Here is a 57671-nt window from a genome sequence, read left to right as displayed (position 1 = left end):
ATTTAAAATCATTAGCGTTCCAAAATAAGAAACGTCTCTGGTTAAATCTGCGGCAGTAGTTTCTGTCATTCCTTTGTGTTTTCGTGCTTCAAAAAGGGTGTTTGCAAAATCTTTGTTGTAAATAGAATCTTCTGGATTTAGAATGTTTAGTTTGTTTAAATCTATTTGAATGCCTAATTGGTCGCATTTTAATTGAATGGTATTTTTGTCGCCCAACAAGGTTAAATCTACAATATCTAATAGTTGCAAACGAGCTGCTGCTGTGAGAATTCTTTTATCATCTCCTTCTGGCAACACAATATGTTTTTTATGAGTTCTTGCTTTTTGCAATAAATTATATTGAAACATGCTTGGCGTCATTCTAACAGATTTGTGAGAAGTTAAAATGTTTGTGAGCCCTTCTGCATTTACAAATTTATCAAAGGTGTCTAATGATAATAATATTTTTTTATTATGAGTTGCGTAAATTTTTGATTTTACATCACCAATTTTGTTAGAAACATTAAAAGTACCACCATCAACAGAAATAATAGGCACTGTAGATTGCACTCCTTCAATTAATTTTATAATAGATTCTTCTGGAATTAAAGTTCCTGTTAAAATAATTCCTGCGATTTTTGGATAGTTTTTAGAAGCATTTGCTTGCAAGGCACCTAAAATAATATCGGCTCTGTCTCCAGGGGTAATTACCAATGCATTTTCTTTAATTCTTGTTAAATAATTTCGAAGTTGCATGGCTCCTGTGCTGTAACTCCCAATGGCATTGTCTAAAAATTGTTCTCCGAATAAAACACGTCCATCTAAAGCTTTTACAACTTCTTTTACAGTTGGAAAAGCTAAAAAATCTACTTTCGGAATAATGTCTATTTGAAGTTTGTCTGGAAAATTTTTAATGAGTTCTTGTCTAATATAATCTACTTCGTCTATTTCTATTTTATTGGCAATAATTCCAATAACATCCACTTCTTTCTGAATAAAAGCATTGTAAGAAAGTTGCATGGTATTGATAAAATCTTTCTTCTTTTTTCCGTTTCCAGAACCTACAATTAAAGCAGGAATGTTTAAGTTTTTTGCGATCATTAGGTTTACATCTAATTCTGTAAAACCACCATTTCCTGCAAAATCGGTTCCTTCTACTAAAACATAATCGTAATTTGCTTCTAGCTTTTTATATTTTTTTATTACATGATGAATCACTTTATCTTCTTGCCCTTCACTTAAAAGTTCTACAACTTCGCTTTGTGTATAAGCGTAGCAATCTTTATAATTAATTTCTAGGTTAAAAAAATTGATGGCAGTATTGGTGTGTTCGTCGTAACCATTCGCATTTATTTCGTTAATAATGGGTCTAAAATAGCCCACTTTTGAAGATTTTGTTAGCATCATTCTTAAGATTCCTAACGATATTAAAGACTTACCACTGTCTTGTTCTACTGTGGCAATATATATGGCTTTGCTCATGTTTTATTGATTTGTTTTGCAAAAATAAGAGATAAAAAAATGACGAATACTGATATTCGTCATTAATTCCTGATAAATTTTGTTGTTTGTTTTATAATACCTCGCAACTATCAAACAATTCTCACACAATTTCCATCCATTTTGTCATGCTGAAAGCATCGTCTCCAGTTTGCGTGAGACGTTTACAGCGTGACAAATTGTGTGGGTGTTGGTTTTTGTAGGGTTTTTAGACAGTTTCCACACAATTTCCATTCACTTTGTCATGCTGAAAGCATCTTCTCCAGTTTGCGTTAGACGCTTACAGCGTGACAAATTGTGTGGGTATTGGTTTCTGTAGGGTTTTTAGACAGTTTCCACACAATTTCCATTCACTTTGTCATGCTGAAAGCATCTTCTCCAGTTTGCGTGAGACGCTTACAGCGTGACAAACTGTGTGAGTGTTGGTTTCTGTAAGGTTTTTACACAGTTTCCACACAATTTCCATCCATTTTGTCATGCTGAAAGCATCGTTTCCAGTTTACGCGAGACGCTTACAGCGTGACAAACTGTGTGGGTGTTGGTTTCTGTAAGTTTTTTACACAATTCTCACACAATTTCCATTCACTTTGTCATGCTGAAAGCATCGTTTCCAGTTTACGTGAGACGTTTACAGCGTGACAAACTTTGTGGGGGTTGGTTTATGTAAGGTTTTTACACAGTTTCCACACAATTTCCATTCACTTTGTCATGCTGAAAGCATCGTCTCCAGTTTGCGTGAGACGCTTACAGCGTGACAAACTTTGTGGGGGTTGGTTTCTGTAAGGTTTTTACACAGTTTCCACACAATTTCCATTCACTTTGTCATGCTGAAAGCATCGTTTCCAGTTTGCGTGAGACGCTTGCAGCGTGACAAACTGTGTGGGTGTTGGTTTCTGTAGGGTTTTTAGACAGTTTCCATACAATTTCCATTCACTTTGTCATGCTGAAAGTATCGTCTCCAGTTTGCGTGAGACGCTTGCAGCGTGACAAACTGTGTGGGTGTTGGTTTCTGTAGGGTTTTTTAGATAGTTTTCACAGAATTTCCATTCACTTTGTCATGCTGAAAGCATCGTCTCCAGTTTGTGTGAGACGCTTACAGCGAGACAAATTGTGTGAGAAGTTTGTTAGTCTAACAAGAACCCTACTCAAAGTAATGATTTAAAAACTCCATTTTAGGATTTTTTTCTTTGATAAGATTTATTTTCTTTTTTCTCAACAGGTTCTTTATCTCTTTTTCTCTTGCAATAGCTTGTTGAATCCATCCAAAATGTTCAAAATATAATAAATAATGAACGTTATATTTTGAAGTAAAACTTTTTGGATTTAATTTTTCTTTATGTTGTTGTAGGCGTAGTTTTAGATTATTCGTTACACCTGTGTAAAGTACTGTTTTGTACTTATTTGTAATGATGTAAACATAAAAATTGTAGATACCTTCTGTATGCTCTATCATAGTAACTTTTGATTGTGTATTAATTTATAACTATGTTTTTCTCTTATACTGAAAAAGCATCGTCTCCAGTTTGTTTGAGACGCTTGCAACGAGACAAATTGTGTGGGTGTGTGTTTTTTAGGGTTTTCAAACAATTTTCACACAATTCCCATTCATTTTGTCATGCTGAAAGCATCGTCTCCAGTTTGCGTGAGACGCTTACAGCGAGACAAATTGTGTGAAATTAATGTGAATTATTTAAACCTGTAAAACGCCCATATTAAATTTCTTTTCGATAGGAGCGTGGTTGGCAGCTTCAATTCCCATAGAAATCCACGTTCTAGTATCTAGTGGATTTATGACTGCGTCTGTCCAAATTCGTGCAGCTGCATAATAAGGTGAAACTTGTTTGTCGTAACGCGATTTTATTTTATCAAATAACTCAGCTTCTTTTTCTGGAGTAATTTCTTCACCTTTCTTTTTAAGTGAAGCTGTTTCTATTTGTAGCAAAACTTTTGCAGCTGAATTCCCGCTCATAACTGCTAGTTCAGCAGAAGGCCACGCAACAATTAGTCTTGGGTCATATGCCTTACCACACATGGCGTAATTTCCTGCTCCATAAGAATTTCCAATAACAATGGTAAATTTTGGTACTACAGAATTACTTACCGCATTTACCATTTTGGCACCATCTTTTATAATACCTCCGTGTTCTGATTTTGAACCTACCATAAACCCAGTAACATCTTGTAAGAAAACCAAAGGTATTTTTTTCTGATTGCAATTGGCAATAAAACGTGTAGCTTTATCTGCAGAATCGTTATAAATAACTCCCCCAAATTGCATTTCTCCTTTTTTTGTTTTTACCAATTTTCGTTGATTGGCTACAATACCCACAGCCCAACCATCAATTCTGGCATAACCTGTTAAAATGGTTTGTCCATAGCCTTCTTTGTATTGTTCAAATTCAGATTTATCTACCAAACGCTTTATGATTTCTAACATATCGTACTGTGCGTTTCTTTCTCTTGGTAAAATTCCAAAAATATCGTCTTGTTTTTCTTTTGGCGGAAAAGATTCGGTTTTGCTAAAACCAGCTTTGTCGTAATCACCAATTTTATCGACAATAAATTTTATTTTATCTAAAGCATCTTTATCGTCTTTGGCTTTATAATCTGTAACGCCAGAAATTTCGCAATGTGTAGTGGCGCCTCCTAAAGTTTCGTTATCAATAGATTCGCCAATGGCAGCTTTTACCAAATAACTACCCGCCAAGAAAATGCTTGCAGTTTTATCTACAATTAAAGCTTCATCGCTCATAATTGGTAAATAAGCACCACCAGCAACGCAGCTTCCCATTACTGCAGAAATTTGTGTAATTCCCATACTACTCATTACTGCATTGTTTCTAAAAATGCGTCCAAAATGTTCTTTATCTGGAAAAATTTCGTCTTGCATTGGTAAATACACGCCAGCAGAATCTACTAAATAGATAATTGGCAACTTATTTTCGATAGCTATTTCTTGTGCTCTTAAATTCTTTTTTCCTGTAATGGGAAACCATGCGCCTGCTTTTACAGTAGCGTCATTGGCAACCACAATGCATTGTTTACCTTTGATGTAGCCAATTTTTACGACAACACCTCCAGAAGGGCAACCACCATGTGCTGCATACATATCTTCGCCAGCGAAAGCACCAATTTCTATGGATTTCGCTTCTGAATCTAATAAATAATCAATTCTTTCACGAGCTGTCATTTTGCCTTTTTCGTGAAGCTTGTCAATTCTTTTTTGACCACCACCTAATTTTACTTTTACGAGCTTTTTTCGTAAATCGGATGCTAAGAGTTTATTGTAATCTTCGTTTTTATTGAAGTTGAGGTTCATAGGAATGCGTTTCTTAATTTTCAGCTAAATTAAGAAATATTCTTGTGAAACCCATAACGAGATTTTTGATGTTGTTATAATTTTTTTTTTAAATTTACACAAAAACTTGAAAGGGTTTAATACCTCTCTTTTTATTTTCTAAGTAATGAAAAATTTCCTTTTTTATGAATTGGGGGTTTAGAAGTATCTGTGGGAATTAAAACGATATTGTACCAATAGGTTCCAGAAGGAAGTGTTTTGCCATTAAATGTTCCGTCCCAACCACGATTATCAATAGGAAATTGTCCTATTAAATTTCCATATCTGTTAAAAATAGTTATGTTGCTGTTTAGATATAATGTGTTGTTAACGCCCTTAATTTGCCAATAATCATTTTTATCATCATTATTTGGGGTAAAGAATTTTGGAAACTGAAGTACAGAAATTAATAATTCAGATGTTCCACAGCTATTTTTATTTTCTGCGATTATTTTATAAACACCACCGTTAATATTATCGAAAATGTTGCTGTCTTGAAAGTTTCTGACAAAAACTCCATTTTCTCTTGTTAAAGCATAGCGATATTCTTCTACAGAATTTGGATTTTTAGGAATGTCTATTTGAACACTTAAATTGTCTGAATTTCCAGAAGCACCGTCTTTTATAGTAATAAAACTTTCGTCTAAAGGCGTAATATTAGACTCTACTACTGTAATTGTTCTTTCTCTACTGCAAATTTTTTCATTTGCACTTGATGGAATTGTAGATGCTTTAACGGTATATTTTCCTCCCTTATTAATTTCTTGAGTAATGGAATTTCCTAAAATAGTATTGTTTTCGTCTCTCCATTCGTAGCTATAATTTTCAGCAGGATTTTCTGCTTCTACTGTAAAAGGAATGTTGTTTAAACAAATAATTATAGGTTCTTCTGGTGCTTCACCAGTTACTGAAAACTTAGGAATTTGGTTTACTTTTAAAAAGAGTTTTCCAATACCTTCACAATCGTTATTATTTTTATTTTTTATTTTGATGTAAATGGTTTGATTGAAAGCATAAGAAGGGTGGTTATTATTTCTATGTTTAGAAATATCTAGAATCGGATTTGTGGCAGCGTCTCTATCTTCTGGTGTTTCGTAGAAAAAAACAAGAATATCATTTGGAATTGTAGAAGCATTTTTTATTTCTTGTTCTGCACTGCTAAAATCAAAATTAGAGATGCCATCTCCGTCAGAATTATTTCCAGTGTCATCTAATAAATCGTCACATTCTTCAAAAGTTGTATTGTAAGCAACATTTCCTGCAAAAGAAGCTGTAATTTCAATTTTAGAAATGGTATAACAACCAAGTTCGGATGTTGTTCTTACCCATGCTTCAGCAGTTCTGTTAACAGGATATTTTTCTTTGTCTGCGACTTCTGGAGATCCTAATTCAGCACTATTTTCATCAGCATAATAGGTGAAAATTACATTTGGGTCTGTTGAAATGTTTATTTCGGCTTCTGTTAAATTTACAGTTGTGTTTTCGCTAGCATCGTCTGCACATTGTTTTAATTGCACAATGTTATTTAAGATGATTGGTTTTGGATTTACCGTTAAAGTAATAGCCCCTGAAATTTTCCCACAACTGTTTCCTGTTTTGTTTAAAACCACTCTAAATTGATATTGATTAAAATCGGTAGGAGTATTTGAAATTTCTATTTTTTCGCTATTTACGTTCCTAAAAGTTGCGCCACTTAAAATTGAATTTTCTGTAATATTAGAAAAGTTAGCACCATTATCTGTTGAAATTTGCCATTGAAAGGCATCTGCATTGGATGTAATTTCTATTTCATTGGTTTCGCCTTCACAAAAAGTAGCATTATTAAATTTGGCGACCTCAATTTTTGCTTCAATTCTGTAGTTATTGTTAGGATTTGTATATCCATCAGCATTATTGATAACTTTTCCATTGGCATTAATATTAAAAGGAGTCGCATTTAAAATTCCAGAACCATTTCCTGTAAAACCAGCTTCTGTAACATCAAAACAATCGTCGTTATCTGAATCTAATTCTACAAAATTTGCCAAATTATCGGTATCTGTATTTGCAATTATATACTTTAAAGAGAGTGTTTTTATTGTTAAATTATTTTCTAAAGCATCTGCTAATCCGTTGTTATTGCTGTCTGTAAAATTATCAACAAATCCATCGAAATCGGTATCTAAATTGTGGTTAGCTTCTGTGGAATCGAAAATTCCATCATTGTCGGAATCGATATCTAAGTAATTTTTAATTCCGTCATTATCGCTGTCTAAATTGGTTGTTATGGTGTCGAAAATATCGTCTAAACCATCAGAATTTGTATCAGTATTTGTTAGTGTTACTGTTTTTCCTGCAGCATCGTATAGATCAGGAATTCCATCATTATCGGAATCTAAATCGAACATGTCTTCTATACTATCGTTATCTGAATCTAAAGAAAAACAAGTCAATTTAATATTTCCGTTAAAAACGGATGGAGTTGTAAGAGAATTTGAGCGATGTTCAAAAGTAATCTGATTTACTTGATTTGCGACAAAACTAAAAGTAGCAGTACTTCCAGAAAGTGTTGCTGCGTATTTGAACTTAATTTCAGAAGCAGAAAATTGTGTATTTCCAGATTCAAAATCACCATCTAAATTACTGTCAATTAAAAGCTGATTATCGGGGTCTAAAAGTGTGATATTTTTATTGTTTGGGCCCACTCTAAGAATAAAAAATTCGTCGGTATTAGAAGTATGTGTTTCAGTGGTATTTTGTTTAAAAATAAAATTAATATTCTTATTGAAATTAATTTCATAAATACCTTCTGAGCTTGTGCCTGTGTTTACTGTTGAAGTGAAATTTCCATTAACATTTCCAACAAAAGTATTTCCAGATCCAGAAATATTTCCAGTTGTAGTGGTGTTTGTAGAGTTGTTATTAAAAATAATAACTGGAGCAGAAATTGTGGAAATATCTAAAGTTGCATTTCCTTTAGATTCATCACAATTTAAAATTCCGTCATTGTCTATATCTACATCTAAATTGTCGATAATTCCATCTTTATCATAATCATCAGGACAAATACTTACGGGAATTTCGATAGATTTCCAAGAGCTAACAATGGTGCCATTACAAATTATTTTTGCTCTTAATTGATATTTTCCTGGTAAAGTTGGCATTATTTCTGTTGTTGTATTTGTAGTAGTTACAAAACCAGTTCCATCATCAAAAAACCACTCGAATTCATCAAAAATAGCATCGTTGGCAGCTTTTAATTTTAAATCGTTTCCAATACAATTTCCAACAGTAGAAATAGAAGTATCGAAATTAACTTCAGGAGCAGATGGAAAACCAGAGTAGAAACTCCCAGAACTTGCATTCGTATTGGAATTAAAATAGGCACAATACAATTCGTCTGTACTTTCTATAATAACATTATCATTTAGACCCGTTAATTTATAAGTTACATACTCAGAATTGCCACTTACGTTAAAAGGTCCGTTAACATTAACAGTAGTTGGTTGGTTGTCTATTGGTAAGTTATTTATATTAACAGTTGCAGTTTTGTTAGTTATAATAGAAATGCCTCCTGTAAATACTAATCCACCAATTTTATCTATTTTTGGTATATTTATTACAGCTTTTCTGTTCTCACAACTTAATGGTGGTACAAAAAACATTCCTTGGTTGGCTTCTGCAGGGTTTCCTGAATTGTTTAAACCTCCAATTCCTTGGTATGCAAAAACTTTTTCAGAAGTTTGTATGTACATGTTATTATTAGAACTGTAATTGTTTCCGTCAATTGGATAATATTCTCCTGCATCTATTGTTGCAATTGGGCTTGAATTTCCGTTAACAAAAATGTCTGTATCGTTTGTGTGAGCAACAATAAGTATTTTTTCCCAATCATTATTTCCGTTTCCACGAACAAAAATGTATTCTGTACCTACTTTAGAAACATCTACAATTTGGTCTAATCCATAATCTCTTCCATCTCCAGAACCAAAACTACCATTTGCAGATCCTACATTTACAACTATGTCTTTATTAGAAATAATTAATGTTCCTATTAAACCATCTTTGTTTATTTCGTTATCAGATGCATTGGTAGCAATAATATAACTTTCGCCTTCATTTAAAGTTGTAGAGATTGAAGATGTTCCAGTATTTGACGAATTTTTAATTAAAATCCCTGCAGTTAAGTTAGAAAAAAGAACATTTGTATTGTTCTGTGTTGCCATTACAGAAATAAAGTTTAGGTAATTAGTTTGTGGGTTTTCGTTTGTGTACATTCCTGCCCTAAAAGTGGTTCCTAAGGCAGCTGCACCTTTGCTAACCAAGGCTCCAGCTTGTGGGCCACTAGTAGCTCCAATTGGACCACCTGCATTCATTCTTACAGAAACATAAATAACATCATCTGCTTCAATAATATACCCTTTATTTTTATGAACAACATTTGTTTGACTAGAATCTACAAATAATTGTCCATCTCCATTATCTAATGAAATTATTTGTGGATCTACTCGTGAAACTGTTCCTGTAATATCAGTTACACTTCCAATCTTTTTAATCCTAAAAGAAATATTTTCATTTTTAGGAGTTGAAATATAAAAATACTGGTCATTAGGATTCGCATTCCCTCTTTCGGCATATGTTAAAGGCGGAATAAAATGTTTCTTGCTCAATTGCGCATAAAAAGCCCCAACATTTATAAAAATGAAGAGAGCTAAAAAAATGTATTTTTTACGAGTTTGCATCGTGGCAATATAGTAACAATTGATAGATTTTTTTTAAAATAATAAACAAACACGAATATTTTTATCAAATTCATAAAAAAAGAAAAAATCTTGTAACAAACCATCAAAAAAAGCTACAGATAGTATAAAGTATTTTGTTATAATTAAAAAAAATTAACGAAATTGCTTCACTTAAAAAAAGGTTCAACTTAAAAACGAAATACAAATGGCAGATGACTTTGACTTATTAGAAACAAATTCTACAAAAAAAACCGAAAAGGTAGATGTAAATTGGGGAAAAGCGATTGATACAATGAAATCTAAATTGTCTCAAGAAGAAGACCCAGAAAAGCGCCAAAAAATATTAAATGCAACTTTAGATGATGTTGTAGATATGGCAAAACAAGACAGAACTACTTTGTTAGATGCCATTAAAGATTTAACCGATTATCAAGACGAAGTTGGTATTAAATTCGAAGGTTTTTCGGCATTAAATGCAGAAGAACAAAAAGTAATAGACGATGCTCAAAAAGCATTAGAAAGAGCAAGAATCGAATTAGAAGACGCAAAAAGCAAACCAGATACTTGGTGGAATAATTTGTGGGGAAGAAAATCTAAAATTAAAAGAGAAGAAGCAGAATTTGCACAAGCAGAAAAAGTAAGAGCAGGCGCAGATAATAAAGCAAAAGCAATGTTTCAAGAGCGAATAGAGAGTGCAGATATTCAAACTTTATTGGGCGAACTTTCTTTTAAATCTCAAGCAGCAGTTACTCGTTTAAAGAATAGAGAGGTAGAGATTAAAGAAGTAGAAGAAAAACTAAAAACAGCGATTGTAGAAGCTTCCAAAAACCATACAAAAGCGTTAGAAAAAAAGAAAGAAGTAGAAGATAAATTAGAAGAGCAATATGCACTTTTAAAACAAGCACGCCAAGAATTAGATGAAATAGCAGACAAACAATCTACAGCCTATTCAGAGGCCATTGGAAAAGTAACATCAATTGAACAAAAAGTAGAAGAATTAGAAGGATTGAAAAATGCATATACAACTTTGGCAGCCAGTAAAGACAGTTTTGTGCACAAACACAATTTAACCATTAAAGTATTAACTTCTTTGCGTTCTAATTTACAAACACACAGGGCAAAATTAAAGAGCGATACAGAAGAAAGATTAAAATATTACGATGGTTATATAGTAGCCTTAAAAGCAAGAACTGATCAAGAATTTGCGGCAATTTTAGAGCATTTAGGTGTAAAAACAGATGAACATATCGGAGAAACTTTGGCTTCTATGCATTCTGCAAGCGCAAGAGCACGCCAAGATATGATGGAAAATATACCCGTTCATGAAAAAGTAATGAAAGGTGTTTACAGTACCTATGCAGAGGCATTACACGAAATACGTGAGAAAGATGTAGATATTCAAAAAAACTTTGCAGATAGATATGGAATCGATATGAAAGAAATTTTTGAAGATTATTACAAAGCAGATGCAAATGCACCTTCTGGAAATGATGACGAGCCAACTGTAGCTCCAAAAAAAGAATCTTCAAACGACGATTTATTGTCTTAAAAAAGTATTCAGTTTACAGTCATTAGTTAAAATTAATTATAAATTGATGACTGATGACTGATGACTGAACACTGCCTACTGAAGACTGAAGACTACCTACTGAATCACTAGCTCAAAAACACATTTCAAAATAAAACAATGTTTTTAAATAAACTTCGTAAATATAAATTATATTTGTAAAAAATAAATATAAAATGGCAACATTTACATCATCATTACCAGACCATCTTCTAGAAAGATTGTCTAATTTGGCAAAAGAATTACAGTTACCAAAAAACAGGTTATTAGAAAAAGCGTTAGAATTGTACTTAGAGCAATTAGAAAAAGCAAGCTATATAAAGTCTTATAAACAAGCTGCTTTAGACAAAGATATTTTGTCGATTGCAGAAGAAGGAATGCAGGAGTATTTTAACGATATTAATAAGATATAACCCAAAATGAAGCAAGGCGAAATTTGGGAGTTGTATTTAAATCCGACAAAAGGAAGTGAGCAAAGTGGAAGAAGACCCGCAGTAATTATTAGTGGAAATATGTTAAATGCATATTTACAAGTGGTTATTGTTTGCCCTTTAACAACGAGTATTAAAAATTATAAAGGCAATCTTATTATAAACCCAAATGAAATAAACGGACTTGAAAAAACATCAGAAGTGTTAACTTTTCATGTTCGGTCTGTTTCAAAAACCCGGTTAGATAAAAAAATTGGTAAAATTTCTTTAAAAGATGTTGAGGTAATTAAAAAAACTTTAAACGATATTCTTAAATTTTAAAAATGATTACAACACCTTTAGATTCTGCACTTTTAGATTCAAAAGAACAATACGTTTTTTACCATAAAATGGTAGATTTTGTCTTAAAAGAACTCATTGTAAGCATTCAGCAAGAAAAATTATGCAGTCAGCAAGAATTGCTAATTTTTAAGCAATATTCCGATTTACTTTTATATTCCATTGAAGCCATGCGTATTAAGTATATGTATGATGAGGAAGATAACATGAAAGTCGATTTAACAGATTCTGGTTTTCCTAATTATTTAGAATTCCGTTTTTTGTACAACGATTTGGCATTAAAAAACGAATACATTCACAAATTAACAGATATCGATTCTTTAAAAGAAGAATTTTTAGACACCTTATTAAAGAAAAAGCAACCTGTAAGAAGAGATCGACTGTTTCAAGCAGCATCTATTGTGTATTATAAATCTGTGGATCAACAATTAATCTTCAACAGATTTGTACAAGGTAAAATTTTAGATGCTCCAAAAGATGCTTCCTACGAATATATAACAAGTTGGAGTTTTTATGATGTAAGTCATAACAGGCCCTTCATTTGTTATATGTATTTTAATTACGAAGGAAAAAATGCATTAAAAGATAAAGAAAAAATTTATCAGGTCTTAAAAGAAAGTGCAGATAGGCAAATGCCTTTAGATACCATGGCGTATAATATTGATCGAAAACTACCTGATATTCAGCCAAAACACATCAAAAGAATCGATTTAGGACCCTTTCATAATGTATTTGCAAAAGATGAAAATAAAATAACACACGCTATTTTAAGCGGAATTTCAAAAAAAGAAATTCCTTTAGAATCATATGCTTTATCACTAAAAATAGATGAAGTTTTCTCTGGAGAAACTTTTACAGAAGGTGGTTTTTTTTCGAAGCAGACTTTACAAAAATGGAGTGAGGTTATCAAACAAAAATATGTTTTTGCACCTCACAGAATCATTCAATTATTGCACAATAGAACTCCAGAAGTACTGCATAAATTAGCGAAAAGCCCGATTGAAGTGAGCTCTTTAAAGTAAGCAGTCTTCAGTTAGCAGTTTTCAGTCAGTTTGTTTGTAAAATAAAAAAGTCGAATAAATAAAAATAAGAAAAAACGAAATAGCAGTTTAAGAAAGTAGAGTTAGATTACCAACTGAAGACTGCCGACTGAAGACTAAAAAACAGAATACTAAAAACATGAGTTTTAAAAGTTTATTAGCATATCAAAAAGGCTTTGCATTGGCAATGGAGATTTTTCAGCTTACAAAAACTTTTCCAAAGTCTGAATTATTTAGTTTGACATCACAAATTGTTCGTTCGAGTCGTTCTGTATGTTCAAATATTTCTGAAGGTTATAGAAAAAGGCAATATGAAAAATATTTTAAAAGTAAAATTTCTGACGCTGATAGTGAGAATTCTGAAACTCAATTATGGTTAGACTTTGCAGTTGCTTGTGAATATATTTCCGAAGAAAAGAAATTAGATTTACAAAGCAAAAGTGAAGAAGTTGGAAAACTTTTAAACTATATGATGAATAATCCCGATAAATTTAGGTAATGATAAGTAGTTGGCAGTTTTTAGTTAGCGAGGTTGTAAAAAAAAAGATTAAAAAATATAAGTTAAAGAAGAAAAATTAACAAGCAAAGTAAGAACAGTAGAGTAACTGCCTACTGTAAACTGCAGACTGAATACTAAAAAAATAACAAGCAGAGTAAGAAAAGCATAGTAAACTGCTAACTGAAGACTGCTTACTGAATACTAAACAATGGAACACAATTCAACTTTCCCAATAAAACAAAACGAATTAGACATGCTTCGCGATGAAGCTTCTGGCTATTTAAAATCCATTCAATGGGAACAAAGTAATAGAGCAAAAAACAAAGATAAAGACGCTAAAGACGATTCCATTTTACTGTATTTGTCAAGAGCAAATAGCGGCAGTAATGTAGAAATTACATCCGTTTCTAAAACTATTTTAAGCTTAAAAAAACGTTTGTTACCAGATTCTATTGCAATTCCTGTGTATTTAAATCAGACTTTATATGCTGTTCAAGAAGGAATTACATTAGGAATTTGGATAAAAGATAGTTATTACGATGCATCAGGTTTATCAAGTTTAAACGAACGGAAATCAGCTTTAGGTTCTAGTGGAAAAAGAGAATTTGAAAGTAAAATGCAAACCGCAACTGCATTTCAATTATTTGCAACTGCGTATAAAATTTTACACGATTTAAAACCTCATTGTTCAGACGATTTATCGGTAATGAAGCAAAAGTTTGCAGGCATTCCAGAAGTATCTTTTACTTCACCTTTAAAGGGAATTGCCTGTGCATTATTTTATTTCGACAAATATTTAGGGCATCCAGATATTGTAAAGACAGACAAAGATGTAATCGATTTTACAGTGGTGTATTTTGAAGCGTTTATTGATGAAATTCAGCTTCGAAAAAGCACCTTAGAATATACAGAAACCATTTTAGACAGAACCTATAAATTAGAAAATAGCGATTTCGCAGTTTCTGGTTGGGAGAATGTTTTTTCTGGGACTGCAAAAAGTGTGGAGTTTAATAAAATTCAGTTCGAGCAAATTGTTGGAAATAAAGATGCCAAACATTTTGCCCGTAGATTAACAGAAAGAATGTTGAGCTACGATTTTGATGCAAAGAAAAATCCGTTTCAAGAATTAGGAGGTTTTATGCCCGTTTTTATGGGTTATGGAATTCCAGGAACAGGAAAAAGTATGCTAATTGCGGCGATTGCAACTCGTTTAAAAGAACATTCAGACAATTTAGATATTCCGTTTTTGTTTCATCCAATGCCAGATACTTTAATCAGTACTTTTCAAGGAGGTTCTGCAGAAAAAATGGTAGAATGGATGAAGCCAATGCAAGACCCCACAAAATTAATTTTTGCGCCCATTGACGATGCAGAAAATAATTTACAAGAAAGAACAGCGCAAGGCGTTTCAGCAGGAGTAAAAGAAGTTATAGGCGTTTTCTTACGTTATACAGAAGGTGCTTATGCCGTAAATTATGGAAATTCCTCAATAGGTTTATTTACGAATTTACCAGAAATGTTAGACAAAGCTGTAATTTCTCGTGTACAAGGACGATTTAAAATTGATGGTGCAAGAACAAAACACGACTTTTTAGACCAAGATTATATTTGGTGGAAGAAATTTGATAAAACCATGCCCAATTTTGTAAATATGCAAAACCCAGAAAATTATCAATATTTAAAAGACCAAGGTTTGGCAAAAAGCATGGGAGATATTTTAAATTCTGTAGAAAAACCTTCCGAAGAAAGAGTTTTGCAAGCCTATGATAAAGCCGAAAAACAGCATAAAACCAATCAGCATTTATTTTTTGCGAGTTTGTATAAAGAAATTCAGCAAATATTTCCGTTTTTTTCTTCAAGAGATGTACGTAACATTCAGTCTGCAATTTCCTTACGATTAACAGATTTCGATTTAGAACCAGATTGGTTCGAAAATCCAGAAATCTATTTTAAGAAAGACTACGAAACAAAGTTTCATATGTTGCAAGAATTAATGAAAGCCAATATGAAAGGGTTGGATTTTTCTGAAATTAGAAGACAAGAAGTGGTAAGGTATTTAGACAATGTTGCAACCATTGCAGATACCGATTTTAAGAGAAAAGTAGATGCAAGAGTCAATCAATTAAATATCGATTTAGAAGCGAGAAAAACATTTAATGAAGACAGATAACAAAATTAAAAACGTAACCTCAAAAGTACTTTCCAATATTTGGGCAAAGTTAGAACAAGTTAGTTTCGATTTTACCTTTAAAAATGGAAAAACAACACGTTTAACACACGAAGTGTATGGAAAAGCAGATGGAGTTGCAGTTTTATTATACAATCCAACCACGAAAAATGTAGTTTTATCCAAGCAATTTAGAATCCCCATGTATGTTGCAGGTGTTAAAAACGGATTTTCCATAGAAGTTGTTGGAGGTTCAATCGATAAAAACGAATCGCCAGAAACAAGTGTGATTAGAGAAACCAAAGAAGAAATTGGGTATAATATTTCTGAAATCGAAAAAGTAAGTACTGTTTTTTTATCTCCAGGCTTAATGCGAGAACAAGTTCATTTATACATTGCCAAATATACCAATGAAGATAAAGTTGAAAATGGAGGAGGTTTGGCAGAAGAAAGTGAAGAAATTACAGTTTTAGAAACCTCTTTTCAAACAGCTTTAAAAATGATAGAAAACCAAGAAATTATAGATGCAAGAACCATTATGTTATTGTATCATTTGAAAGTGAAAGGATTAATATAGTAAACAAGACCTTATAGGTTTTTAAAACCTGTGAGGTCTAAAAAAAAATTACAACCAGTTGAAATCAGTTATATTAAAATATTATTTACCAATATTTGCATTAGCATTTATATTTGTAGCGCCAATTATTTTAATTAATTATGAAGAAGATAATTTTTCTGATATGATAATTGGATTATCAATTTTAGTTATTTTTCTAACATTGATATTAGGAACTTTAAATTATAAATTTGGTGATAAATTAGCTTTTAATAAAAGGAAAAAAGCGATAAAAAAGGATTTATTTCAGGACTTTATTTACAACGGATTTGATGATAATGAAGTTTCAGTTTCGGGGTATGTAGAAAATTATTATGTAATTATTTCAGATGAAAGAGACTATTCTTACCCTAATAAATGGATAGAAATTACAATTTTATTTAACCCAAAGCAACAAAACCAATTTATACCAAATTATATTTTTAAAAAGTTATATAAACAAGGTAAAAATAATTACTCTTGGAACTCTAACAGTGTAACGATTAAAAAAGTTTATGGACTAAAAGTTCCAAAATATAGAACTATTACAAATATAATTGAAGAAGCTATTAAAATATTAAGAGATAATAATATAGCATCAATTAAAGTAGAGGAATGGGATTTATCACTTAAAGCAAGTGTTACTCATTACAAACAGATATCAAGTTTAAAAAATTAGTAAAATTAGTCTTTAAATGCAAAAACTAAAAAAAGCCAATTTATACAGAAACGAGCTCATTCCCATTAGTGGAAAATTAGTAGAACGTTACAATAAATGTTTACTGAAATTAGGTTTTTCAGCAACAAAACTCACTAATTTTTCTATTGATGGAGTAGGATGGAGCCCAGAAATTGCCGAAGAAAAAAACGAAGATTTTTATTTAAACAATGGTGAAGCAAACACACACGCAATCGTTATAACTCCGTTGCAAAAAGGCTTGCCTGTTTACAATCCGTTTTATTCTTTTGATAAAGAAATAATGAAAATTGTTTTTAGAAAACACGGAGATAAAATAAATAATATTACAAGAGATTCCGCAATTTGTATCGATTTTGACCAAAATATAGACACATTTTACGAACCTTTAGATGTTTTAAAATACAAAGAAATTAATGTTAAATTTCATTTAATCAATAATTTAGATGCTGCAAAAGCAACGCAATTAAAATTAATTGAAACCTTTAAGAAAGATACGAATTTTATTGATGAAAATATCCATCAACAATTATTAACATCCGCAAAAAAATATGGCGATTTAAGACAAAGAACCTTAGATTTAGAACCCATTACTTTTCCTTCAGATTCTTTTTATACCAAAGCTTTTGGCGGAATTTTTGTACTAAGAGATTTTGTAAAACCCATTTTAATTTTCGAAAAAAAAGCAACGTACAAAGAAGCCATAAACGATACAGTATATGATGTTTTAATGTATCATATCTCTCATAAAGAATTAATAGATAAATTATTAAGCTACGATATTATAGAGTTCGATTTGCAAGAAGAAGTTTCAGGAAAAAGATACGATAGAATTAAAAAATACATTTTTTCAGAATTTTTAAAAGAAACCAATCATCCAGTAAAAGACATTTTAGAAGATCCTATTTTATTTAAAAGCTATTTAAATAAAATAGATATTGATGCACGTAAAAAAGTAATGGGTTTAGAACTCTTTTTAGAAAAGAAAAAGCTTTCGAAAACATTAAAAGCAAAAGATGTTTTAGACGACGAGTTGTTTGTTGCTTTAAACAAACCACATTCATCTTTAAAAGCGGCAAATCAAGATTTAATTTGGTATTTGTTGGTAAACATTGCTCCAAAAGATGTTTTATTTTTATATTGGTATGATAAAGAACAGTTTTATGAACGATTTAAAAAATTGGATGAATCTGTTCAAGATTGGGTAATTGAAACGATTAAGAATGGGTATTAATATCCTGCAAGGTTTCAAAAACCTTGTAGGTATATAAAAAGTTAACTTGTAGATATATAAAATAATCAATAAAAATTCATAATTTTATTCATATCTAAAAAAGAAAAACACCAACAAGAAAAGATAAAGATATCTACAAGGATTAAAAGAAACCTTGCAGGAGGAAACAAAAAAGATAATATGACAAGGGGTTTAAACCCCTTGCAAAAATATAAACTCAAAAGCCATGACATTAGAACTTATTATATTTATCGCTTCAATACTATTCGGAATTATTATTTACTGGAGAGAATCGCAAACCAATAAAGTATATCGTTTTTTTAATAAATTAATGAATTCGAAAGAATTACAAATGAAACCTACAGATAAAAAAGGGTTTGTTTACCAGCAAAATTTCCTTTTAAGATTGGTGTTTATTGTATCATTTTTTTTAATAGGAATTGTAATTACACGTTTTTTAATTCCTATAGATTTGGCAACAATTTCTTTATTTGCTTCGATGATTTTTGGTACATTACTGGGTACCTATTTGGCAGGATTTATTTTTAAATCATCGGCAATTATAGACCAACAATCAGATTCTTTAGAAGAAAAGTTTAACGATGTTTTAGAAAAAGGAAAAGATTTTATTGAAGATATAAAAGGCGAAGAGCCAATTGCCATTAAAAAAGCACAAGAAGAAATAGAAAAGCCAAAAGTAGAAGAGAAGAGCGCAAGAGAACGATTAAAGGATAAAGGGCTGCTTTAAACAGTCAGTTTTCAGTAACAGTTTTCAGTTATAAACTCTTCTTTTGAATTCTAAATTAGAAGATAAAGTATAAAATTATAAAACACAGTTGCTCACACTGCAAGTTTCTCCCCTTTGGGAAGATTAAGATGGGCTAATTATGATAAAAAATTATTGGAATAAAGGAACAAAACAAAAAAAGAGAGTAATTATATTTTCTATCATTATAATTGCGTTGTTATTCTTTTTAAGAGACGATTATCAACCAGCATTATTGTTCTTTAGAAAGTTTATATTTATTATTTTATTGTGTTTTGCCATATTATTTTTCGGATTAAGAAAATTTAGAAAATCGGCAAGTACAAGAAGCAGAATAGGAATTTTATTTTTATTAGCACTCTTTTTCGGAGCCATTTATTATGTAGGTTTTCAGTCGAAAATGTACAGTTATATGCAAACCTACAATGTATTTAACGATTTAAAAAGAATCGAAATTGTAGAACTTCCTCTAACTCAAAATGAGAGAATTCAACCTTTAAGAAACATTTTTTCGATGGCCAACGAATCTGTAGGTGAAACCAAAGATGTTTCTTTACCCCATTTGGTACGAGTAGATGGAAACAACCAATGGACAATGGCAATTCAACCAACAGAAAAATACTATTGGCAAGGGTTAAAAGACAATACAGAAGAAGTTTTTTCAGTATCGAGCACCACACCATTTCCACGGTTTTCGAGCGAAAATAGAATTCCAGTTACCTTTTCAATTGGCGAATCTCTAAAATTCAGTAGAAATACTTACAATGCAGTTGTTCAGCGATTTAATCTTTGGATGCTGTTTAATTACGAACCAAGTGATACGTTTTATATGAAAAACGACCAAGGTGCTTGGGTGCAAGTGGTAAGTTTAATAAAATGGAAAGGCTTCTTTTTTCCATACCCTAGCTTTGGAGGTGTAATGGTTGTTGATAATGGAGAACATAATTTTAACGATTATTTAGAACGAATTACCATCGGAAAAGGAACCTATATTTCTCCAGAAGAAATGAAAAACTACGAATATTTAAGAAAACAAAACACCTTGTCGGAAAAAGTTTCTCGTTTACAAGCCGAAAGTTTAAAGTTTTTAGCAGGTTTTTCAGATCCATTACCTTGGAATATGAAAAGTGCTGTAAAAATTCCTGTTGCTCCAAAAGACCAAAATGAACAACCTTATGTAACCGATTTCGATTTTTCTGATACAAAAACAGGAGCTTACAGTGGTTTGTATCATTGGTTTGGTTTAGAGCCAGTTGGAGAAGAAAGAACCAGTTTAAGTTACAGTGTTTTTATTCCTGCAGATGGTACAGATAAGTTGTATTATTACGATCATGCATCAAAAAAACAAGGTTACGCAGGTGTTTCTGCAATGCCTTTAAAAGTAAAAGAATCTAAAAAAGAATACGATTGGAATGCCAATTCACCAGTAGAATTTAGACCTTATATTAAAAATATTGCAGGTAGAAAACGTATGTTCTTTTTAGGCACAGTTTCTACGATTAGTAACGATAATCCGAACCAGTTCGATGGTTCTGCAACACCAGATTTAGCTTTGGTTGACAGCGAATATAGAGATGTTGTGTGGATAAATGCGAAGAAACCAAGTACTTGGAACGAAGAGGTGTATAAGCAATTAAATGAAGCTTGGAGAACCAGTGAAGGAGAAAATATTTATTTCGAAAAAGAACTAACCGTTTTAGAGAAAAACCAGGCAATATTAGATTCCATTCAGTTGATTTCTAAAAAAGAAAAGAATTTAAAAGAAATTCAACGTTTGCAAAAACAAATAGATTCTATTCGTATCAATCAATAGTTTTTTTGTAGAGCTATTTTTAGCTTTCGTTGCTCAATTTTTATCTCTTCTTTTTAAGAACCTGAGTTCGATATAAAAATTACAATATAAAAAAATATAAAATTATTTTAAAATCAAAAATTTATTCGTTTAAGCATTACTGAGTAGCAAACGAAGTTTAGAGAACATTTGTAAAACTAGAATTTCGAATAATAAATGGTATGAGCTGATTATAATTTTTTTATTATTTTTGAAAAACACGAACTAAAAAAAATGATTATGCAAAATGCAATTACAGAATTAGAAGAATTAACATTAACGAGTTCTGCAAAAAACTTTTTAAGAGAAACTGCAAAATGGACCTATTTTTTGTCTATTCTAGGATTTATTGGCTTAGCATTAATGGTTGTATTCAGTTTTTTTGCTGGAACATTATTTAATAACTTACCAGAAACACAAACAATGCCTTTTGATTTTGGTCCTGTAATGACAATTACATATTTAATCTTGGCTTTGATTTACTTTTTTCCAGTGTATTATTTATTTCAATTTTCTACAAAGATGAAAACAGCATTGCGATCTAAAAACGATGAAGATTTGGCAAATGCTTTCGAAAAACTAAAGTCTCACTATAAATTTTTAGGAGTTTTTACAATTATAATTTTATCGCTTTACTTTTTATTTTTTGTACTAGCAATGGTAGGTGTTGCTTTTGCTTGATAAATGGTATTTTTTAAAACATAAAAAGAAGCTGCCTCGAAAGTCTTAAAATTTGTCATTACGACTATAATGGAGAAATCTTATTTATTGAATTTTAGTATTTTATATTTTTCGATAACTTCGTTAGCTACTTTCAATCAAAATATATTTTGAGTTTAGGAATGCTTACAATGACCGTTAAATTTACTTTTGTGACAGCCTCTTTCTATTGATTTTTCTTTTTTAAAGAATCATTTTTAACTGTATCTTTTTTCTTCTTTCCAAAAAGTCCGCCTAAAACATTTTTTACCTTATCTTTTGTCGTTTCATTTGTATTTGTAGAATCTTTTGCTTTGTCTTTACTCCCTCCCAAAAGATCTAACAATTTATTTTTTCCTTTATCAACCCAATTTTGTTTTTGCTTTTCTATAATGGTTTTCATTAAATTAGAAGTGGCATCTTTAATGTTTGTGGTAAAGTTAGGGTTTGAAAAACTTCCTTTTAAATTAGCATTTACAGGAATTGTTTTAATTTCATTGGCATCTTTTGCCGTTAATTTTGCAATGGCATTTGTAACAGTTGGGCCTAAGTATTTTACGGGTAAGTTAAAAACAATATCATAATTCATGGTATTGTCAAAACCATGTTTTCCGTTAATATCAATACCAATATCTTTGTAATTTATATGAAATGGTTTTACGGAAACCTCACCATTATTAAACGTAAATAATGCACTTGCTTCGTTTAAATTTAGTTTGCTTACATCTAAAAAATCGACTTTAGAACCAATGGTACTTAACACTTTAGAATTGGCTATTTTTAATTTGGTGTTTAATAATTGACCTAATAAATTTCCAGAAATCGATTTTAAAACAGGTGTCATATCTTCAGATAAATCTCCAGAAACATTTATGGTAGAATTTATTTTACCCTCTAAACTTTCTGCGATAGGAGCAATGGCTTTTAACATTTCTAATTGAGAAAAAGACTCTGCAATGTTTAATTCTTGCAGTTTTAAATCCATTTTAAAGTTCGAATGATTTCCTTTTGTAGAAACTTTTCCGTTGAAATCGATTTTGCCATCAAAAATATTAGAACTTACATTTTGTAAATTTACAGTTTCATCTTTTACCCGTAAATTACCGACCACATTTTTTAAAGTAATATTGTCGTACACTACATTTGTGGCTTTTGCGTTTAATTGTACGTCTAAAAAAGCAGGAATTTTTAAGGTTTTTGAATCTGTAGTATTTGTTTTTTCTTCAGTTTTAGCTAAAAAATCATCTACTTTAAAATTGTTTGAACTTAAAGTGAAATTTCCTTTTAATGATTGATTTTTAAATAAATAACCGTAAAAATTTTCTAAATTTCCAAAAATATCTAAGTCAGAAGCACCCGTTTTTGCTTTAAATTCTTCTAATTTAATGGTATTTGTATTAAATGTTACAGAAGTTTTATCAATTAGAAATTCATTTGCAACATCCTCTCCTTTGTATTTAAAATTAGAAACAGTAATATTTCCTTTGTTTTTAATATTTTGGTAATTGCCTTTGTCAACAGAATTCATATCGAAATTTGTAGTAACATCTGCTTTTAAAATTCCTTCTAATTGGTTTTCGAGCTTCACAGGATATACTTTGCTAAGGTTGGCTAAGTTAATCGTACCATTTGCTTTTAGGTTAATATTTGCATTTTCTGTAATATTCGAAATATTTCCGCTTGCATTAAAAACATCTTTATCAATTCTAAAAGACGTATTATTTATAGCAATATAGGTGTCTTTTGCAAGGCCTGTTTTGTTGATAATATTGGCGTTTAAATTAATATTTTGTACTGCTTTTGGTAAATCTGCATATTTAAACATGGCATTTTTAGAGGTAAAAGAAATGTTTAATTTCGGAATGGTGGTTTTCGAATACCTTCCCTTTACAGTTCCATTAAGGTCGAAATTTCCTTCTGTGGTTACAGATGCTAAATTTCCTGAATATTGTTTTGGAACTAAAGCCAATAAGTTTTTAAAAGAAGACGTTGGCGTTTTAAATGCAATATCATACAGATGATTTTCTTCTACCAACTGAATAAAACCCTCGAATTCTAAAGGCAATTGATTGATGTAACCTGTATTTTCTTTAAATGTATATTTTAAGTTTTTTAAATCGATTCCTAAAATAGCATCTAATTTTACAGATACATTTTTAATGTAATTTACATTTTCTATATCAAAAGACAATTTTGCAGACGTTTCTGTATCTAAATCTAAAATATCTTTTGCGAAATTTCCTTTTCCTGTATGATAAATGCTGTCTAAACTCATTTTCATTTGAGAACTTTCATCAATATAACGAAAGTGCATATTCTCTAATTGATATTCTTGAATGTTTAATGAAAGTGAACTTTCGGTTGACGAACTTGGTGTCGTTTCTTTTTTTAAAGCAATGTCGTAATTTCCAATACTGTTTTTATTAAATATAATATTTACTTTACCATTTTCTGCTGAAATACTTTTAATTTCTAAAGTTTCGTTCGTACTTTTAAAAAGTTCTGTAATTTTTAAATTTAGGTTTAATTCCTTGGCATTAAATAAAGTATCTCCGAGAAAAGGTTCTTTATTTATAACAGCAATATTGTTTACTTTTAAACTTGCTAAAGGAAAATTCCGAAACAAACTTAAATCGGTTGCTGTAAATGTAACAGTTGCATGTATATTATTGTTTACAGTATTCGCAACCATTTGAACAATTTTATCTTTAAACAAAAACGGAATCGAAATTAGCCCAATTAGTAAAACTAGCAGCACAATGGCAATCCATTTTAGTATTTTTTTAGCAGTAGGTGTTTTTGCTTTTTCTTTATGATTCATTTTTATACGTATTATTACAAAACAAAAATACCTCTTTCACAGAGGTATTTTTGCTTAAATGATGTTAAATGTAACTTTTTGATCTGTTGATTAGTACTTTATTTCTTTATTATAGGATTTTGACTAATTTTTTCTATTTTCTCTTTAAAAGCTTTATTTAAAGAATCATTCTTTTTTTTCACTTCAACCTCATTCAAAGCGCCTTTTTGTAGTTCAATTTCTAATTCAATGTCTTTAGAAATCCTAGTTAATGTTAAATTATACTGTTCTGCAACCAAACTACTTTGCTTAAAAGAATAGGTGTGAAACAGGTTTCTCATTTTTTTTGAAGCCTCAAATCGAGATAAAAGAGATTTGTAGGTTTCCTTAGAAATATATTGACTGATTTTAGAATCAGCGAAAATTATTTCTTCTGTAAAGGTTGGGTAATTTAAAGCGTTAATTGCAACATCTAGAGAGTCTAATTTTACTTGTCGGTACAAGTTAATAAGATTTTTATTTTCTTCTATGTTTTGGTTCACATTACTATTTGATATTTCTAGTATGTCAATAACATATTGTTTATCTTTTCTTTTTTCGGCAAGGTTTGAGAAATAAAAGGCTAACAATACTCCAATAATTGTTGCTATTAGGGTAAAATAGAAATCAATTCCATTGCTATATCGCTTTCTAATTCCCTTAAATTTTTTGTTAAAAGAGAAAATTGTTATTACAACAACTAAAATTATAATAATTACAATTAAAAATCTCATATTAATTCACTTCAGTATTAACCATAACTCGTATTAAAATCAGCATAAAATTATACTATATTTTTTATTTTAAATATTAACAATCAGGTGTTTATTCTTAAACCTGTAGCGAAGCGATTTTAATTCTTCTTTCTTATTTAAACATATCCATTCCTGGAATATTGGGCATTCCTGCTTTTGCTGCAATGGCCATTTCATTTTCGTTAATTCGAGTTGCTTTTTCGATGGCTTTATTTAATGTAAGAATTAAATAATCTTCTAATTCTTCAGCATCTGTAAGTAAAGAGTCGTCTATAGAAATTGCTTTAATTTGTCTGTTTGCAGTTAAAGTTACTTTTATTTTTCCGTCAGAAGAAGTTTCATCTACCAAAACAGAGTTTAATCTTACTTTGGTTTCCTCCACTTTTTGTTGCGCTTCCTTTAATTTACCCATCATTCCTGAAATATCTCCGAACATAATTTTTTTTGAATTTAATTTAATAGTTGTTTTCGTTGCAAATTTACTAAATTTACGTTGAATTCAACCCCATTAAAAATGAAGAAAATATTTATATTACCTATAGTATTAAGTGTTATTTTTGCTGTCGCTTGTAAAAATGAAACCATGAAGAATACAGATGCAAAAGCACCTATAGCATACAAACAACCCACTACCTTAGAAAAACACGGAGATGTTCGAATCGATAATTATTTTTGGATGCGTTTGTCTGATAAACAAAAGCTTACAGAAGTAAACGACAAACAAACTCAAAAAGTAATCGATTATTTAGAGGCAGAAAATGCTTATTACAATAAAGTTACAGCATATACCAAAGATTTCGAAGCGAAATTATTCGAAGAAATGAAAGGTAGAATTAAAGAAGACGATGCTTCTGTGCCTTATAAAGATAATGGATATTTTTATATAACACGTTACGAAAAAGGAATGCAATATCCTATTTATAGTAGAAAAAAAGAGAATTTAGAAGCCGAAGAACAAATTATGTTTAATGTAAATGAAATGGCAAAAGATTTCGATTATTATCAATTAGGAGGTTTAAATGTTTCTAAGGATAATAAATTGGTTGTTTTTGCCACGGATACTGTGAGTAGAAGACAGTATTTTTTACGTGTAAAAAACTTAGAAACTGGCGAAATTTATAAAGATATTATAGACAATACTACTGGTGGTTCTGTTTGGGCAAATGACAATAAAACGTTTTTTTATACAAAGAAAGACCCAATAACCTTAAGAAGTTCTAAAGTATATAGGCATGTTTTAGGAACCTCTTCTCTAGAAGATGTAGAAGTATATCACGAAAAAGACGAGACCTTTAGTACTTATGTAACAAAATCAAAATCAAATAAATACATAATTATTGGTTCTTACAGTACAGTCTCTACAGAAGCTCAGTTTTTAGATGCAAACAAGCCAACAAGTAATTTAAAAATGCTACAACCTCGTGAAAGAGATTTAGAGTATAGTGTAGCGCATTATGGAAATGACTTTTATTTACTAACAAACAAAGATGGCGCCACTAATTTTAAATTAATGAAAACACCCGTTTCTAAAACAGAAAAAGAAAATTGGATAGACGTAATACCACATAGAGAAGATACTTTATTGGAAGATTTTTCGATATTTAAAGACTTTTTAGTGTTAGAAGAGCGCAACAATGGTTTAAACAAAGTTCGTATAAAACGTTGGGACGCAAAAGAAGATTATTATTTACCTTTTGATGAAGAAACCTATTCTGTAAACGTATATTCGAATCCAGATTTCGACACCAATATTATTCGTTATTCCTACAATTCTTTTACAACACCAGCTTCTGTAATCGATTTTAATATGGAAACTAAATCTAAGGAAATTAAAAAAGAACAAGAAGTTTTAGGAGGAAAGTTTAAAAAAGAAAACTACAAAAGTAAACGTGTTTGGGCAACAGCAAGAGATGGAAAAAAAGTAGCCATTTCTTTGGTATATCATAAAAATACAGAGTTAAATGCGAATACGCCACTTTTACAATACGCCTATGGCTCTTATGGTTATACAATTCCTGATGGATTTTCTACAACACGTTTAAGCCTGTTAGATAGAGGTTTTGTGTATGCTTTAGCCCACATTCGTGGAAGCCAATATTTAGGCAGGGAATGGTATGAAGATGGAAAAATGTTAAACAAAAAGAACACTTTTAACGATTTTGTAGATTGTTCTAAATACTTAATTAAAAACAATTATACCTCACCAAAACATTTATATGCAATGGGGGGGTCTGCAGGTGGTTTGTTAATGGGGGCAATTGTTAACATGAATCCTGAATTATACAACGGAGTTATTGCAGCAGTGCCTTTTGTAGATGTAATTTCTACAATGATCGACGATTCCATTCCTTTAACCACAGGAGAATACGACGAATGGGGAAACCCAAATGATAAAGAATATTACGATTATATAAAATCGTACTCTCCTTACGATCAAGTAGCTGCGAAAGCATACCCTAATATGTTGGTAACTACTGGTTTTCACGATTCTCAAGTGCAATATTGGGAGCCTGCAAAATGGGTAGCAAAATTAAGAGAGCTAAAAACAGATACGAATTTATTAATGTTAAGAACAAACATGGAAGCTGGTCATGGAGGAGCTTCAGGGCGTTTCGACGCCTTAAAAGAAACCGCCAAAGATTATACTTTTTTCTTGGCTTTAGAAAATAAATTGGGTACAGAACCTATAAAGCCTTAAAATCAATTTTATATTTCAATTCGAAAAATGTACTTTTGCGAGCGGTAAAAGAAAACCTCACAAATTTCTAAAACCTGTGAGGTTTTTTCGAGAAAAGATAGAATGATTAAAAATAAGGGGATAAATAATAGTATTTTAGAATTAGTAGGAGAGACTCCATTAATTAAACTTCGAAAAATTACTAAGAATTTAAAAGGTTCTTATTTTGCAAAGGTAGAAGCTTTTAACCCTGGTCATTCATCAAAAGACAGAATTGCTTTGCACATTATTAATAATGCAGAAAAAAAAGGAATTCTTAAAAAAGGAGCAACAATTGTAGAAACTACCTCTGGAAACACAGGTTTTAGCCTGGCAATGATAAGCATTGTAAAAGGTTACAAATGCATTTTGGCCGTAAGTGATAAATCTTCACAAGACAAAATAGATTTGCTAAAAACGATGGGAGCAGAAGTGCATGTTTGTCCTGCAAATGTTGCTGCAGACGACCCAAGATCTTATTACGAAGTTGCCAAAACAATTCATAAAAAAACGAAGAATTCTGTTTACATTAACCAGTATTTTAACGAATTAAATATAGAGGCACATTATAGAAGTACGGGGCCAGAAATTTGGCAACAAACAGGTGGTAAAATTACACATTTGGTCGCTGCAAGTGGCACAGGAGGTACCATTTCTGGAGCAGGAAAATACTTAAAAGAACAAAACCCAAATATTAAAATCTTAGGAGTAGATGCCATTGGTTCTGTATTAAAAAAATTCCACGAAACAGGTGAATTCGATACCAATGAAATTAAACCCTATAAAATTGAAGGTTTAGGTAAAACACTAATTCCTACAGCTACAGATTTCGATGTGATAGATGTTTACGAAAAAGTATCTGATAAAGAATCTGCTTTTGCTGCAAGAGAGCTGGTTAAAAAAGAAGGTCTTTTTTGTGGTTATACTTCTGGGGCTGTAATCCAAGCCACCAAACAATACGAAGCCTTAAATATGTTTGATGAACATAGTTTTGTGGTTTTAATTTTCCCAGATCATGGTTCTCGGTATCAAAATAAAATTTACAAAGATTCTTGGATGAAAAAACAAGGATTTCTTTAAAATACGAAATCGTATTCATGTCTTTTTCTCTTACAAAAACGCAAATTTTTTATGCTGAAATGCGTCTAATTTGACGAAACAATTTGTTAGAATACGAAAAATTTATGTTTTTTAAAATTATAAAAACCAAATTGTTTCGCAGATAAAATTTCCATAACCCCCTGTGTAATTACTCTGTGAACCTCTGTATATTAACTTATAAAATCAATCTCAAAAACCTAAAATTCCATGAATTTTTTCTCAATTTGAATAACTATTTTTATTTCTTACCTTTGCGCGCTCAAAAACAGTTGAAAATGGCGGTAGATTTATTCGATAGAATTATAAAAGATAAGGGACCTTTAGGAAAATGGGCAAAGCAAGCAGAAGGATATTATGTTTTTCCTAAATTAGAAGGTCCAATTTCTAACAGAATGTCTTTTAATGGTAAAAAAGTAGTTACGTGGAGTATTAACGACTACTTAGGGTTGGCAAATCATCCAGAAGTTTTAAAGGTCGATGGAGAAGCTGCTTTAGAACATGGAATGGCATACCCAATGGGTGCAAGAATGATGTCTGGACATACCCCTTTTCACGAAAAATTAGAGCGCGAATGCGCAGAGTTTGTAGATAAAGAGAAAGCATATTTATTAAATTTTGGTTACCAAGGAATCATGTCTGCCATAGATGCTTTGGTTACTAAAAACGATATTATTGTGTACGATATGGATACACATGCCTGTATTATAGATGGTGTTCGTTTGCATTCTGGAAAACGTTTTGTGTATCGACATAACGATATGGAAAGTTTCGAAAAGAACATTAAGCGTGCAGCTAAAATGGCAGAAAAAACAGGAGGAGGAATATTAGTAATTTCTGAAGGTGTTTTTGGAATGCGTGGAGAGCAAGGTCGTTTAAAAGAAATTGTCGCTTTTAAAAAAACATATAATTTTAGATTATTGGTTGATGATGCGCATGGTTTTGGAACCTTAGGAGAAGGAGGCAGAGGAACTGGTTTCGAACAAGGCGTTCAAGACGATATAGATGTATATTTTGCAACATTTGCAAAATCGATGGCAGGAATTGGTGCTTTTTTAGCAGGAGATAAAGATGTAATCCAATACTTACAATACAATTTGCGTTCTCAAATGTTTGCAAAGTCATTACCAATGGCAATGGTTAAAGGAGCTTTAAAACGTTTAGAAATGATTCGTACCATGCCAGAATTAAAAGAAAAATTGTGGCAAAACACCAATGCTTTACAGTCTGGTTTGCGTAATGCAGGGTTCGATTTAGGAACCACACAAACCTGTATAACTCCGGTATTTTTAAAAGGAGACATTCCAGAAGCAATGGCAATGGTAAACGATTTACGTGAAAATTACGGAATTTTCTGTTCTATTGTTGTATATCCAGTTATACCAAAAGGTTTAATTATTTTAAGGTTAATACCCACAGCAACACATAGACAAGAAGATATTGATGAAACCATTACCGCTTTTTCTGCAATTAGAGAAAAATTAGAAGACGGAACGTATAAAAAGATTGCAGCAACATTGGTGTAGTCTATAGTTAAATTATAAGATTGTAGAGATACGAAGAAGTTAAACCAATTTAATTATCTCTCTTAAACTCACTAGGAGGAAACCCATGTTTTTTCTTAAAACAGGTAGTAAAATAACTGGCGCTCGGAAATCCAGTCATGTCACTAATTTCATTAATATGATGATTGCTTTCAAGTAGAAGCTGTTCTGCTTTAGTGAGCCTTATAGATTTGATAAATTCGGTAATGGTTTGCCCAGTAATGGCTAAGATTTTTCTGTATAAAACAGAGTGACTCATACCAATACTTAAAGCAAAGTCGGCTACAGAAAATTTTGAGTTTGAGATGTTTTCTTCTATAATGCTAATTACTTTTTCGATAAAAACTTCATCAACATTGTTAATCGCAATTTCTTTGGGGTTTAATAGTGCCTCTTTTTTGAACTTATCTCTTAAAATTTGCCTAGATTTTATTAGGTTTTTAACCCGAACATTTAAAATATCAATATTAAAAGGTTTGGTTACATAATCATCAGCACCATATTCAAACCCTTCGACTTTAAAGGTATGTGAGCCTCTAGCGGTTAAAAGAATAATTGGGATGTGGGATGTTCTACTATCTGTTTTTAAAATTTTACATAATTCCAATCCATTAAGTTTTGGCATCATAATATCCGATATAATTATATCTGGTATCTCTTTAAAAGCTTTTTCTTTCCCCTCTAAGCCATTGGTACTGGTAATAATTTTAAAATTATTGGCAAAGTTATTTTTAATAAGGTTTCTAATTTCGAAATGGTCTTCAATAATAAGAAGTATAGGTTTAACCTGAATTATGCAATAGATGATTTAAAATTTTGTATAAACGCTTATGATTATTAGCTTTATAGCGAATTTAACACATAACCCAAATGGTTAATCTCCCTATTGAGTATTCAAGTAAGAAAGTCACCCCTTTTGGAGGGATGAGCTTAATGAAGCGTTTTATTGATCAAACAGAAATTAGAGAACAACTAGCACAATTAGATTTACCTCAACCAAGCTCTAATGCAGGTTATAATCCTGCACATATAACTGAAGCTTTTTGGTTGAGTATTTGGACAGGAGCTTCTCGTTATATCCATTGTGATTGGTTACGTTATGATAGCACATTGCAAGATATTTTTGGATGGAATCGTATGCCATCACAAAGTACCTATAGTCGTTTTTTTGGCAAGTTTTCTCAAAAGCGCAATACAGAAGTATTTCCAAAGTTGCAACATTGGTTTTTCAAGCAATTAGATGTTGACAACTTAACTATAGATTTTGATAGCACAGTTATTACAAGATATGGAGAGCAACAAGGTAGCGCAAAAGGTTATAATCCCAATAAAAAAGGCAGGAACTCACATCACCCATTAATGGCCTTTGTAAGCCAAACCAGAATGGTTGCCAATGCTTGGTTAAGACCAGGCAATACAGCAGATAGTAGTAGCTGTAAAGAGTTTATGGAAGAAACCTTCAATGAAGCTTTAAAGGACAAAAGAGTTGGTTTAGTTCGTGCAGATAGTGGTTTTTACACACAAGATTTATTAGATTATCTAGAAGGCAAACAACTCAATTACATTATGGCAGCACGTATGTACCCAAATATAAAAAATGCAGTTTGGGGTTTGGATAATTGGATAGAACTCACAAAAGGAATTGAGCTTAATGAGATGATTTTTAACCATACAGATGGTAAGTCAAGGCGCTATATTGTCATAAAAAAGAAAGTAGAAGATCGTCCAAAAGCAGCTGGAAAATTACTTTTTGATGATCTGCCTGGTTATCGTTTTAGTTGCTATGTAACCAATCTAGATTTACCGCTAGACCAAGTTTGGAATATCTACAACACCAGAGCTGATTGTGAAAACAGAATCAAAGAACTCAAAGAAGACTTTGGATTAGATAACTTTTGTTTAAAGGATTTTTGGGCAACTGAGGCTTCCTTTAGATTCATTATGGTGGCTTATAACCTAATGAGTTTGTTTAGACATTTTGCCTTAAATCATCATAATCGAGCAACTTTAAAAACCCTAAAAGTCTATTGCTTTGCATTAGGAGCTTGGACAGTAAATCATGCTAACAGAAAGGTCTTAAAGATTGCTTTAAACACTAAAAAAAGACCTTGGATGGATGGCTTATTTTCCCAAATTAATGATTTAAGTCCTCCTTTTGTGTATTCCTAATGCATAATGCGGGTTTAATTTTAGAAGGATTATCATCTATTGCATTGGTGGTTTCAATAATCAGTTCATCTTCAGTTACATTATCTAGTGATGCGATTTTAGAATCTGGGTTGGCAATATCATCATCTGAATAAAATGATTTTACGATAGGAATTATAATATTAAAGATGGTGTATGCGTTGGGTTCGCTTTTAACGTTTATAACACCATGATGAATGTTATGGCTAATCCAATACCAGTTCCAGAGGTAGTATTAGTAGTGTCATTTACTTGATAGAAATTATCAAAGATTTTTGTGAGCTCTTCTTCTTCGATTCCTTTTCCATTATCTTTAATTTTTATAATAAGGCGTTCGTCTTTTTCATCTAAATCGATATTTACATCAATTTTATCTTTAGTGTGTTTAAAAGCGTTAGAGAGTATATTGTAAAGAATAACCTCTAGTTTATTGACGTCAACCCACCCTTTATTGCAATTATTGGGTATAGATAATTGAAATTTAATATTTTTTTCTTCGGCATATTGATAAAAAGGAATGCACAGTTCTTTAAAGAAGTCTTTAAGATTAATTTCTTTAATATTTAATTGTGCATTTGTGGATTCTAATTTTCTAAAATCAAGAATTTGATTGATTAAACTTAATAAGCGTTGCCCATTTCTATTCATAGTCATAATAAGGTTTGATGCCTTATTATTTGTCTTTACATTAGATAATTGTTGTAGTGGAGATAAAATGAGTGTTAAAGAAGTTCTCAATTCGTGTGAAATAGTTGTGAAAAAATTAATTTTAGATTTATGCAATTCCTCATCTTTTTCGTGTTTGTATTTTTCAATAAGAAGTTCGTTTTTTAACCGAACACGATCTCTTACATTCTTGTAAGTGTAATAAATAAGCGCACTAATTAACAAAATGTATGCAAAGTAGGCAATATTAGTTTGCCACCAAACAGGTGTAATTATAATATCAATTTGTTTTTCAGAGATATTATTAGAATCAAAATTATTTTCATTAAAAGCTTTTATTTTAAATGTATATTGCCCATGTGAAATATTCGAATAGTTTGCATAAGGAAGTTCAGATGATGTTGTAATCCAACGATTATCGATGCCTTCTAATTTATATTGGTATTCGATATTATGTGGTGTGCTATGACCTGGAACAGCAAATTCAAAACCAAAATTATTAAGAAAATAGGGTAGTTTTAATGTTTTTTTATAAGAGATAGAAGAGTCTAAAGGTTGGTAATTTTCAACTTTATTAAGTACGTTCACAACATTGTTAAAGATTTTTAAGCTAGTTAACTTTAAATTAATGGGGTTAGAATCACTAATTAATTTTTCGGGATAGAAAGCAATTAAACCTTTTTTACTTCCAAAGAACAACTTACCATCTTTGGTTTTGGCACTGGCACCAGATTCAAAATCGTTGGTTGGTAAACCATCATTGGTATTATAGATATGTATTTTGTTATTATCTAGATGATATGAAATAAGACCTTTGTTGGTGCTGAACCAATAAGTGCCGTAATTGTCTTGTATAATTCCATAAAAAGCATTACTCGGAAAACCGTTTTCTGTATTTAAATGATTTATAGATTTTTCTTCTTTGTTAATATAAAAAAGACCTCCGCCTTCGGTTGCAATCCATATCAACCCATTAACATCTTCATAAATGTCTTTTATTGGAAATTTTAAGTTGGAACTCATCTTTATTCCAAAATCAGACAAAGCATAAAATTGATTGGTTTCTTGATTGTAAATACGAATGCCTTTATCTAAAGTGCCTATCCATAGATTATTTGAAGAATCGGCAAAAATACTTAACCCTGAATTATGCAATAGATGATTTAAAATTTTGTATAAACGCTTATGATTATTAGCTTTATAGCGAATTTAACACATAACCCAAATGGTTAATCTCCCTATTGAGTATTCAAGTAAGAAAGTCACCCCTTTTGGAGGGATGAGCTTAATGAAGCGTTTTATTGATCAAACAGAAATTAGAGAACAACTAGCACAATTAGATTTACCTCAACCAAGCTCTAATGCAGGTTATAATCCTGCACATATAACTGAAGCTTTTTGGTTGAGTATTTGGACAGGAGCTTCTCGTTATATCCATTGTGATTGGTTACGTTATGATAGCACATTGCAAGATATTTTTGGATGGAATCGTATGCCATCACAAAGTACCTATAGTCGTTTTTTTGGCAAGTTTTCTCAAAAGCGCAATACAGAAGTATTTCCAAAGTTGCAACATTGGTTTTTCAAGCAATTAGATGTTGACAACTTAACTATAGATTTTGATAGCACAGTTATTACAAGATATGGAGAGCAACAAGGTAGCGCAAAAGGTTATAATCCCAATAAAAAAGGCAGGAACTCACATCACCCATTAATGGCCTTTGTAAGCCAAACCAGAATGGTTGCCAATGCTTGGTTAAGACCAGGCAATACAGCAGATAGTAGTAGCTGTAAAGAGTTTATGGAAGAAACCTTCAATGAAGCTTTAAAGGACAAAAGAGTTGGTTTAGTTCGTGCAGATAGTGGTTTTTACACACAAGATTTATTAGATTATCTAGAAGGCAAACAACTCAATTACATTATGGCAGCACGTATGTACCCAAATATAAAAAATGCAGTTTGGGGTTTGGATAATTGGATAGAACTCACAAAAGGAATTGAGCTTAATGAGATGATTTTTAACCATACAGATGGTAAGTCAAGGCGCTATATTGTCATAAAAAAGAAAGTAGAAGATCGTCCAAAAGCAGCTGGAAAATTACTTTTTGATGATCTGCCTGGTTATCGTTTTAGTTGCTATGTAACCAATCTAGATTTACCGCTAGACCAAGTTTGGAATATCTACAACACCAGAGCTGATTGTGAAAACAGAATCAAAGAACTCAAAGAAGACTTTGGATTAGATAACTTTTGTTTAAAGGATTTTTGGGCAACTGAGGCTTCCTTTAGATTCATTATGGTGGCTTATAACCTAATGAGTTTGTTTAGACATTTTGCCTTAAATCATCATAATCGAGCAACTTTAAAAACCCTAAAAGTCTATTGCTTTGCATTAGGAGCTTGGACAGTAAATCATGCTAACAGAAAGGTCTTAAAGATTGCTTTAAACACTAAAAAAAGACCTTGGATGGATGGCTTATTCTCCCAAATTAATGATTTAAGTCCTCCTTTTGTGTATTCCTAATGCATAATGCGGGTTTAATGCTTTCTATTTTTTTTATAATTTCGTCCATACCATAATAAAATTCCAGTAATAGGTAGCGTTGCAGTTAATAAACTTGCTAAAAAAGCGATAATTTTTCCAGCAATTCCGCCTATGGCTCCAATGTGTATGTCATAATTCATTCGTAATATTTTGTCAGCTAGTTTTGCATTTTTGTACTTTCCATATATTGTTTTAGATGGTATAGGTTTTAATGTATTCTGGTCAAAAAACAAGAAATCCGAATCATAAAACAAACCTTTACTATTGCTTACTTCTACATAAATAGCTTCTGATTTAGAATGTGGATAATGAATTTCAAAACTCTTTGCTTTTGTTTTTTCTTCCTTTAGTTTTTCTAAAAGAATATCTATTGGTACCTCTCCTGATTTAGTTACAAATCTTTCACTTTTATTTTTAGGAATTATAAATGTTGAATTTTTATTACCTCCTAAAGAGAAATAAACTGTTTTTTGAAACCAGTCGTAAGACATTATTAAGCCTGTAAAAGCTAGAACTAATGCTAAAGAACACACATAAAAACCTACAATTGAATGTAGGTCGAAGTTCTTACGTTTCCAACGTGTGGTTTTTTTCCAATGAAACCTTAGGCGTTGTTTTAAGTTTTTACGCTTATTGGGTAACCATAAAATAAATCCAGAAATAATAATTAAAATAAATAGTATTACAGACACTCCTACCACTTGCTCTCCAATTGTTTTTGGTAGCCAAAGTCGTATATGACCTTTTAATATAAAAGCAAAAAAACCAGAAAGATGATTGTTAATTTGTATAATTTCTCCAGAATATGGGTTTAGAAAAACACTTTGGTAAAACTCTGGTTCTGCATCATAAAAAATAACTTCGATAGCCTCGTTATTTTTTCCAAAAACAGTTCCGTGAACAGTGTTGTTTGGAAATATTTTTTTTGTAAGTTTTTTTGCTTCTGTAGGTGTTATAAAGGATTTGTTTTGAGGTACTACTTTTTTATAGCTACCGTAAAGGCTTTCTATTTCTTCTTTAAAAGCCCAACAACAACCTGTAATTGCTACAATGAAAACAACAAGCCCAGTTGCAAGTCCTAAAATTTTATGTAGTTGAAAAAGTGTTTTTTTAAATAGCATTGTTGTAATTTTAAAAAAGAAGCAGTCTCGAAAGTATTAAAATTTGTCATTTCGACTGTAATTTTGTTATTTCGACTGTAATGGAGAAATCTTATTTATTGATTTTCAGTATTTTATATTTTTCGATAACTTTGTTAACTACTTTCAATCAAAATATATTTTGATTTTAGTAATGCTTACAATAACAGTTAAATTTACTTTTGTGACAGCCTCCTTTTAACTTTAACTAATTAAAATTGATATGAAATATTTGCCAATAATGCCCTAGGTGTTTGTGGATTTATAGTTGACCAACCTTTGTAGTATTCTTCGTTAAAAGCGTTGTTTAGTTTTAAGCCAATTTTGTATTTATTAGCTTGATAAAATAAGGATGCGTTTGCCACCATATAGCTCGGTAAGATAAAGTTGCCAGTTGTGGTATAGTTTTTAACAAAACGCTCACTGGCACCATTAAATCCAAAACCAACTCCAAAACCATTTAAAATTTCTTCTTGAAACTCGTAATTTGCCCAAAAATTATACAAAGTTTCTGGGCCAGCTTCTAGCGGTCTTTTGTTTAAAATTAAAGGGTCGTCTGTTTTTGTGGTAATGCTCTTATTATTACTGTAACCAGCTCTAATATTTAATCCTTTTATTGGGTTGGCGTTAATTTCTATTTCAATTCCTTTACTCTCTATTTCGCCACCTTGTATTCTATTAAAAGGCGAATTTGGGTCAATAATTACGCGATCTTTAACTTTAATATCGTAGAAACTCACAGTTGCATTCAGGCGATTTTTAAAAAAATTTGTCTTAAAGCCAAACTCTAATTGGTTGGCTTGTTCTGGCTTAAATGTCTCCAATTTTTGGGGACCATCTTCTGGGTTTCCTACTAATTGAGGTGCCACATTATTAAACCCATTTTGGTAATTTCCAAAAATAGATAATTTGTCTTTTATGGGTTGATACAGCAACCCAAATTTTGGCGAAAATGCGGTTTGTGCAAAATCATCTTCGGTATTTGCCAAATTACCTTTATTATCAAATCGATCTAAACGCAAGCCTATCATTGCCGAAAGGTTTTCTGTAATGTTTAAAACATTTGAAGCGTATAGACTATAAATATGGTATGTCGATTTGTTATTTCCTATCTCTTTGTTTTGTAAAACGCCATCTACACCAGCTGTTGAAAGTGGGTATAAATCTGTTTCTACAATATCTGGCGTAAATGGGTTGTCGCCATTTGAACCACCTTCTGGTGTTACATTTCCATAGAATGCATAACCACTATTGTTACTTGTTTCAGTTGCATTAAAATAGTCTAAACCAATAACAATTCTATTTCGTAGCGATGCAATTTTAAAATCTCCAATAAAATTTTGTTGAATATCGGTTGTTTGTGTATTTGCATTTTGCTTGCTAATAAAACGAGAAAAGGTATTATTACCCAAAATGCCATACTCAAATAAATACGAATAATACCCTTTTGTAGATGTTGAACTTTTAGAAAGTAAGGTTTGTGATTGCCAAGTGTCGGATAATTTATAATTCATTTCAATTCTATAATTCTGTGTAGGGTTTTGCAATGTTAAATCGTTACTTGTAAACGATAATTTATTGTTATACCCCAATTCATCGAGATTTGAAGCTTCTGTTGGTGCACTTCTGTTTAAAAATAAAAAGGTTGGATTTGTTTGTGTTGCCTGTGTGATTTCTCCGTAAAACGAAAATGAAAGCTTGTTGTTTACTTTATAAGACAAAGATGGTGCTACAAAAAACGATTTTCTAAAACCTGCATCTTGAAAACTTTGTTCTGTAGTATAAGCCGTATTTAATCTAAAATATAAATTATCACTTTTACTTAAAGCCGTATTAAAATCGCCTACAATTTGATTGAGTCCATAAGATCCAGAAGTAAAAGATAATTCTCCACCAGTTCCTACATAAGGTTTTTTGGTAACTACGTTAATAAGTCCGCCATAAGAGCTTACTGCATTACCAAACAAAGTTGCTGAAGGTCCTTTTAACACCTCAATACGTTCGATATTTGCTGGATTGATTGTTCCGTTTGTTAATCCAGGTAAACCATTTACTAATTGTGGTTGAACAGAAAAACCACGTAGCGCATAATATCCAGCCCCATCACCACCACGACCAGTTGAAGCCCATAATTGTTCTACTCCTGTTGCATTTTTTAGCGCATCATCAAAATTTGTAACTATTTGCGATTGCAAAAGTTCGTTGGTAATTGTACTATAAACTTGTGTATTTTCTATGTCTTTTAATGGAAGTTTAGCAACATAAGCTGTTTTTTTTCTCGAAAATTTATTACGTCTTTCTCCTTCAATAATAACCTCACTTAATATTTCATTTCCTTCATAAAGTATAATTGTTTCTAATTTTATGTTTTGGTTGCTTGAAACTGAAATAGTAATTTCTCTTGTTTTAAAGCCTAAATATGAAATAGAAAGAACGTAATCTCCGTTTTCTAAATTTGTAATTTCAAAGATTCCGTTTTCGTTGGTTTGCGTACCTTTTGTGGTGTTTTTTAGATGAACGTTTACTCCAGTAAGAGGTGTTTTGTTATTGTCGGTAACAGTTCCGATAACGGTTCCGTTTTGCGAAAATGCTAAATTAGTTAGCAAAAATATGGTTAAAGTTAGTAATAAATTCTTCATTATTTTTATTTAGATTTAATACAAATAGATATTTTTGGCAAAAGTATATTTGCCTTTTGACATATCCAAATTATTTATAATAAATCTAAATAATATTTTTTTTAAGGAGTTACTTTTGGTTATTTGTAATGTTTTTTGTTTAGAAGGTGGTAAGTGATAAGTGGAATGTCTAGTTTTATTGGAAATTTTAAGTTGGAACTCATCTTTATTCCAAAATCTGGCAAAGTATAAAATTGATTGGTTTCTTGATTGTAAAGAATGCCTTTATCTAAAGTGCATACCCATAAATTATTGGTAGAATCAGTAAAAAATATTTAAAATAGTATCTGAATTTAATTGATTGTATTAGAAATGGTGAATTGTTGAAATTCAAATATTTGCTTGTTATATTTAAACAATCCATGATTGTATGTGGCAACCCATATATTTCGAGTTCCATCTTCAAGCATATCAAATATAGATAGGGCATTGAAACTTTCAGTAAAAGGAGTCGCTAATTTGGCTTTTAAAAAATCGTCGGGATTTTCTTTTTTATATCCTACAATCCTATTTCCAAAGTTTCCTGTCCAAACATTTTTTTCTTAGTCTTCAAATACAGTCATTATATTTGTTTTAAAGGCTTTAAATTTATAACCATCATATCTAAAAAGACCATGTGTTCCACCAAACCACATAAAACCTTTTTGTCTTTTAATATACAGTTTACAGAAGCTAAACCGCCTTCTATAACTAATTCTTTAAATTTTAAAGCTGTGTTTTGAGAATAAATATCCACAGGCAATATATAAATTTCTTGCTTTTAGCATTGTTTTTAATATCTTAATTTTTCATCAAAAACTTTTAAATTTTTGTCGTTAGTGAATTTTAACGATAGCAAATCTTATTTTATGGCAGATAAATTTTAAGATCTACTTCTGCGTTTCTTCATAAATTTCAAGGTATTTAGTAAGTTTTATATCTTTTTTTTGATAATTATCCCAAAAAAAGAATGAAATTAACTTTAATTATGAGTGCCCCACTAGAATTGTTTTTTAGTAGGGCACTCATATATTAAAAACTATTTTTTTCTTAGACAGAGTTAAGTTTACAGTAGCAATTACTCTTTAAGAATAAACTTTAAAGCAACTCCGTTTATACAATGGCGTTTTCCAGTAGTTTCTTCAGGACCATCATCAAAAGAATGCCCTAAATGTCCACCACAAGTACTACATTTTAATTCTGTTCTTGCATAACCTATTTTATAATCCACATCCAACTCTACACTTCCTTTTACAGCCCTGTCAAAAGAAGGCCATCCTGTACCAGAATCGAATTTGTGTTCCGATTTATATAAAGGAGTATTACACGCAGCACAAACGTAAGTTCCTCTTCTATATTCTTTATTTAGTGGACTTGTAAAAGCTCTTTCAGTTCCTGCTTGCCTTAATACATAAAACTGTTTTTCCGAAAGTTGTTTTTTCCACTCTGCTTCTGTTTTAGAAACTTTGTATTTTTTTTTATCTTTTCGACTAGATTGTGCATTACTAGAACACCCCATAAATAATGCGATTAATAATAAACCAATTATTTTTTTCATAATGTATTTTAATTTTCTTATTTTTAAAATCAGCTTTTAAAGCTATATTTCAATAAAACTACATGTAATCGGACGAATTTTTTATTGAAAACTAACAAATTTAATCATAAATAATAGCAGAAAATTTAAATAAGAGGGTTTAATTTCTAAAGGAGTTCATTATTTTACTAAAAAATGAATAAATTGCCACTGTTAAAAACTAAAAATAGATAAAGATGAAAAAAATAGCAATTTTATTACTAACTGTGTTTTTATTTACAGAATGTTCTAAAGTACCTATTACTGGACGAAACAGAATTAATTTTGTAAGTGATGCGCAAGTTTTGCCTGCAAGTTTTGCACAATACAAAGGTTTTTTAGCTGAAAATAAAATCTCTAACAATAGAGAAATGACCAATCAAGTAAAAAGGGTTGGTAAAAACATTTCTGCAGCCGTAGATCGTTTTATGAGAGCTAATAACATGGTAGAAGAAGCAAATGCTTACAGATGGGAATTTAATTTAATTGAAGATAAAACCGTAAATGCTTGGTGTATGCCTGGAGGGAAAGTAGTTTTTTACACAGGAATAATGCCAATTTGCGCAAACGAAGATGGGGTAGCTGCAGTAATGGGGCACGAGGTTGCGCACGCATTTGCAAAACATGGTCAAGAAAGAATGTCTCAAGGACAATTACAGCAAATAGGAGGCTTGGCAGTAGCTTTAGGTACTTCTGGTAAAGACCCAAAAACACAACAAATTTGGAACACTGCTTTTGGAATAGGTTCTGGTTTAGGAATGCTAAAATTTAGTAGAACTCACGAGCAAGAAGCAGATAGGTTAGGTTTGGTATTTATGATTATGGCTGGTTATGATGGAACAGAAGCTGCAGAAGTTTGGGTAAGAATGAGCCAAAGATCTGGAGGGAAATCGCAACCAGAAATTTTAAGTACACACCCATCAAACGCCTCTAGAATTAAAGATTTAAGAACCTATTTACCAACTGCAAGAAAATATGCAGAAAAATTTAATAGAACAGGAAACTCTGCAATAAGAAAATAAAAGAAAACTTTTCCTATATTGTACGCCGTTCAAAAAAAAAAATTGAACGGCATTTTTTTATATAATTATGAAATTAAAAATAGGGGACAAAAAATTAATAAGCGCTTGGGCATTTTACGATTGGGCAAATTCAGTATATTCTTTAGTAATTAGTACAGCAGTTTTTCCCTTGTTTTATAGTGCAATTACCGATGGAAAAACGGTTCTCTTTTTAGGAATGAAATGGGAATATGCAGATACCTTGTACAGTTACGCATTGTCTTTTTCTTTTTTAATAGTTGCATTTATGTCGCCAATTTTATCTGCAATTGCAGATTATACAGGAAATAAACTAAAATTTATGAAGTTTTTTTGCTGGCTAGGAGGTCTTTCTGTAATGGGTATGTTTTTTTTTAAAGATATAAATACGGCTTGGATTGGAATTATTTGTACAGTCTTGGCCAGTATTGGTTTTTGGTCGAGTATTGTTTTTTATAATTCTTATTTGCCAGAAGTTGCACACCCACATCAGCAAGATGCTGCAAGTGCAAAAGGTTTTATTTATGGTTATGTAGGTTCTGTAATATTGCTAATATTTTGTTTGGCGATGATTTTAGCACCTAATACTTTTGGTTTCGATTTAAGTATTTCTAATACTATTTTAGCAAACGGAACCGAAGCAGAAATTGCTACTGCTTTAGAAAATGCTAAAAATACTGCTTCCTTAAAAGCAATGCGTATTTCTTTTGTAATGGTTGGTTTATGGTGGGTTGGTTTTGCACAAATTACATTTAAAAAACTCCCTAATAATATACATAACAGAAAACCAGAGAAAGACTATATTTGGAAAGGCTTTAAGGAATTAAAAAAAGTGTGGATTGAACTTAAAAATTACCCAACCTTAAGAAACTTTTTAGTTGCTTTTTTCTTGCTAAGTGTTGGTGTACAAACCATTATTCTATTGGCTACAATTTTTGGAAAATCAGAATTAAATTTAGATACAATGAATTTAATTATAACGGTTTTGTTAATACAAATTGTTGCAATTTTTGGAGCTAAAATTTTTACCAATATTTCTGAAAAATACGGAAATTTTAAAGCCTTAAAAATTACAGTATTAATTTGGATTTTAGTTTGTTTTAGCGCTTTTATGCTAGAAAAAAACTTGCCAAATGTAGCGATTTACTTTTACTGTTTGGGAGGTCTTTTAGGCTTGGTTTTAGGAGCAATACAATCTTTAACACGCTCTACATATTCTAAGTTATTACCAAAAACATACGACAATGCTACGTATTTTAGTTTTTACGATGTTACAGAAAAAATAGCCATTGTTTTAGGAACTTTTGTGTTTGGCTTTTTAATTTATTTAACAGAATCTATGCAATGGAGCGTACTTTCTTTAGCCTTATTTTTTGTAGCTTCTTTTATTGTTTTAAGTAGGTTAAAAAAAACAGAATATGTGCATTAATAAAACACCTTACGAAGGTATATAAAAACGAAAATCATACTAGAATATCCAATAAAAAACGGAATAATTACTTCTTTGAGTCCTAAAACTAAAAAGAGACTAATTATTAATAATTGAAATCCTAAACCAAAAGTAGAAATTAAAGACATTAACCAATTCGAAAAAGGCTTTCCTTTAGGTGCATTTCTGTCTAAAGCATAAATAATTTCATCAAAAATACCATACAAAGCTTTGTAAATAAAATACAGCGTATTTACGTGTTTTTGTTTTTCTCCTTTTAAAGCAATAGGCGTAGAGTCTTCGAAAATTCGGCTTGTGGTGTCGCCTTTAAAACGATTTCTTAAAATTACATAATAGTAATTATATAAAGTACCTTGTAATTGCATTCCAAAAAAAGCGAGTAAAGCCCACCAAATACTCACAGCTGTCGATTGCCAAAGTGCTATAAAAATTATAAAGTTTAAAATAATATCTGAAACAGAATCTAAAAAACGTCCTGTGTAAGAAGGGGTTTCTTTTACTCTGGCAAGTTCGCCATCTGCAGCATCTAAAATAGATTTAAAAATTAAGAAAAAAGCCGCTAACCAATAGTAACCTTCTACCATACAGTAAATTCCAAATAACCCCGAAATTACAAATGCAATGGTTACGTGTATTGGTGTAAACGAGGTAGATTTTAAAGAGTTTGCAATAATTTTAGCAATTGGTCTCCCATAATCTGATAAATCTATAAATTGATTTTTTTTGGGTAATTTCGACATAAAAATGCTTTAGAAGTTGAGCATTTTTATCACTACAAAAGATCTAAAACAGCACAGTTTATTTTTAACAAAAATAAAAAAAGTGTTACGATTAAGTAACACTTTTTTATCAATTTTATTTACGATTTTAAATTGCAAAATTAACCCCTAAAACAATATTTCTACCTTGGTTAAAAATACCATCTGCTTTTAAACGAGATAAATGGTTAATGTATTTTTTATCTAATAAATTGTTTACAGAAAGAGAAGTAGAGAGTTTTGTTTTCCCTAAAATAATATCGCCACCAAAACCTAAATTTAGTAAATTGTAACTAGGTGTTTTGGTCTCGAAATTACTAACATTATTTTGTGCAAATGTACTTTGCAAACTAGCAAAAGCATAAGCTTGTTGTAGCCATTGGCTTACATTAAATTCTGTTCTAAGTGTATTTTTCCATGTATTGGCAGGTACTAATGGCAAATAATTTCCATTTTTTTGTTTTCCTGTAACCATTTCAAAAGTACTTTCTAGGTGTAACCAATCTAAAGGATGTGGGTGTAAATGAAAGCCAAACTCACCTCCATATAATTTAGAATCTTCTTGCACATAGTTGTAAACAGGGTTCTCATCTTCAACTTCACCAGTAGGAGTTATAAAAATATAATCGTTTAAATGATTGTAAAAACCGTTTGCAAACAACTCAAAATGTTCCGTTTTATATTCTAAAGAAAGGTCAATTTGTGCATTTTTTTCATTTTTTAAATTATTATTTCCTTTTTCGAATCTATTAGTACCTTCGTGAACACCATTAGAAGTTAATTCGGCTAAATTTGGAGCTCTAAAACCCGTTGCAAGATTAATTCTTGTTGTAAGATTCTCTAATAAAATTGTTTTAAAACCTAAAGAAGCTGTAAAACTATTGTAAGATTTATCTACAGCATCAAAAATGCGAAGATTATCATCATCATCTGTAACTTCATGTTTTTTAGTATTTATATTTCTATTATCGAAACGAACCCCAGCTTGTAAAGTACTATTATTCCACACATAATTAGCCGTTGTAAAAACACCAATATCATTTATTTTTGCATCTGGAATCAATAATTCTTCACCAAAATTTGTATTGGTTTGATGCAAACCTTGCACCCCAGATAAAATTTCTATATCTCCAATTTTTGGGAAGTGATATTTTACATTATACGTATAAGTTTTTAACTTCATTCTTAGAGCGGCTTCATTTTCATTTTCTTCAAACTCTTGTCTGTCGTTAAACGTATATCCTAAATCGATGTCTAATTTAGATTCTCCAAAAAAGAAATGATTGTGAGAACTTAACACATGATTGTCGATCACTTGAAAAGGTTCTAAAAGGTTTAAGGAAGTAGATTGTGCCTGAATTCCGTCTTCAGGCAAACCTAGTTTAGAGTTGTTGAAGTTATAACGTAATTCTGATGTAAAATTATTTTTAGAATATCCAATGCCCGCTTTTAAATCTTTTTCTTTAAAACGAGTGTTGGTTACTCTTTGGTTGGTAGGAATTTTATAATCAGAATGAAATGCATACGTTCCTCTGGCTAAAAATTTCCAACTTTCTGATGAAACTTTTCCTGCAATAGAACTGCTACTTCCTAAAGTATTGCTAAAATATTTTTGATTGAATAAAAAAGAATGCTCGTTTGCTGATGCAAATTTTTCTGGATTTAAATATAAAACACCACCCAAAGCATCAGAACCATATAATAAAGAGGCAGGCCCTTTAATAACTTCTACACTTCCAATTCCTTCTCCATTAATGCCTAAGCCATGCTCACCACCAAATTGTTGATTTTCTAGACGTGTGCCTTGTGTATATACAACAACTCTATTACCGCTTAAACCTCTAATTACAGGTTTTCCAATAGAGGTTCCTGTAGATATTTGAGATACTCCAGCAATATTTGTAATTCCTTCGGAAAGTGTTGTAGAACCCATTTTTTGCATCTCTTTTGCAGAGAATTTTTCTACTTTCATTACATTTTCTGACTGTAGTTTGTTAAAAGGAGTAGAAATGATAATTTCATCTAATTCGAAAGGTGTTTCCTTTAAAGTGATGTTTAAATCGATACTATTGTTACTAACAATTACTAATTTGGTAGCGGTTTTAAAACCTAAATAAGTAAAAGTTACATTTATTTTTCCATTAGGAATATTGTTAATAACATAAGTTCCATCTATTTTAGAGGTTGTGCCTTTGTGTATTTCTGAAGCATAAACTTCTACACCAAAAAGCGGATTATTATTTGAATCTGTAATTTTTCCTGAAATACTATTTTGAGCATTCACAGAGTATATCGCTATAAAAAATAGCAGTTTTATAAATGTTTTCATTGATTTTTGTTTTACTAATTTTATTGAAATGTCTTAATTTCTAAAAAAAACAATAAACGTTCTTTTGCTTACTAGATTTCAAACGTTTTTTTTTTGATTTCTAGTAATGCACAAAAAGAGACTGTTTCTTTTTAAGATTTTCTATTTAAACAGTAAAATTGGTGGACCTCTAGACCAGTTTTTAGGATGATAAACTTCTGAAGTAATTTGAGGTTTATCGATAAACGTCGTTTTGTAATAATGTGGTGGAATTACATCGTAATTAGATGCAATTTCAGAAGAAAAAACAGTTAATTGCTTATGAAATTCGTCGCAACTTAAATCCTTTTTATGTATATGTTGCTCGCCAACAGAAGTACAAACTATATGTTCGTGTTCTTCTAAGTCGTGCAAAATTTCTATTGTTGCTGGTAACAATAATAGAAAAATAAAAAAGATGCTAACTAGTTTTTTAAACAATTTACTTTTTTTTTCTAATTCTTAAATTTAGCATTTCTACCCCTAACGAAAATGCGATCGCAAAGTACAAATATCCTTTAGGAATCGCTCCTACAGTTTTGTTAAAAATTTCGGTATGCGATAAATGCGCCCCTTCTGTAATTAACATAAAACCAATTAAAATTAAAAAAGACAGTGCCAACATTTGTATGGTTGGGTTTCTATTTACAAAACTACTAATTGGGTTTGCAAAAATCATCATAATTAAAATAGAAACAATTACAGCAATAACCATAATTGTTAGGGCACCATTTACACCATTTGTCATTCCAACAGCTGTTAATATACTATCGAAAGAAAAAACAATATCAATTAATATAATTTGAATAATAACGTTTGTAAAAGAGATTTTTTTAGGAGTTTTTAAGACTTCATCTTCGTTGGTGCCTTCCATTTTTTCTCTAATTTCTTTGGTACTTTTATACAAAAGAAAAAGCCCTCCAAGAAATAAGATAATGCTTTGCCCTGTGAAACCTGCTTTAAACCAACCTGTATCAATTTTTAAAAAAGGGTCTTTTAAAGCAATTAAATAAGAAACCCCAAAAAGTAGTAGAATTCGGGTAACCATTGCCAAAGCCAACCCTAAAATAGTGGCTTTTTTTATTTGATTTTCGGGCAATTTATTGGCAGAAATCGAAATAAAAATAATATTATCGATACCTAATATTATTTCTAAAAAAGTTAAGGTTAACAGTGCAACCCACGTATCTGCATGTGCAAATATTTCCATGTTATTTTACTTTATAAACGGTACCATCTTGTTTAAATTTACTGAACCCTATTTTAGCAGTAAAATTGTAAGAAGTATCTGTAACTTTTGTAATTTGTACAAAAATAGGGTCTTTATCGATCTCTTTTTTAGGAGATTTCATTCTTAATGTATAAAAGAAATTATTTTTCCATTTAATGTACAAAGTATCTATGTGTTTTACTTTTTTTTCTGTGGAAGTAGAATCGTTAGAAATGCTTATAATTTTATCGTATTCTTCAATTTGAAGACTGTCTATTCTTGTGATTATGGTTTTTCCATAACCTTGGCCAGCAGGAATTTCAAAAATTCCTTTTTTAAATTTATCGGAATTGTTTTCAATTTCTGATTTGCAGGCAGAAAGAATAAAGAATGAAGCAAGAAATATAAAGATTAAAGATTGAAGATTGCGCACAAGCCTCCAACTTTTAACTTCCAACTTCCAACATTTAAAACTTTTTTTACAAATCATTCTTCTTATTTTTACAAATTATTTCCAACTCCCAACTCCCAACTCCCAACTCCCAACTTCCAACTTCCCACTTCCAACTTCCCACTATATTCCAGTATAATTCGCAGGAGTAATTGCTTTTAATTCTTTTTTAATTTCATTAGAAACCTCTAAAGTATCAATAAAATTAGCGATCGATTTTTGGTTAATTTGCTCGTTGGTTCTGGTTAACCCTTTTAACGCTTCGTAAGGGTTTGGATATGCCTCACGTCTTAAAATTGTTTGAATTGCCTCTGCAACAACTGCCCAGTTATTTTCTAAATCTTGTTCGAACTTTTCTTTATTTAACAATAATTTGTTTAAGCCTTTTAAGGTAGATGTAAAGGCAATAATGGTATGCCCAAAAGGAACTCCAATATTTCTTAAAACAGTACTATCTGTTAAATCTCGTTGCAAACGAGAAATGGGTAATTTTGCAGATAGATGTTCGAAAATGGCATTTGCAATGCCTAAATTTCCTTCAGAATTTTCGAAATCAATGGGGTTAACTTTGTGTGGCATTGCAGAAGAACCCACCTCGCCAGCTTTAATTTTTTGTTTAAAATAATCCATAGAAACATAAGTCCAGAAGTCTCTATCTAAATCGATAATAATGGTGTTTATACGTTTTAACGTATCAAACAAGGCAGCCATATGGTCGTAATGTTCTATTTGTGTTGTTGGAAAAGAATGCTGTAAACCTAACTTTTCTTGAACAAAATTAGTTCCAAATTCTTTCCAGTCGATGTTTGGGTATGCAACTTTATGCGCATTGTAATTACCAGTTGCTCCACCAAATTTTGCAGCACTTGGTATGTCGTTTAATAAATTAAATTGTTCTTTTAAACGAACTACAAAAACATCGATTTCTTTTCCTAATCTTGTTGGTGAAGCAGGTTGTCCATGTGTTCTTGCCAACATAGAAATGTCTTTCCACTCGATAACTAATTCTTGCAATTTTTCTAATACTTCGAAATATTGAGGTACAAAAACATCGTTTATTGCCTCTTTTATAGAAAGTGGAATTGCCGTATTGTTAATGTCTTGGGAAGTCAACCCAAAATGTATAAATTCTTTAAATTTTTGCAGATGTAAAGCATCAAATTTTTCTTTGATAAAATATTCAACTGCTTTTACATCGTGATTTGTAATTTTCTCTATGTCTTTTATTTTCTGAGCATCTTCAGCAGTAAAATTTTTATAAATATTTTTTAATTCTTCAAAAAGAGAAGTGTTAAAATCGGCTAATTGTGGCAAAGGCACTTCGCAAAGCGCAATAAAATATTCTATTTCTACTAAAACCCTGTATTTTATTAATGCTTCTTCAGAAAAATAGTTTGCTAATTTTTCTATCTTACCTCTGTAACGTCCATCAATAGGAGAGATGGCATTTAGTTGTGTTAAGTTCATTTTTTTTGTTGAATTGTAAGCTACAAAAATAAGGATTAAAAGACATTTATTTTAGTGATTTTTCATGTTTTTCTATCAAGTTTATAATATGTTTTCCACGTGCTTTTGTGCCTTTGCTTTCGTGAATAATTTTAGTTTCGATTAGATGTTTTAATTCTGGATGAATCCAATCTTTTTCTAGCCCAAAAAGATATAAAGTGTTCATGGTGTAAGCTCTTACTGCAATTTTTTGAGGTGTAATTAACCAATCGAAACCAGTTACTACCATGGCATTTATATGTTTTGCCGTTAGATTTTTTTTGATATCATTATCGGTCTTCGCGTAGTAAGCAGTGGCTAAATGTTCACAAATTTTAGCACAAGGTCTAATAGCACTATCAAATTGTAGTGTATTTATTTTTGCAGAAAATTCATCTAAATGCGGAATCATCCAATTTAATTGATGGTGTGTACAAATCCACTCTAAAATCCAGGCTGCTTTTACAGATACTTTATCATTAACATTAAAAGTTATAGCAACCAATTCTTTAAAGAAATTTCGATTTTCTAACACAATATTTGCAACCCTTTGTCGGTTTTCTCTTTTAGGATTCTGCATATTACAGAGTTGCTCTGTTATAAAAAGGAGGTTTGTTTTTGGCACTATTAATGTATATTTGTATTAAAATTATATTTAAATGATAAATATAAAAAGACTGTTTTTTCTTTTTGCATTTTTTGCTTGTTATTTTACAAGCGAAAGTTGTAATGCGCAAAAAATTAATCAATTTAACGAAAAGAAACAACGCACAGGTGTTTGGAAAAAATATTATCCGAATAAAAGAATTCGTTATACTGGTCAGTTTAAAAATGGTAAAGAAGTTGGTGTTTTTAAATTTTATGACATTACAACTTCAAACCATCCAACCATCATTAAAACTTTTTTTGCAGATTCAGATTCTTTATTTGTTCAGTTTTACACCTTAAAAGGAAAAATTAAAACAGAAGGTGTTTTAAACAAAAGAGCACGTGTTGGAAACTGGAAATATTTTTATCCGGATGGAACCATTATGGCCGAAGAAAATTATAACAAACAAGGTAAACTCGATGGAGAGCAGTTGGTGTATTATCCCAATGGGCAAGTAACAGAATTCTCGGTTTACAAAAACGGAAAATTACATGGTACTACCAGTAAATTTGCAAGTAATGGAAACCTTATAGAAGAAGTAGTATATAAAAACGGAAAAGAAAATGGACTTGCAAAATATTTCGAATTAAATGGCAAATTAAAAGAGAAAGGTGTTTACAAAGACGGTAAAAGAGTAGGAAAGTGGGAGTATTATTTAGATGGAGAATTGGCACCAGAAGAGCTGAAAGAAAAGAAGAAAAAATTTGTGTTAAAAAAAGATATAAAAGATTAATCTATCAAAAACATTAAAAACAATAATGAATTTTAAAAAAGTAGATTTAGAAGAAACCTGTAATGGAATGACTTGCGAATTTTTTACTCTAAATTCAAGAGATACTCATTTGAGTGATATTCTTCATATTAAATTTAGTGGAAAATATAGACCTGGTGCAATGGGAAAAGCCGAATTAGGTATATGATAGGGAATTATGAATTAGGGAAGGCTTGTGTGGCTACCATCTAAAATAGTGATTGATATTAGCGAAGTAGATTATGAATCTGGAGATGATATGGAATTATTACTTGACATACCAGACTCAACATCTTCTGTTATAATTCTTGGAGATAAAAATAGAAAAGCGATATCAACTCTTATTTTAGGAATAGACGCAGAAGAAGATATCGTTGATAACAAATTCTTTTTTGATGATTTAGAAAAAGGAATTGAACAATTAAATAGAAAATAACGTTTTACAACAATGGTTTTAAGCGATTACTTATTTTCTCCAAACGAGAAATTTTAGCTAGTTCTAAAATCTACAATTCAACAGCTACTTTTTCTAATAATTCTGCAAAAAAAAGTGGTTTTATTTCAAGTGATAAATAATATCGCAATAAAATTCTAATTTGTAACTTTGCACCTTCAAAAAAAATAAGAATGAAACGAGTAGTTGTAGGTCTTTCTGGAGGTGTAGATTCTAGTGTTACTGCACATTTATTAAAAGAAGAAGGTTACGAAGTTATTGGGCTTTTTATGAAAAATTGGCACGACGATTCTGTAATAATTTCCAATGAATGCCCTTGGTTAGAAGACAGTAACGATGCTATGATTGTTGCCGAAAAACTCGGAATTCCGTTTCAAGTGGTAGATTTAAGCGAAGAATATAAAGAACGTATTGTAGATTATATGTTTGCGGAATATGAAAAAGGAAGAACGCCAAACCCAGATGTACTTTGCAATCGAGAAATTAAGTTCGATGTTTTTATGGACATTGCCTTAAAATTAGGCGCAGATTATGTTGCAACGGGGCATTATTGTAGAAAAGCCGAAGAAATTATCGACGGAAAACCAATTTATAAATTATTAGCCGGAAAAGACACCAACAAAGATCAATCTTATTTTTTATGTCAACTTTCGCAAGAGCAATTAGCAAAAGCATTGTTTCCAATTGGCGAATTAACAAAACCAGAAGTTAGAGAAATTGCCAAAAAAGCCGATTTAATTACAGCAGAAAAAAAAGATTCGCAAGGTTTATGTTTTATTGGTAAAGTTCGTTTGCCAGAATTTTTACAACAAAAATTACAGCCCAAAGAAGGTAATATTGTTCAAATCCCTTCAGATTTTTCTCAATATATAAAAGAGACGCCAAAGTTCGAAAACAAAGAAGCTACACTTAATTATTTCGCAACAAAATTTAAGTATTTAGAAGAAGATGGTAAAATAGTAGGCAAACATCAAGGCGCACATTATTTTACAAAAGGACAACGTAAAGGCTTAAATGTTGGTGGCACAAAAGAAGCTTTATATGTTATAGAAACCGATGTAAACACCAACACTATTTATACTGGAGAAGGAAAAAACCACCCAGGTTTGTACAGAAATACCTTGTTGGTTTCTAATGAAGAAATTCACTGGATTCGAGAAGATTTAATTTTAAAACCAGGAGAAACAATGGAAGTGGAAGCCAGAATTCGTTACAGGCAAGCTTTAGAAAAAGCGACTTTACACAAAGTACAAAATGGTTTGTATGTGCAGTTTGTAAACAAACAATCTGCCATTCAAGAAGGGCAATTTGTGGCGTGGTATAAAAACGAAGAATTGTTAGGTTCTGGAGTTATTTCTTAAAAACTTTTTCTTGCATAGTTAAAATAATATTTTTATAATTCATTTAAAGAATTATAAAATACATACCATTTCTATTAATTATTTTTTTTTACAGTTAACAAGAAGATATCTGGGGGTTTCAGAAGAAAATTTTTAAAATTATAAAACGATAATGGAAAATAAAATTACGAAACTTTTCAACATAAAATATCCAGTAATTCAAGGAGGAATGATTTGGGTTTCTGGTTGGAGACTGGCATCTGCAGTTTCTAATGCTGGTGGTTTGGGCTTAATTGGTGCAGGTTCTATGTATCCAGAAGTTTTGCGTGAACATATTCAAAAATGTAAAAAAGCCACACACAAACCTTTTGGAGTAAATGTGCCTATGTTGTATCCAGATATCGAAAAAATTATGGATATTCTTATCGAAGAAGATGTAAAAATTGTTTTTACTTCTGCTGGAAATCCAAAAACTTGGACTTCTTTTTTAAAAGAAAAAAAAATTATAGTAGTGCATGTGGTAAGTTCTGTAAAATTTGCTTTAAAAGCTGCATTAGCTGGTGTAGATGCCGTAGTTTGTGAAGGTTTTGAAGCTGGAGGACACAATGGAAGGGAAGAAACCACTACCTTTACACTAATTCCCATGGTAAAAGAGCAAGTAAAAATACCGGTAATTGCAGCTGGAGGAATTGGTTCTGGACGAGGAATGTTGGCAGCCATGGTTTTAGGTGCAGATGGCGTTCAAATAGGAAGCAGATTTGCAGCAACAGAAGAATCTTCGGCTCACGAAAATTTTAAACAAACGATTGTAAACGTAAAAGATGGCGACACACATGTAACTTTAAAAGAGCTAGCTCCTGTACGTTTGGTAAAAAATAAATTTTATAACGATGTACAAGAACTATATTCGAAAAAACCATCTTTACAACAACTAAAAGAACTATTGGGTAGAGCACGCGCTAAAAAAGGAATGTTTGAAGGAGATTTAGAAGAAGGCGAATTAGAAATAGGGCAAATTGCAGGATTAATCCACGAAATAAAACCAGCAAAGGAAGTTTTAGACAGTATTATTAAAGAATTTAACGAAGTTAAAACCCTAGTAAACAGTTTTTAAGTTAATTTTGTATTAAATTGTAATATTTTTTGTGAATTAAATTTATTGGCACTACCTTTGTAACTCAATAACGTTGTTCGTAATTAAACAAACAACACATTTAATACTATTACAATGAATAAAGGTACCGTAAAATTTTTCAATGAATCTAAAGGATTCGGATTCATCACTGAAGAAGGAAACAACAAAGAACATTTTGTACATGTTTCAGGTTTAATTGATGAAATTCGTGAAAACGATGAAGTTGAATTTGATTTACAAGATGGAAGAAAAGGATTGAACGCAGTAAACGTAAGAGTTATATAATTATATATTATTATTACTAGTTAAAGTTTTATCTAAAAGCCTATCAAATTTTTGATAGGCTTTTTTTATGCTTTCTATTTTATTTTAATTGATATAAGAATGCATTTTTCCAATTAATGGCACTATCTTTGCAACTCAATAAATGTTGTTCGTAATTAAACAAGCAGCATATTTAACATTATTATTATGAATAAAGGTACCGTAAAATTTTTCAATGAGTCTAAAGGATTCGGATTTATCACTGAAGAAGGAAACAACAAAGAGCATTTTGTACATGTGTCAGGATTAGTAGATGAAATTCGCGAAAACGACGAAGTTGAATTTGACTTACAAGATGGTAAAAAAGGATTAAACGCAGTAAACGTAAAAGTATTATAATATATATTTATTACTAGTTAATTTTTTAAACAAAAAGCCTATCAATTTTTTTTTGATAGGCTTTTTTTATGTGGGCAACTCTTAAAGGGAAAGAAAGTTTTTTTCGGAATAATAAATAGCATTACTTTACAGGAATTTTAATCTCGTACAATTTTCTACTTTTATTATTTAATTTATTCTCTCTTAACCATGGGTTATAAATTTTAAACTCTTTATAATTCATACCAAATTTTTTGGCAAAATGAATAATATTAGAAATTGCAGTATCTACTTTTATCGTTCGTGTTTTTTCTAAAGTATATAAATCTTCTTTTTCGAATACAAAGCCATATTTTTTAGGATTCGAGATAATTTCTTTTAAAGCTAAAATTCTAAATACATATCTTTCTGTTTCATCAGGTAGTTTTGCATCGTAATAATTATCTATCTCTTGTGCTGCTAATCGTTTAGCAATTCCATAATTTCCAGCATTATATGCAGCTGCAGCCAATGTCCAAGAATTAAAACGTTCTTTCGATTTTTTTAAATATTCTGCAGCAACTTTGGTAGATTTTTCGATATGGTAGCGTTCATCGACATTGCTGTTTATTTCTAAACCATATTCTCTTCCTGTTTTTCTCATAAAATGCCACATTCCTGCAGCTCCTGCAGACGAAGTTTCATCTATAAAACCACTTTCTGCTAAGGCTAAAAACTTAAAATCGTCTGGTAAACCGTATTTTTTTAATAAAGGTTCTAAAACAGGAAAGTATTTATTCGCACGTTTTATAAGCAACAAACCATTAGATTGCCAGTAGGTATTTACCAATAATTCTCTTTCCATTCGCTCTTTCACATCTTTAATCTCTATGGGCACTCTTTCTCCAGCCAGATTTAAATTTTCTGGAAGTTTTAAAGATTTTATCTTATACATTGGATGCGTTTGCGTTTGTGGATCTGTACCTGTAGGAATACTTGTGTCCGTTTTTTGCATGGCATTAAAAAAAACAGCAGTAACAATAGCTACACTTAATAGAGATAAATAACGTTGAGGAGTTTTCATATATTTTTACAATTTTACAGCATAAAAATATGAAAATGACTTTGGTTTAACAAGTTAAAACGTCATCAATAATTTGAGATATTTTTTTAGCCTTTGTTAATATCATTGCATGAGTACCTCCTTTAATTTCGATAGCATTTTTTATGTTTTTTAATGGAAAAACAGTGTCTTTTGTACCATGGATATGAACAACGTCTTTTAATGGGTTTATTTGCTGCCACTTAATAATATTGTAAATAGACCATTTTAAGTATTTTTTATTTCTAACAGAAAGGTATTTTTTATACAAGATTGCTTTTTTCTTTAAAGATTTTCCTAAAAAGTAGCGTGCATATTCTTCGAAATTTTCTACAACAACAGTTGGAAAAAGTTTATAAGCCTTTGTGAATTTTGCAAACTTGAATCTTTTTGGGAGTTCTTCTTGATTTTTAATACTAGAAATAATAATAACTTTTCTAGGGTTTACAAATTTTGCCATTTCTTGTACCATAATTCCACCAAAAGAAACTCCTACTAAAACCGGATTTTTCTCTTTAATTTCGTCACTCATTCTACAGGCATAGTTATCGATGTCTTCTTCTAATGCCAAAGGTTTTATCCATTTTAAATAATAAAAACGATATTTTTTGGGATCTAATTCTAAGTTTTCGAAAATTTCGGGACCTGCCGCCAATCCTGGAACAAAATATATAGGGATTTTTTTCATCTTTATTCAATTAATTTTTTTTCAATTAAAATTCCTTCGATGTAATCGTAAGCAATAGCAATTTCATCAGGAATGTCTATCCAAACTTTTACCATTAATTTCTCATCATTATAAGTAATAAATGTGTTTGAATAGTCTTTTAATTTTTCGGAATTTTTAGCGCTTTCAAAATTTTTAAACGTTGTTTTTTTTAATAAATTATTCAATTTTTTTAATAGAGGCTCTTTTAACTTAAATTTATAAAAACCTTTTACCAAAGTGTATTCTTTACCCCAAAAATATACATTTCCGTCTTTAAAAAAAGTAACTTCAAAAACAGGACAATCTCCAAAACAAGGCGTTTTTACAACGCTTACCAATCTTTTTTTAGAGAAGTAATTAACTTTCTTTAAAGCAGTTTCGGTATTTATTTCAACCGAAGAAAAATTACCCGTTTTAGTAAAATTATCAATCCAAAAAGAAGTTTTATCTGCAGGAACTTTTACAGTTACGGCTTTGTAAGTTTTGTTGTTAGCAATTATTTTGTCGATAGATAAATTGCTGTTTTTTAACTCGGTTTTAATTTTATTAAAATCTTCGGGGTTTTTTAAAACAACTAACAAATTTGTATATAAAATTTCTTTTTTTAGTTTCACAGCTTCCACTTCTTTACCAACAGACGGTTTTTGTTCGTTGTTTTTTTCTTTTACACTTTTAGCTTGATGACAACTTAAAATGAATAGGAATATTAAAATGGAATAAATTTTCATAGCGTTTTACAGTAGTGCTTTTTCTTTCGCAAAGTTGAATCTTACCAAACCATCATCATCAATTTCTGTAAGGGTTATTGTGTGTAAAGTGTTTACCAAATTAGGGTTCCAGGGTGTTTTTACTTTTACATAATTTTCTGTAAAACCATAAATATATCCTTCTTTATTCTCGCTTTCAAAAAGTGCTATTAACGTATTTCCTAACTGCGATTCATAAAAAGCTCTTCTTTTTTTGGCAGACAAACCTCGTAACATTTTGCTGCGTTTGGCACGTACTTTTTTTGCAACTACGCCTTCCATATTTATGGCTTCTGTAT

At 30.8% G+C, this 57671-nt stretch carries 50 protein-coding genes (2 of these 50 only partly in view); 26 read left to right on the top strand and 24 right to left on the bottom strand.

Translation table 11 applies throughout. The annotated features are described in order from the left end of the window. The 4 genes from pta to JL193_RS02385 all read right to left on the bottom strand — a co-directional run. Window positions 1-1461, bottom strand: the 5' portion of a protein-coding gene (gene pta / locus JL193_RS02400; protein WP_207972314.1) for a phosphate acetyltransferase. Its footprint begins 633 nt before the window's first position; 1461 of the gene's 2094 nt are visible here — the first part of the coding sequence; it begins with the start codon at window positions 1459-1461; its stop codon lies beyond the left edge, outside the window. Between the two features lie 1159 nt (window positions 1462-2620). After that, the gene (locus JL193_RS02395) at window positions 2621-2932 is read right to left on the bottom strand and encodes a GIY-YIG nuclease family protein (protein ID WP_207972313.1); all 312 of its coding nucleotides are present in this window, start codon (window positions 2930-2932) and stop codon (window positions 2621-2623) included. A 237-nt stretch (window positions 2933-3169) separates the two neighbouring features. Further along, a complete protein-coding gene (locus JL193_RS02390; RefSeq protein ID WP_207972312.1) occupies window positions 3170-4798 on the bottom strand; it encodes an acyl-CoA carboxylase subunit beta in 1629 nt (542 codons plus the stop codon). Between the two features lie 131 nt (window positions 4799-4929). After that, complete coding sequence (locus tag JL193_RS02385) at window positions 4930-9465, bottom strand: T9SS type B sorting domain-containing protein (protein WP_207972311.1); 4536 nt, start codon at window positions 9463-9465, stop codon at window positions 4930-4932. 277 nt (window positions 9466-9742) lie between these two features. Here JL193_RS02385 and JL193_RS02380 point away from each other — a divergent pair, with 277 nt between their 5' ends. The 12 genes from JL193_RS02380 (at window position 9743) to JL193_RS02325 (ending at window position 21384) form a co-directional block, all read left to right on the top strand. After that, window positions 9743-11086: a microtubule-binding protein gene (locus JL193_RS02380; protein WP_207972310.1), complete on the top strand. Its 1344-nt coding sequence runs from the start codon at window positions 9743-9745 to the stop codon at window positions 11084-11086. A gap of 194 nt (window positions 11087-11280) precedes the next feature. Further along, the gene (locus JL193_RS02375) at window positions 11281-11517 is read left to right on the top strand and encodes a ribbon-helix-helix domain-containing protein (protein ID WP_207972309.1); all 237 of its coding nucleotides are present in this window, start codon (window positions 11281-11283) and stop codon (window positions 11515-11517) included. A gap of 6 nt (window positions 11518-11523) precedes the next feature. Further along, the gene (locus tag JL193_RS02370) at window positions 11524-11856 is read left to right on the top strand and encodes a type II toxin-antitoxin system PemK/MazF family toxin (RefSeq protein ID WP_207972308.1); all 333 of its coding nucleotides are present in this window, start codon (window positions 11524-11526) and stop codon (window positions 11854-11856) included. Between the two features lie 2 nt (window positions 11857-11858). After that, on the top strand, window positions 11859-12896 hold the full coding sequence (locus JL193_RS02365; RefSeq protein ID WP_207972307.1) for a hypothetical protein: 1038 nt from the start codon (window positions 11859-11861) through the stop codon (window positions 12894-12896). Window positions 12897-13053: 157 nt separating this feature from the next. Next, window positions 13054-13413 carry a four helix bundle protein gene (locus JL193_RS02360; protein ID WP_207972306.1) on the top strand — a complete coding sequence of 120 codons (360 nt, stop codon included), beginning with the start codon at window positions 13054-13056 and terminating at the stop codon, window positions 13411-13413. Window positions 13414-13621: 208 nt separating this feature from the next. After that, entirely contained in the window at window positions 13622-15583 is a 1962-nt protein-coding gene (locus tag JL193_RS02355) for an AAA family ATPase (RefSeq protein ID WP_207972305.1), read from the top strand. Next, a complete protein-coding gene (locus JL193_RS02350; protein WP_207972304.1) occupies window positions 15570-16157 on the top strand; it encodes an NUDIX domain-containing protein in 588 nt (195 codons plus the stop codon). The genes JL193_RS02355 and JL193_RS02350 overlap by 14 nt, the downstream gene beginning before the upstream one ends. A gap of 58 nt (window positions 16158-16215) precedes the next feature. Further along, window positions 16216-16854, top strand: a complete 639-nt coding sequence (locus JL193_RS02345; RefSeq protein ID WP_207972303.1) for a hypothetical protein — start codon at window positions 16216-16218, stop codon at window positions 16852-16854. A gap of 16 nt (window positions 16855-16870) precedes the next feature. Beyond that, window positions 16871-18106 carry a DUF6638 family protein gene (locus JL193_RS02340; RefSeq protein ID WP_207972302.1) on the top strand — a complete coding sequence of 412 codons (1236 nt, stop codon included), beginning with the start codon at window positions 16871-16873 and terminating at the stop codon, window positions 18104-18106. A 226-nt stretch (window positions 18107-18332) separates the two neighbouring features. Beyond that, window positions 18333-18854, top strand: a complete 522-nt coding sequence (locus JL193_RS02335; RefSeq protein WP_207972301.1) for a hypothetical protein — start codon at window positions 18333-18335, stop codon at window positions 18852-18854. A 139-nt stretch (window positions 18855-18993) separates the two neighbouring features. Continuing rightward, window positions 18994-20685 (top strand): hypothetical protein, encoded by a 1692-nt coding sequence (locus JL193_RS02330; RefSeq protein ID WP_207972300.1) that lies wholly within the window; start codon window positions 18994-18996, stop codon window positions 20683-20685. 252 nt (window positions 20686-20937) lie between these two features. Continuing rightward, window positions 20938-21384 (top strand): DUF5362 family protein, encoded by a 447-nt coding sequence (locus tag JL193_RS02325; RefSeq protein WP_243456810.1) that lies wholly within the window; start codon window positions 20938-20940, stop codon window positions 21382-21384. A 205-nt stretch (window positions 21385-21589) separates the two neighbouring features. On the opposite strand, the gene JL193_RS02320 is transcribed toward JL193_RS02325, so the two are convergent. The 3 genes from JL193_RS02320 to JL193_RS02310 form a co-directional block, all read right to left on the bottom strand. Further along, entirely contained in the window at window positions 21590-24223 is a 2634-nt protein-coding gene (locus JL193_RS02320) for an AsmA-like C-terminal region-containing protein (protein WP_207972299.1), read from the bottom strand. A gap of 98 nt (window positions 24224-24321) precedes the next feature. Beyond that, entirely contained in the window at window positions 24322-24975 is a 654-nt protein-coding gene (locus tag JL193_RS02315) for a hypothetical protein (RefSeq protein WP_207972298.1), read from the bottom strand. 133 nt (window positions 24976-25108) lie between these two features. Continuing rightward, on the bottom strand, window positions 25109-25432 hold the full coding sequence (locus tag JL193_RS02310) for a YbaB/EbfC family nucleoid-associated protein (protein WP_207972297.1): 324 nt from the start codon (window positions 25430-25432) through the stop codon (window positions 25109-25111). 147 nt (window positions 25433-25579) lie between these two features. On the opposite strand from JL193_RS02310, the gene JL193_RS02305 reads away from it, so the two are divergent. The 3 genes from JL193_RS02305 (at window position 25580) to capB (ending at window position 30336) form a co-directional block, all read left to right on the top strand. Beyond that, window positions 25580-27694: a S9 family peptidase gene (locus JL193_RS02305; RefSeq protein ID WP_207973360.1), complete on the top strand. Its 2115-nt coding sequence runs from the start codon at window positions 25580-25582 to the stop codon at window positions 27692-27694. 102 nt (window positions 27695-27796) lie between these two features. Beyond that, a complete protein-coding gene (capA, locus tag JL193_RS02300) occupies window positions 27797-28792 on the top strand; it encodes a cysteate synthase (protein ID WP_207972296.1) in 996 nt (331 codons plus the stop codon). 296 nt (window positions 28793-29088) lie between these two features. Continuing rightward, window positions 29089-30336, top strand: a complete 1248-nt coding sequence (gene capB, locus JL193_RS02295; RefSeq protein WP_207972295.1) for a cysteate-C-fatty acyltransferase — start codon at window positions 29089-29091, stop codon at window positions 30334-30336. A gap of 49 nt (window positions 30337-30385) precedes the next feature. Here the strand turns inward: capB and JL193_RS02290 are convergent, their stop codons facing one another. Next, window positions 30386-31120 carry a response regulator transcription factor gene (locus JL193_RS02290; protein WP_302849922.1) on the bottom strand — a complete coding sequence of 245 codons (735 nt, stop codon included), beginning with the start codon at window positions 31118-31120 and terminating at the stop codon, window positions 30386-30388. A gap of 104 nt (window positions 31121-31224) precedes the next feature. Here JL193_RS02290 and JL193_RS02285 point away from each other — a divergent pair, with 104 nt between their 5' ends. Then, window positions 31225-32523 carry an IS1380 family transposase gene (locus JL193_RS02285; RefSeq protein ID WP_207971324.1) on the top strand — a complete coding sequence of 433 codons (1299 nt, stop codon included), beginning with the start codon at window positions 31225-31227 and terminating at the stop codon, window positions 32521-32523. A 198-nt stretch (window positions 32524-32721) separates the two neighbouring features. Here the strand turns inward: JL193_RS02285 and JL193_RS02280 are convergent, their stop codons facing one another. After that, entirely contained in the window at window positions 32722-34362 is a 1641-nt protein-coding gene (locus JL193_RS02280) for a sensor histidine kinase (protein WP_207972293.1), read from the bottom strand. Between the two features lie 70 nt (window positions 34363-34432). Here JL193_RS02280 and JL193_RS02275 point away from each other — a divergent pair, with 70 nt between their 5' ends. Then, complete coding sequence (locus tag JL193_RS02275; RefSeq protein ID WP_207971324.1) at window positions 34433-35731, top strand: IS1380 family transposase; 1299 nt, start codon at window positions 34433-34435, stop codon at window positions 35729-35731. A 14-nt stretch (window positions 35732-35745) separates the two neighbouring features. Here JL193_RS02275 and JL193_RS02270 read toward each other — a convergent pair whose 3' ends face one another. From JL193_RS02270 to msrB, 4 genes are all read right to left on the bottom strand, one after another. Beyond that, complete coding sequence (locus tag JL193_RS02270) at window positions 35746-36873, bottom strand: PepSY-associated TM helix domain-containing protein (RefSeq protein WP_207972292.1); 1128 nt, start codon at window positions 36871-36873, stop codon at window positions 35746-35748. Window positions 36874-37103: 230 nt separating this feature from the next. After that, window positions 37104-39530, bottom strand: a complete 2427-nt coding sequence (locus JL193_RS02265) for a TonB-dependent receptor (protein ID WP_207972291.1) — start codon at window positions 39528-39530, stop codon at window positions 37104-37106. Between the two features lie 601 nt (window positions 39531-40131). After that, entirely contained in the window at window positions 40132-40305 is a 174-nt protein-coding gene (locus JL193_RS02260; RefSeq protein WP_207972290.1) for a hypothetical protein, read from the bottom strand. 321 nt (window positions 40306-40626) lie between these two features. Then, window positions 40627-41106, bottom strand: coding sequence for a peptide-methionine (R)-S-oxide reductase MsrB (gene msrB / locus JL193_RS02255; RefSeq protein ID WP_207972289.1), 480 nt, complete (start codon window positions 41104-41106; stop codon window positions 40627-40629). Window positions 41107-41321: 215 nt separating this feature from the next. On the opposite strand from msrB, the gene JL193_RS02250 reads away from it, so the two are divergent. Together JL193_RS02250 and JL193_RS02245 are read left to right on the top strand one after the other, a co-directional pair. Then, window positions 41322-42146, top strand: coding sequence for a M48 family metallopeptidase (locus JL193_RS02250; protein ID WP_207972288.1), 825 nt, complete (start codon window positions 41322-41324; stop codon window positions 42144-42146). A gap of 67 nt (window positions 42147-42213) precedes the next feature. Beyond that, a complete protein-coding gene (locus JL193_RS02245) occupies window positions 42214-43593 on the top strand; it encodes an MFS transporter (RefSeq protein ID WP_207972287.1) in 1380 nt (459 codons plus the stop codon). Here the strand turns inward: JL193_RS02245 and JL193_RS02240 are convergent. The 7 genes from JL193_RS02240 to JL193_RS02210 form a co-directional block, all read right to left on the bottom strand. Beyond that, a complete protein-coding gene (locus JL193_RS02240; protein ID WP_207972286.1) occupies window positions 43590-44354 on the bottom strand; it encodes a CDP-alcohol phosphatidyltransferase family protein in 765 nt (254 codons plus the stop codon). The two genes, JL193_RS02245 and JL193_RS02240, sit on opposite strands and share 4 nt — an antisense overlap. A gap of 127 nt (window positions 44355-44481) precedes the next feature. After that, window positions 44482-46701: a TonB-dependent receptor gene (locus JL193_RS02235; RefSeq protein ID WP_207972285.1), complete on the bottom strand. Its 2220-nt coding sequence runs from the start codon at window positions 46699-46701 to the stop codon at window positions 44482-44484. 141 nt (window positions 46702-46842) lie between these two features. Beyond that, a complete protein-coding gene (locus JL193_RS02230; RefSeq protein ID WP_207972284.1) occupies window positions 46843-47160 on the bottom strand; it encodes a hypothetical protein in 318 nt (105 codons plus the stop codon). Window position 47161: 1 nt separating this feature from the next. Beyond that, window positions 47162-47929, bottom strand: a complete 768-nt coding sequence (locus JL193_RS02225; RefSeq protein ID WP_207972283.1) for a TerC family protein — start codon at window positions 47927-47929, stop codon at window positions 47162-47164. Between the two features lies 1 nt (window position 47930). Beyond that, window positions 47931-48419 (bottom strand): hypothetical protein, encoded by a 489-nt coding sequence (locus tag JL193_RS02220; protein ID WP_243456809.1) that lies wholly within the window; start codon window positions 48417-48419, stop codon window positions 47931-47933. A gap of 84 nt (window positions 48420-48503) precedes the next feature. Further along, window positions 48504-49847, bottom strand: a complete 1344-nt coding sequence (purB, locus tag JL193_RS02215) for an adenylosuccinate lyase (protein ID WP_207972282.1) — start codon at window positions 49845-49847, stop codon at window positions 48504-48506. Window positions 49848-49893: 46 nt separating this feature from the next. After that, window positions 49894-50445: a HEAT-like fold family protein gene (locus JL193_RS02210; RefSeq protein ID WP_207972281.1), complete on the bottom strand. Its 552-nt coding sequence runs from the start codon at window positions 50443-50445 to the stop codon at window positions 49894-49896. 79 nt (window positions 50446-50524) lie between these two features. Between JL193_RS02210 and JL193_RS02205 the strand changes: the two genes are divergently transcribed. The 7 genes from JL193_RS02205 (at window position 50525) to JL193_RS02175 (ending at window position 54857) form a co-directional block, all read left to right on the top strand. Continuing rightward, window positions 50525-51247 carry a toxin-antitoxin system YwqK family antitoxin gene (locus JL193_RS02205; protein WP_207972280.1) on the top strand — a complete coding sequence of 241 codons (723 nt, stop codon included), beginning with the start codon at window positions 50525-50527 and terminating at the stop codon, window positions 51245-51247. 25 nt (window positions 51248-51272) lie between these two features. Further along, complete coding sequence (locus JL193_RS02200) at window positions 51273-51434, top strand: hypothetical protein (protein ID WP_207972279.1); 162 nt, start codon at window positions 51273-51275, stop codon at window positions 51432-51434. Between the two features lie 27 nt (window positions 51435-51461). Beyond that, window positions 51462-51701, top strand: coding sequence for a hypothetical protein (locus tag JL193_RS02195; RefSeq protein ID WP_207972278.1), 240 nt, complete (start codon window positions 51462-51464; stop codon window positions 51699-51701). Window positions 51702-51892: 191 nt separating this feature from the next. Next, window positions 51893-53080, top strand: coding sequence for a tRNA 2-thiouridine(34) synthase MnmA (gene mnmA / locus JL193_RS02190; RefSeq protein WP_207972277.1), 1188 nt, complete (start codon window positions 51893-51895; stop codon window positions 53078-53080). 151 nt (window positions 53081-53231) lie between these two features. Next, a complete protein-coding gene (locus JL193_RS02185) occupies window positions 53232-54173 on the top strand; it encodes an NAD(P)H-dependent flavin oxidoreductase (protein ID WP_207972276.1) in 942 nt (313 codons plus the stop codon). A 114-nt stretch (window positions 54174-54287) separates the two neighbouring features. Continuing rightward, a complete protein-coding gene (locus tag JL193_RS02180) occupies window positions 54288-54479 on the top strand; it encodes a cold-shock protein (protein WP_072554651.1) in 192 nt (63 codons plus the stop codon). A gap of 186 nt (window positions 54480-54665) precedes the next feature. Beyond that, window positions 54666-54857 (top strand): cold-shock protein, encoded by a 192-nt coding sequence (locus JL193_RS02175; protein WP_207972275.1) that lies wholly within the window; start codon window positions 54666-54668, stop codon window positions 54855-54857. A 121-nt stretch (window positions 54858-54978) separates the two neighbouring features. On the opposite strand, the gene JL193_RS02170 is transcribed toward JL193_RS02175, so the two are convergent. The 4 genes in view from JL193_RS02170 to mtaB are tightly spaced (at most 46 nt apart) and all read right to left on the bottom strand, a layout consistent with a single transcriptional unit that may run on beyond the window. After that, a complete protein-coding gene (locus tag JL193_RS02170; protein WP_207972274.1) occupies window positions 54979-55899 on the bottom strand; it encodes a lytic transglycosylase domain-containing protein in 921 nt (306 codons plus the stop codon). Between the two features lie 46 nt (window positions 55900-55945). Continuing rightward, window positions 55946-56605, bottom strand: a complete 660-nt coding sequence (locus JL193_RS02165) for an alpha/beta hydrolase family protein (RefSeq protein WP_207972273.1) — start codon at window positions 56603-56605, stop codon at window positions 55946-55948. A 2-nt stretch (window positions 56606-56607) separates the two neighbouring features. Beyond that, entirely contained in the window at window positions 56608-57354 is a 747-nt protein-coding gene (locus JL193_RS02160; protein WP_207972272.1) for a DUF6438 domain-containing protein, read from the bottom strand. 6 nt (window positions 57355-57360) lie between these two features. After that, window positions 57361-57671, bottom strand: partial view of a tRNA (N(6)-L-threonylcarbamoyladenosine(37)-C(2))-methylthiotransferase MtaB gene (gene mtaB, locus JL193_RS02155; protein ID WP_207972271.1) — the end only. Its footprint extends 1024 nt past the window's final position; 311 of the gene's 1335 nt are visible here — the last part of the coding sequence; its start codon lies beyond the right edge, outside the window — the gene reads right to left on this strand; it ends in the stop codon at window positions 57361-57363.

It is taken from the genome of Polaribacter batillariae, from assembly GCF_017498485.1.
Taxonomy (GTDB): domain Bacteria; phylum Bacteroidota; class Bacteroidia; order Flavobacteriales; family Flavobacteriaceae; genus Polaribacter; species Polaribacter batillariae.
Note: the sequence above shows the minus strand (reverse complement) of the source record. Positions and strands in the feature narration are given on the sequence as shown.

Excerpts from the sequence above, each read along its gene's own strand:
- JL193_RS02235 (WP_207972285.1), bottom strand. The coding sequence starts at position 46,701 with ATGAAAACATTTATAAAACTGCTATTTTTTATAGCGATATACTCTGTG.
- purB (WP_207972282.1), bottom strand. The coding sequence starts at position 49,847 with ATGAACTTAACACAACTAAATGCCATCTCTCCTATTGATGGACGTTAC.
- JL193_RS02365 (WP_207972307.1), top strand. The coding sequence starts at position 11,859 with ATGATTACAACACCTTTAGATTCTGCACTTTTAGATTCAAAAGAACAA.
- JL193_RS02320 (WP_207972299.1), bottom strand. The coding sequence starts at position 24,223 with ATGAATCATAAAGAAAAAGCAAAAACACCTACTGCTAAAAAAATACTA.
- JL193_RS02200 (WP_207972279.1), top strand. The coding sequence starts at position 51,273 with ATGAATTTTAAAAAAGTAGATTTAGAAGAAACCTGTAATGGAATGACT.
- JL193_RS02335 (WP_207972301.1), top strand. The coding sequence starts at position 18,333 with ATGACATTAGAACTTATTATATTTATCGCTTCAATACTATTCGGAATT.
- JL193_RS02355 (WP_207972305.1), top strand. The coding sequence starts at position 13,622 with ATGGAACACAATTCAACTTTCCCAATAAAACAAAACGAATTAGACATG.
- JL193_RS02360 (WP_207972306.1), top strand. The coding sequence starts at position 13,054 with ATGAGTTTTAAAAGTTTATTAGCATATCAAAAAGGCTTTGCATTGGCA.
- msrB (WP_207972289.1), bottom strand. The coding sequence starts at position 41,106 with ATGAAAAAAATAATTGGTTTATTATTAATCGCATTATTTATGGGGTGT.
- JL193_RS02315 (WP_207972298.1), bottom strand. The coding sequence starts at position 24,975 with ATGAGATTTTTAATTGTAATTATTATAATTTTAGTTGTTGTAATAACA.
- JL193_RS02160 (WP_207972272.1), bottom strand. The coding sequence starts at position 57,354 with ATGAAAATTTATTCCATTTTAATATTCCTATTCATTTTAAGTTGTCAT.
- JL193_RS02170 (WP_207972274.1), bottom strand. The coding sequence starts at position 55,899 with ATGAAAACTCCTCAACGTTATTTATCTCTATTAAGTGTAGCTATTGTT.
- JL193_RS02205 (WP_207972280.1), top strand. The coding sequence starts at position 50,525 with ATGATAAATATAAAAAGACTGTTTTTTCTTTTTGCATTTTTTGCTTGT.
- capB (WP_207972295.1), top strand. The coding sequence starts at position 29,089 with ATGGCGGTAGATTTATTCGATAGAATTATAAAAGATAAGGGACCTTTA.
- capA (WP_207972296.1), top strand. The coding sequence starts at position 27,797 with ATGATTAAAAATAAGGGGATAAATAATAGTATTTTAGAATTAGTAGGA.
- JL193_RS02390 (WP_207972312.1), bottom strand. The coding sequence starts at position 4,798 with ATGAACCTCAACTTCAATAAAAACGAAGATTACAATAAACTCTTAGCA.
- mnmA (WP_207972277.1), top strand. The coding sequence starts at position 51,893 with ATGAAACGAGTAGTTGTAGGTCTTTCTGGAGGTGTAGATTCTAGTGTT.
- JL193_RS02270 (WP_207972292.1), bottom strand. The coding sequence starts at position 36,873 with ATGCTATTTAAAAAAACACTTTTTCAACTACATAAAATTTTAGGACTT.
- JL193_RS02305 (WP_207973360.1), top strand. The coding sequence starts at position 25,580 with ATGAAGAATACAGATGCAAAAGCACCTATAGCATACAAACAACCCACT.
- JL193_RS02245 (WP_207972287.1), top strand. The coding sequence starts at position 42,214 with ATGAAATTAAAAATAGGGGACAAAAAATTAATAAGCGCTTGGGCATTT.
- JL193_RS02275 (WP_207971324.1), top strand. The coding sequence starts at position 34,433 with ATGGTTAATCTCCCTATTGAGTATTCAAGTAAGAAAGTCACCCCTTTT.
- JL193_RS02375 (WP_207972309.1), top strand. The coding sequence starts at position 11,281 with ATGGCAACATTTACATCATCATTACCAGACCATCTTCTAGAAAGATTG.
- JL193_RS02380 (WP_207972310.1), top strand. The coding sequence starts at position 9,743 with ATGGCAGATGACTTTGACTTATTAGAAACAAATTCTACAAAAAAAACC.
- JL193_RS02240 (WP_207972286.1), bottom strand. The coding sequence starts at position 44,354 with ATGTCGAAATTACCCAAAAAAAATCAATTTATAGATTTATCAGATTAT.
- JL193_RS02340 (WP_207972302.1), top strand. The coding sequence starts at position 16,871 with ATGCAAAAACTAAAAAAAGCCAATTTATACAGAAACGAGCTCATTCCC.
- JL193_RS02370 (WP_207972308.1), top strand. The coding sequence starts at position 11,524 with ATGAAGCAAGGCGAAATTTGGGAGTTGTATTTAAATCCGACAAAAGGA.
- JL193_RS02325 (WP_243456810.1), top strand. The coding sequence starts at position 20,938 with ATGATTATGCAAAATGCAATTACAGAATTAGAAGAATTAACATTAACG.
- JL193_RS02210 (WP_207972281.1), bottom strand. The coding sequence starts at position 50,445 with ATGCAGAATCCTAAAAGAGAAAACCGACAAAGGGTTGCAAATATTGTG.
- JL193_RS02180 (WP_072554651.1), top strand. The coding sequence starts at position 54,288 with ATGAATAAAGGTACCGTAAAATTTTTCAATGAATCTAAAGGATTCGGA.
- JL193_RS02330 (WP_207972300.1), top strand. The coding sequence starts at position 18,994 with ATGATAAAAAATTATTGGAATAAAGGAACAAAACAAAAAAAGAGAGTA.
- JL193_RS02225 (WP_207972283.1), bottom strand. The coding sequence starts at position 47,929 with ATGGAAATATTTGCACATGCAGATACGTGGGTTGCACTGTTAACCTTA.
- JL193_RS02310 (WP_207972297.1), bottom strand. The coding sequence starts at position 25,432 with ATGTTCGGAGATATTTCAGGAATGATGGGTAAATTAAAGGAAGCGCAA.
- JL193_RS02175 (WP_207972275.1), top strand. The coding sequence starts at position 54,666 with ATGAATAAAGGTACCGTAAAATTTTTCAATGAGTCTAAAGGATTCGGA.
- JL193_RS02165 (WP_207972273.1), bottom strand. The coding sequence starts at position 56,605 with ATGAAAAAAATCCCTATATATTTTGTTCCAGGATTGGCGGCAGGTCCC.
- JL193_RS02250 (WP_207972288.1), top strand. The coding sequence starts at position 41,322 with ATGAAAAAAATAGCAATTTTATTACTAACTGTGTTTTTATTTACAGAA.
- JL193_RS02220 (WP_243456809.1), bottom strand. The coding sequence starts at position 48,419 with ATGATTTGTAAAAAAAGTTTTAAATGTTGGAAGTTGGAAGTTAAAAGT.
- JL193_RS02185 (WP_207972276.1), top strand. The coding sequence starts at position 53,232 with ATGGAAAATAAAATTACGAAACTTTTCAACATAAAATATCCAGTAATT.
- JL193_RS02285 (WP_207971324.1), top strand. The coding sequence starts at position 31,225 with ATGGTTAATCTCCCTATTGAGTATTCAAGTAAGAAAGTCACCCCTTTT.
- JL193_RS02265 (WP_207972291.1), bottom strand. The coding sequence starts at position 39,530 with ATGAAGAATTTATTACTAACTTTAACCATATTTTTGCTAACTAATTTA.
- JL193_RS02395 (WP_207972313.1), bottom strand. The coding sequence starts at position 2,932 with ATGATAGAGCATACAGAAGGTATCTACAATTTTTATGTTTACATCATT.
- JL193_RS02350 (WP_207972304.1), top strand. The coding sequence starts at position 15,570 with ATGAAGACAGATAACAAAATTAAAAACGTAACCTCAAAAGTACTTTCC.